General features: G+C 34.0%; 58 protein-coding genes and 4 other annotated features (2 of these 62 cut by a window edge). Of the genes, 48 read left to right on the top strand and 10 right to left on the bottom strand.

Features of this window, described 5'->3' with window-relative positions; all coding sequences use genetic code 11:
- The 8 genes from ACK1U5_RS07845 to ACK1U5_RS07810 all read left to right on the top strand — a co-directional run.
- Positions 1 to 118: the end of a hypothetical protein gene (locus ACK1U5_RS07845; protein ID WP_448814786.1), read on the top strand. It extends 2,105 nt beyond the left edge of the window; the window shows 118 of its 2,223 coding nt (coding positions 2,106-2,223); its start codon lies off the left edge, out of view; the stop codon is at positions 116 to 118.
- 10 nt (positions 119 to 128) lie between these two features.
- Entirely contained in the window at positions 129 to 1,649 is a 1,521-nt protein-coding gene (locus tag ACK1U5_RS07840; protein ID WP_368506243.1) for a cell adhesion protein, read from the top strand.
- Positions 1,650 to 1,658: 9 nt separating this feature from the next.
- On the top strand, positions 1,659 to 2,042 hold the full coding sequence (locus ACK1U5_RS07835) for a hypothetical protein (protein WP_061457126.1): 384 nt from the start codon (positions 1,659 to 1,661) through the stop codon (positions 2,040 to 2,042).
- A 13-nt stretch (positions 2,043 to 2,055) separates the two neighbouring features.
- Positions 2,056 to 2,976, top strand: a complete 921-nt coding sequence (locus ACK1U5_RS07830; RefSeq protein WP_061457127.1) for a hypothetical protein — start codon at positions 2,056 to 2,058, stop codon at positions 2,974 to 2,976.
- Between the two features lies 1 nt (position 2,977).
- Positions 2,978 to 3,223 (top strand): hypothetical protein, encoded by a 246-nt coding sequence (locus ACK1U5_RS07825; RefSeq protein WP_081114095.1) that lies wholly within the window; start codon positions 2,978 to 2,980, stop codon positions 3,221 to 3,223.
- Positions 3,224 to 3,284: 61 nt separating this feature from the next.
- Positions 3,285 to 3,782, top strand: a complete 498-nt coding sequence (locus tag ACK1U5_RS07820; protein ID WP_368506244.1) for a phage holin family protein — start codon at positions 3,285 to 3,287, stop codon at positions 3,780 to 3,782.
- A 77-nt stretch (positions 3,783 to 3,859) separates the two neighbouring features.
- Positions 3,860 to 4,918: an N-acetylmuramoyl-L-alanine amidase gene (locus ACK1U5_RS07815; protein ID WP_448814785.1), complete on the top strand. Its 1,059-nt coding sequence runs from the start codon at positions 3,860 to 3,862 to the stop codon at positions 4,916 to 4,918.
- 197 nt (positions 4,919 to 5,115) lie between these two features.
- Positions 5,116 to 5,310, top strand: coding sequence for a hypothetical protein (locus ACK1U5_RS07810; RefSeq protein ID WP_000911201.1), 195 nt, complete (start codon positions 5,116 to 5,118; stop codon positions 5,308 to 5,310).
- An 18-nt stretch (positions 5,311 to 5,328) separates the two neighbouring features.
- Here ACK1U5_RS07810 and ACK1U5_RS07805 read toward each other — a convergent pair whose 3' ends face one another.
- Complete coding sequence (locus ACK1U5_RS07805) at positions 5,329 to 5,937, bottom strand: hypothetical protein (RefSeq protein ID WP_088346078.1); 609 nt, start codon at positions 5,935 to 5,937, stop codon at positions 5,329 to 5,331.
- A 346-nt stretch (positions 5,938 to 6,283) separates the two neighbouring features.
- On the opposite strand from ACK1U5_RS07805, the gene ACK1U5_RS07800 reads away from it, so the two are divergent.
- Positions 6,284 to 7,384 (top strand): response regulator aspartate phosphatase, encoded by a 1,101-nt coding sequence (locus ACK1U5_RS07800; protein ID WP_000584822.1) that lies wholly within the window; start codon positions 6,284 to 6,286, stop codon positions 7,382 to 7,384.
- Positions 7,381 to 7,596 (top strand): hypothetical protein, encoded by a 216-nt coding sequence (locus tag ACK1U5_RS07795; protein ID WP_368506246.1) that lies wholly within the window; start codon positions 7,381 to 7,383, stop codon positions 7,594 to 7,596. Before ACK1U5_RS07800 ends, ACK1U5_RS07795 begins: the two co-directional genes overlap by 4 nt.
- A gap of 519 nt (positions 7,597 to 8,115) precedes the next feature.
- On the opposite strand, the gene ACK1U5_RS07790 is transcribed toward ACK1U5_RS07795, so the two are convergent.
- Positions 8,116 to 8,898, bottom strand: a complete 783-nt coding sequence (locus ACK1U5_RS07790) for a hypothetical protein (RefSeq protein WP_000499720.1) — start codon at positions 8,896 to 8,898, stop codon at positions 8,116 to 8,118.
- 109 nt (positions 8,899 to 9,007) lie between these two features.
- Between ACK1U5_RS07790 and ACK1U5_RS07785 the strand changes: the two genes are divergently transcribed.
- The 16 genes from ACK1U5_RS07785 to ileS all read left to right on the top strand — a co-directional run bounded on the left by ACK1U5_RS07785 (position 9,008) and on the right by ileS (position 28,933).
- Entirely contained in the window at positions 9,008 to 9,655 is a 648-nt protein-coding gene (locus tag ACK1U5_RS07785) for an HD domain-containing protein (RefSeq protein WP_113710720.1), read from the top strand.
- Positions 9,652 to 11,547: an ABC-F family ATP-binding cassette domain-containing protein gene (locus ACK1U5_RS07780; protein ID WP_069604957.1), complete on the top strand. Its 1,896-nt coding sequence runs from the start codon at positions 9,652 to 9,654 to the stop codon at positions 11,545 to 11,547. The genes ACK1U5_RS07785 and ACK1U5_RS07780 overlap by 4 nt, the downstream gene beginning before the upstream one ends.
- Positions 11,548 to 11,622: 75 nt before the next feature.
- On the top strand, positions 11,623 to 12,354 hold the full coding sequence (locus ACK1U5_RS07775; protein WP_001260655.1) for a Bax inhibitor-1/YccA family protein: 732 nt from the start codon (positions 11,623 to 11,625) through the stop codon (positions 12,352 to 12,354).
- A 105-nt stretch (positions 12,355 to 12,459) separates the two neighbouring features.
- Positions 12,460 to 12,714, top strand: coding sequence for a DUF4318 domain-containing protein (locus ACK1U5_RS07770; protein ID WP_044584409.1), 255 nt, complete (start codon positions 12,460 to 12,462; stop codon positions 12,712 to 12,714).
- Between the two features lie 161 nt (positions 12,715 to 12,875).
- Positions 12,876 to 13,211 carry a single-stranded DNA-binding protein gene (locus tag ACK1U5_RS07765; protein ID WP_000982014.1) on the top strand — a complete coding sequence of 112 codons (336 nt, stop codon included), beginning with the start codon at positions 12,876 to 12,878 and terminating at the stop codon, positions 13,209 to 13,211.
- Between the two features lie 332 nt (positions 13,212 to 13,543).
- Positions 13,544 to 14,017: an Imm26 family immunity protein gene (locus ACK1U5_RS07760; protein WP_069604956.1), complete on the top strand. Its 474-nt coding sequence runs from the start codon at positions 13,544 to 13,546 to the stop codon at positions 14,015 to 14,017.
- A gap of 294 nt (positions 14,018 to 14,311) precedes the next feature.
- On the top strand, positions 14,312 to 15,439 hold the full coding sequence (locus ACK1U5_RS07755; RefSeq protein WP_113710719.1) for a conserved virulence factor C family protein: 1,128 nt from the start codon (positions 14,312 to 14,314) through the stop codon (positions 15,437 to 15,439).
- 3 nt (positions 15,440 to 15,442) lie between these two features.
- Positions 15,443 to 15,826 (top strand): thiol-disulfide oxidoreductase DCC family protein, encoded by a 384-nt coding sequence (locus ACK1U5_RS07750; protein WP_000634887.1) that lies wholly within the window; start codon positions 15,443 to 15,445, stop codon positions 15,824 to 15,826.
- A gap of 83 nt (positions 15,827 to 15,909) precedes the next feature.
- Complete coding sequence (locus ACK1U5_RS07745) at positions 15,910 to 16,344, top strand: BrxA/BrxB family bacilliredoxin (RefSeq protein ID WP_000063706.1); 435 nt, start codon at positions 15,910 to 15,912, stop codon at positions 16,342 to 16,344.
- Positions 16,345 to 16,393: 49 nt separating this feature from the next.
- Positions 16,394 to 17,170, top strand: a complete 777-nt coding sequence (locus tag ACK1U5_RS07740; RefSeq protein ID WP_000637449.1) for a class I SAM-dependent methyltransferase — start codon at positions 16,394 to 16,396, stop codon at positions 17,168 to 17,170.
- Between the two features lie 40 nt (positions 17,171 to 17,210).
- Positions 17,211 to 17,425, top strand: a binding site (T-box leader).
- Positions 17,426 to 17,470: 45 nt separating this feature from the next.
- Complete coding sequence (argS, locus tag ACK1U5_RS07735; RefSeq protein WP_069605041.1) at positions 17,471 to 19,159, top strand: arginine--tRNA ligase; 1,689 nt, start codon at positions 17,471 to 17,473, stop codon at positions 19,157 to 19,159.
- A 112-nt stretch (positions 19,160 to 19,271) separates the two neighbouring features.
- Complete coding sequence (locus ACK1U5_RS07730) at positions 19,272 to 19,601, top strand: DUF2085 domain-containing protein (RefSeq protein WP_000621475.1); 330 nt, start codon at positions 19,272 to 19,274, stop codon at positions 19,599 to 19,601.
- Positions 19,602 to 19,630: 29 nt separating this feature from the next.
- Positions 19,631 to 19,849 carry a hypothetical protein gene (locus ACK1U5_RS07725; RefSeq protein WP_000498603.1) on the top strand — a complete coding sequence of 73 codons (219 nt, stop codon included), beginning with the start codon at positions 19,631 to 19,633 and terminating at the stop codon, positions 19,847 to 19,849.
- 137 nt (positions 19,850 to 19,986) lie between these two features.
- On the top strand, positions 19,987 to 20,865 hold the full coding sequence (locus ACK1U5_RS07720) for a class I SAM-dependent methyltransferase (protein WP_033685790.1): 879 nt from the start codon (positions 19,987 to 19,989) through the stop codon (positions 20,863 to 20,865).
- 377 nt (positions 20,866 to 21,242) lie between these two features.
- Entirely contained in the window at positions 21,243 to 25,445 is a 4,203-nt protein-coding gene (locus ACK1U5_RS07715; protein ID WP_069605042.1) for a bacteriocin-processing peptidase family protein, read from the top strand.
- A 92-nt stretch (positions 25,446 to 25,537) separates the two neighbouring features.
- Positions 25,538 to 25,778, top strand: a binding site (T-box leader).
- A gap of 53 nt (positions 25,779 to 25,831) precedes the next feature.
- The gene (ileS, locus tag ACK1U5_RS07710; protein ID WP_069605043.1) at positions 25,832 to 28,933 is read left to right on the top strand and encodes an isoleucine--tRNA ligase; all 3,102 of its coding nucleotides are present in this window, start codon (positions 25,832 to 25,834) and stop codon (positions 28,931 to 28,933) included.
- Positions 28,934 to 28,984: 51 nt separating this feature from the next.
- Here the strand turns inward: ileS and ACK1U5_RS07705 are convergent, their stop codons facing one another.
- Together ACK1U5_RS07705 and ACK1U5_RS07700 are read right to left on the bottom strand one after the other, a co-directional pair.
- Positions 28,985 to 30,070 carry a DUF418 domain-containing protein gene (locus ACK1U5_RS07705; protein ID WP_001093123.1) on the bottom strand — a complete coding sequence of 362 codons (1,086 nt, stop codon included), beginning with the start codon at positions 30,068 to 30,070 and terminating at the stop codon, positions 28,985 to 28,987.
- A gap of 1 nt (position 30,071) precedes the next feature.
- Positions 30,072 to 30,656, bottom strand: a complete 585-nt coding sequence (locus ACK1U5_RS07700) for a TetR/AcrR family transcriptional regulator (protein WP_069605044.1) — start codon at positions 30,654 to 30,656, stop codon at positions 30,072 to 30,074.
- Positions 30,657 to 30,987: 331 nt separating this feature from the next.
- On the opposite strand from ACK1U5_RS07700, the gene ACK1U5_RS07695 reads away from it, so the two are divergent.
- Positions 30,988 to 32,499, top strand: a complete 1,512-nt coding sequence (locus tag ACK1U5_RS07695) for a M36 family metallopeptidase (RefSeq protein ID WP_000482274.1) — start codon at positions 30,988 to 30,990, stop codon at positions 32,497 to 32,499.
- Positions 32,500 to 32,606: 107 nt separating this feature from the next.
- On the opposite strand, the gene ACK1U5_RS07690 is transcribed toward ACK1U5_RS07695, so the two are convergent.
- Complete coding sequence (locus ACK1U5_RS07690; protein WP_069605045.1) at positions 32,607 to 33,086, bottom strand: hypothetical protein; 480 nt, start codon at positions 33,084 to 33,086, stop codon at positions 32,607 to 32,609.
- A gap of 222 nt (positions 33,087 to 33,308) precedes the next feature.
- Positions 33,309 to 33,521, top strand: a binding site (T-box leader).
- A 105-nt stretch (positions 33,522 to 33,626) separates the two neighbouring features.
- Here ACK1U5_RS07690 and aspS point away from each other — a divergent pair.
- From aspS to ACK1U5_RS07675, 3 genes are all read left to right on the top strand, one after another.
- Positions 33,627 to 34,925: an aspartate--tRNA(Asn) ligase gene (aspS, locus tag ACK1U5_RS07685; protein WP_000377345.1), complete on the top strand. Its 1,299-nt coding sequence runs from the start codon at positions 33,627 to 33,629 to the stop codon at positions 34,923 to 34,925.
- 207 nt (positions 34,926 to 35,132) lie between these two features.
- Positions 35,133 to 35,381 (top strand) — a binding site (T-box leader).
- 116 nt (positions 35,382 to 35,497) lie between these two features.
- Complete coding sequence (locus ACK1U5_RS07680; protein ID WP_000814538.1) at positions 35,498 to 36,838, top strand: sodium-dependent transporter; 1,341 nt, start codon at positions 35,498 to 35,500, stop codon at positions 36,836 to 36,838.
- Between the two features lie 74 nt (positions 36,839 to 36,912).
- Positions 36,913 to 37,788, top strand: coding sequence for an alpha/beta fold hydrolase (locus ACK1U5_RS07675; protein WP_025966775.1), 876 nt, complete (start codon positions 36,913 to 36,915; stop codon positions 37,786 to 37,788).
- A 36-nt stretch (positions 37,789 to 37,824) separates the two neighbouring features.
- Here the strand turns inward: ACK1U5_RS07675 and ACK1U5_RS07670 are convergent, their stop codons facing one another.
- Positions 37,825 to 38,400 carry a nucleotidyltransferase family protein gene (locus ACK1U5_RS07670; protein WP_000695357.1) on the bottom strand — a complete coding sequence of 192 codons (576 nt, stop codon included), beginning with the start codon at positions 38,398 to 38,400 and terminating at the stop codon, positions 37,825 to 37,827.
- Positions 38,401 to 38,424: 24 nt separating this feature from the next.
- Entirely contained in the window at positions 38,425 to 39,222 is a 798-nt protein-coding gene (locus ACK1U5_RS07665) for a lipid II flippase Amj family protein (RefSeq protein ID WP_000028915.1), read from the bottom strand.
- A gap of 190 nt (positions 39,223 to 39,412) precedes the next feature.
- Between ACK1U5_RS07665 and ACK1U5_RS07660 the strand changes: the two genes are divergently transcribed.
- From ACK1U5_RS07660 to ACK1U5_RS07625, 8 genes are all read left to right on the top strand, one after another.
- Positions 39,413 to 40,078: an HAD family hydrolase gene (locus ACK1U5_RS07660; RefSeq protein WP_030025512.1), complete on the top strand. Its 666-nt coding sequence runs from the start codon at positions 39,413 to 39,415 to the stop codon at positions 40,076 to 40,078.
- A gap of 204 nt (positions 40,079 to 40,282) precedes the next feature.
- On the top strand, positions 40,283 to 41,722 hold the full coding sequence (locus ACK1U5_RS07655) for a GntP family permease (RefSeq protein ID WP_069605046.1): 1,440 nt from the start codon (positions 40,283 to 40,285) through the stop codon (positions 41,720 to 41,722).
- Positions 41,723 to 41,801: 79 nt separating this feature from the next.
- Complete coding sequence (locus ACK1U5_RS07650) at positions 41,802 to 43,004, top strand: iron-containing alcohol dehydrogenase (RefSeq protein WP_001158668.1); 1,203 nt, start codon at positions 41,802 to 41,804, stop codon at positions 43,002 to 43,004.
- 171 nt (positions 43,005 to 43,175) lie between these two features.
- Positions 43,176 to 43,871, top strand: coding sequence for an aspartate/glutamate racemase family protein (locus ACK1U5_RS07645; protein ID WP_030025515.1), 696 nt, complete (start codon positions 43,176 to 43,178; stop codon positions 43,869 to 43,871).
- A gap of 88 nt (positions 43,872 to 43,959) precedes the next feature.
- Positions 43,960 to 44,433: an SAM-dependent methyltransferase gene (locus ACK1U5_RS07640; protein ID WP_000493255.1), complete on the top strand. Its 474-nt coding sequence runs from the start codon at positions 43,960 to 43,962 to the stop codon at positions 44,431 to 44,433.
- Entirely contained in the window at positions 44,430 to 44,870 is a 441-nt protein-coding gene (locus ACK1U5_RS07635; RefSeq protein WP_001223866.1) for a GNAT family N-acetyltransferase, read from the top strand. The genes ACK1U5_RS07640 and ACK1U5_RS07635 overlap by 4 nt, the downstream gene beginning before the upstream one ends.
- Positions 44,871 to 45,045: 175 nt before the next feature.
- On the top strand, positions 45,046 to 45,531 hold the full coding sequence (locus tag ACK1U5_RS07630; RefSeq protein WP_001050149.1) for a DUF2975 domain-containing protein: 486 nt from the start codon (positions 45,046 to 45,048) through the stop codon (positions 45,529 to 45,531).
- A gap of 10 nt (positions 45,532 to 45,541) precedes the next feature.
- Positions 45,542 to 45,760, top strand: coding sequence for a helix-turn-helix domain-containing protein (locus ACK1U5_RS07625; RefSeq protein WP_000152534.1), 219 nt, complete (start codon positions 45,542 to 45,544; stop codon positions 45,758 to 45,760).
- A gap of 241 nt (positions 45,761 to 46,001) precedes the next feature.
- Here ACK1U5_RS07625 and ACK1U5_RS07620 read toward each other — a convergent pair whose 3' ends face one another.
- On the bottom strand, positions 46,002 to 46,529 hold the full coding sequence (locus ACK1U5_RS07620) for an HAD-IIIA family hydrolase (RefSeq protein WP_000181772.1): 528 nt from the start codon (positions 46,527 to 46,529) through the stop codon (positions 46,002 to 46,004).
- A gap of 29 nt (positions 46,530 to 46,558) precedes the next feature.
- Entirely contained in the window at positions 46,559 to 46,990 is a 432-nt protein-coding gene (locus tag ACK1U5_RS07615; protein ID WP_000009776.1) for a GNAT family N-acetyltransferase, read from the bottom strand.
- A 153-nt stretch (positions 46,991 to 47,143) separates the two neighbouring features.
- Here ACK1U5_RS07615 and ACK1U5_RS07610 point away from each other — a divergent pair, with 153 nt between their 5' ends.
- From ACK1U5_RS07610 to ACK1U5_RS07585, 6 genes are all read left to right on the top strand, one after another.
- Positions 47,144 to 47,854 (top strand): ABC transporter ATP-binding protein, encoded by a 711-nt coding sequence (locus ACK1U5_RS07610; RefSeq protein ID WP_000921904.1) that lies wholly within the window; start codon positions 47,144 to 47,146, stop codon positions 47,852 to 47,854.
- Positions 47,847 to 49,061: an ABC transporter permease gene (locus ACK1U5_RS07605; protein ID WP_030025520.1), complete on the top strand. Its 1,215-nt coding sequence runs from the start codon at positions 47,847 to 47,849 to the stop codon at positions 49,059 to 49,061. Before ACK1U5_RS07610 ends, ACK1U5_RS07605 begins: the two co-directional genes overlap by 8 nt.
- 267 nt (positions 49,062 to 49,328) lie before the next feature.
- Positions 49,329 to 49,916 carry a YpjP family protein gene (locus tag ACK1U5_RS07600; RefSeq protein ID WP_001134421.1) on the top strand — a complete coding sequence of 196 codons (588 nt, stop codon included), beginning with the start codon at positions 49,329 to 49,331 and terminating at the stop codon, positions 49,914 to 49,916.
- A gap of 106 nt (positions 49,917 to 50,022) precedes the next feature.
- A complete protein-coding gene (locus ACK1U5_RS07595) occupies positions 50,023 to 50,658 on the top strand; it encodes an HAD family hydrolase (RefSeq protein ID WP_001987851.1) in 636 nt (211 codons plus the stop codon).
- 1 nt (position 50,659) lies between these two features.
- Complete coding sequence (locus tag ACK1U5_RS07590) at positions 50,660 to 51,046, top strand: VOC family protein (RefSeq protein WP_001094668.1); 387 nt, start codon at positions 50,660 to 50,662, stop codon at positions 51,044 to 51,046.
- 11 nt (positions 51,047 to 51,057) lie between these two features.
- Positions 51,058 to 51,993, top strand: coding sequence for an aminoglycoside phosphotransferase family protein (locus ACK1U5_RS07585; protein ID WP_069604967.1), 936 nt, complete (start codon positions 51,058 to 51,060; stop codon positions 51,991 to 51,993).
- A 50-nt stretch (positions 51,994 to 52,043) separates the two neighbouring features.
- Here the strand turns inward: ACK1U5_RS07585 and ACK1U5_RS07580 are convergent, their stop codons facing one another.
- A complete protein-coding gene (locus ACK1U5_RS07580; protein WP_069604968.1) occupies positions 52,044 to 53,501 on the bottom strand; it encodes a serine hydrolase in 1,458 nt (485 codons plus the stop codon).
- 198 nt (positions 53,502 to 53,699) lie between these two features.
- Between ACK1U5_RS07580 and ACK1U5_RS07575 the strand changes: the two genes are divergently transcribed.
- The 4 genes from ACK1U5_RS07575 to ACK1U5_RS07560 form a co-directional block, all read left to right on the top strand.
- Positions 53,700 to 54,656, top strand: a complete 957-nt coding sequence (locus ACK1U5_RS07575) for a thymidylate synthase (RefSeq protein WP_000679609.1) — start codon at positions 53,700 to 53,702, stop codon at positions 54,654 to 54,656.
- A gap of 19 nt (positions 54,657 to 54,675) precedes the next feature.
- Positions 54,676 to 55,164 (top strand): dihydrofolate reductase, encoded by a 489-nt coding sequence (locus ACK1U5_RS07570; protein ID WP_000637206.1) that lies wholly within the window; start codon positions 54,676 to 54,678, stop codon positions 55,162 to 55,164.
- 155 nt (positions 55,165 to 55,319) lie between these two features.
- Entirely contained in the window at positions 55,320 to 57,305 is a 1,986-nt protein-coding gene (gene pbpC, locus ACK1U5_RS07565; protein WP_098300082.1) for a penicillin-binding protein 3, read from the top strand.
- Positions 57,306 to 57,544: 239 nt separating this feature from the next.
- A protein-coding gene (locus tag ACK1U5_RS07560; RefSeq protein WP_000170025.1) for an FMN-dependent NADH-azoreductase crosses the window boundary here: on the top strand, positions 57,545 to 57,671 show its 5' end (the start). It continues 509 nt past the right edge of the window; 127 of the gene's 636 nt are visible here — the first part of the coding sequence; the start codon lies at positions 57,545 to 57,547; the stop codon falls past the right edge of the window.

Raw genomic sequence — 57,671 nt, 5'->3', positions numbered from 1 at the left:
TACTGAAATAATTGAAGTTGATGAAAACAGAAAAGTTCAAAAAGAAGAACCGAAATTATGGTTACGTCATAGCCGCTCTTCTTGGTGGACAAATTCTAATTGGAAGAAGACAAGATAAGGAGGAAGAAATGGACATTGGAACAAATTTAATAAATCCGGAAAGTGGTTGGATAAGAAAATATTGTAAACCTGCTAATGTTGGTAGTTTCTTTAAAGGGGTAAATCTTACTGGTAATACAGGATGGTTTTCCGTAGGAGCTGACTATCAAGCAGAGGGTGGAAATGCATTTTATGCAACTGCTGCAGTACCTTCTCCAGAGTTATCTTTTACATTCTTTGGTACAGGTCTTCGGATTATGGCTGGGCACGACACAATTCCACTTAGTGAATATTTAGTTATTAAAATTGACGGTAGTGAAGAGCGATATGTAAAAATTTTTTCTAAAACTCCACCATTTACAGTTGTTTATGAAAACCTAAAATTAGAAAACAAAGAGCATACCGTGACAATAAGGACAAGTATGGGATATACAGGGAAGTATACTTTTTTATATGCCATTGATTATTTTGATCCCACCCAAATAACAAAAGGAGTTTCTTTATACAAAAAACAAAGTGGAAAAATCTTCGTAGATGATTTCGATTCTATAAACCCGGAATGGATTATATCACCTTCGGATTCATTTAGTATCGCTGCAAGAAAAGGCTTTATAAGATTGAATCATACAGCAGATAAAGATGTAATGTTATTAATCGATAAGCCAAAGGAAGATATAGCGATACAAGTCATTGCTGATTATACTCCCGATGTTGAAGGGGATAAGGGCGGATTGATTATATATCAAAACGCTGATAATAAAATAGAATTTCTTGAATCTCATTCTATTAATAGTTCTAAAGAACACAGGGAATGGCTTGCTACTTCTACTGGTGAACAATGGGACTTTTATAGCAAGGTAGATGCTACCTTTGATTATGCAGATAGCGACAAATTAGAAGCGACTAAAATCGGTGTTGTATTAAAGAAAGGTGTCGCAGATCCATACAAGCCGCTAGATATTGATCGTATCATTATCACGAGTGGCCACAAATTAAAGTTAAGACAACTGTTCCCAAATAACAGGGTAATTTTAAGAGATGAAAATGGCACTACAATATCTATTAATCAAGTGGGCAAATTAAATACCGGTATAGATATAAACCTACCATCTTTAGAGTTCCAAGGAACCATTGAAGTTTACGATGAACAAAATAGCCTTATAGCAGAAAAGAAAGCCCTATTTTATGGCGGTGACATCTATAATATGGGTTCTCCTTTAAAAATCATAATGGACTCTAAAGAATTAAACGATACTGATCCAACTAATTTAGGAAATATGATTGAGGGAAAAAGAATCATTAAAATGATGGTCCAAAATGAAAATTCTGTAGCTGTTCATAATCTCAAAATTTCTATTGAGCAATACATGGAAAAGGTGGGATATACGTGGGCAAATATTTCGTTAGATAACTTAGCTTGGGTAAAACAAATTTCAATAAATACATTAAGCGCAAATAGTTCTAGGGAGTTTTGGGTACTGGTAACTAAAGATTTAAACTACATTGGGTTTGAACCTATTTTATTTAACATTAAATTGCTACATGATTGAGGTGTTTACATGGGTACTGAAATGAAAATCAATCGTTACAAAGGAACTGTAGGTGATAGTTCATCGCCCGTACTTATCGAAAAATCTGAACAAATACTCGTACAAAACGGACAAACTCAATACCTTTCAATGAATATGGAATACAACAAATTTGATATTCGAACTATTCATGTAACAAACGACAAAGATGTTGAATCTATTATTTCAATTTTTGATAAGAAACAAAATGGACTACAGATATATAAGAGTAATCAAGAGAAGAAAACTTACGATATATTAGCAATCCCTTGCGAAGATAAAGATACAACAAGCGCTGCTCATGTTTTTATTGAAAACAAAGGAAATGAACCAACTTTATTTACAATAATCATTAAAGCAGTAAGTTTACAATAAAGGAGTGTCTTTTATGACAGAACATATATTCAAGAGATCCACACCATTAAAAAAAGATATATTCGACCTTGTTATTAACGAAATGTTGCGCGTTGGGTGGAAACAGTTAAACGCTAACAAAGAAAATGAAAAAGATATCTACATGATGTACTCCGACGGAAATGACGGTAAAAAAAACATCTTCATAGAATTTAGTCCATATGATGGGAGGGATGTAGAAAATCGTTCCGATAAGTCTAACTATGATATAAGGAAAACTTTATATTCAGATTCATTTTTCAGATTTTGCACTGGATATGATAGTTCGAAAGGCAGAGGGATTAGCGAAGATTATCAATACCCTGTATCTTGGTATAACGGCCGCCGTAGTTACTCTGGTGTTTCTGCTGGAGACGGACCACAGGTTGATCCTTTACTTACAATAGAATTATATACATTCATTGATAAAGAAAAAATTATTATTTGTACAATTCCACCAAGTAGCCTAAGTAGTTACCCAGTAGTATCCTATGTCGGTGTTTTAGAAGATTTAATGCTTGAAGAGTTACACGAACCCTATACAAGAGCATTAACTTGGTATTCAAGCGCCTTTTCTAGTGCCAGCGAATCAAATACAGGGCTAACTTTTAGTAGGCCTAAAAATAGTAATTGGACACAAAAGGTAGCTGCATATCGAAGTATATGGCTCTCTATACCTATTCCAAGAAACCCTAATATTGATAATAATTTCATTATGTTACCTTTTTACATTTCTCATAAGGACTATGGAGTTAGGGGAAAACTTGGCGGTATATACTCTACTGCCGATATAGGGATTGTAAGTGGAGATATCTTGGAGGTGGAAGTGAACGAAAAGGTACAAAAGTTTAAATATGTAAACGCAAAAAGTAGTTATGGATCATTACCTGCTCCATTAGCATTTCGCATAGAATGAGGTGATTAAAATTAATATTTTTAAAGCTTCTATTTTTGATCCAGACTTACAAAAGATGAACAGGTCAGCATTACAGAGAAAGGGCACAATAATCGACAATATCATTCAAACCGGAAATAGAAAAACAGTAAACAGAAATGGATATATTTTTAGAGATAAATCGATTATCCAAAATGATTCAAAACAAGAAGTGAACTACCCTCGTCAAGAACCATTAGAGCATTCTTGGAAGAGACTAAATACGTAAATTCTAAGCGTACAACAGTAGGCTTTTTTATTTTGGTCAAAATTTGAAGGGAGGTGAGAACTTGGAACGAATTCACGAACTCATCAAGGCACTGAATATATGCGATGTTATTACAAGTACTCAATTTAAAGTAGGTGGTGCTATAGGTGGTGGATTAGGAACAATAATTAATTTGTTATACGGTAAAGCGAACTTAATTTGGATATCGATCTATTGCTGGATTATCATGCTCGACTGGATTACGGGTAGTAAAGCTTCAAAGCTAGATGGAACATACTCATCACAATATGGAATTGAGGGCATCACGAGAACCGTGGTGCTTTTATCATTACCAGCACTTGCACATTTATTTGATATTGCTCTTAAACTACCTGATTTCTTTTTCTTTATGGTAGTCGGTGGATTGAGTTACCACATTTTTAATAGTTTCGCAGCAAACTGTGCGCGAATTGGCTGGGAAAAATGGATTCCTGCATGGTTATTAGAAAGTGTAGCATCCGAAATTCAAGCAAAGATTCAAAGAAGCGATGCACGAAAAGAAAAACATACTACCAAATAAAAAATACACGCCTTACATAAGGAGAGCATTGTCAAAAGACAGTGCTCTTTTTGTTTGGCAAAAAGGGGAAACACACAATGAAAAAACCAATTAAACTATTTAGCTCATTATTTATGACTCTATTACTCTTATTTTCGTTTGCTACGGCTTCTTTTGCCGATAGAGTACTAATTATCCAAGACTTACCGAAACAAGCATATCGCTACGGTGTGGGCGCTTATGAGGGCGTTGTTGCACATAGTACTGCAACACCAGAAGCACCAGCAATTAACATTCGAAATTATGAAGCTAGAACATGGAGAAATGCATTTGTACATTATGCTGTAGATTGGAACGAAACAGTCCAAATTGCTGATACAAAATATATTGCTTATGGTGCTGGACCATCTGCAAATAAAAGATTTGTTCACGTAGAACTTTCTGAAACTAGCAACCCAGATAAATTTAAATCTTCTTACGAGCGTTATGTAAAACTATTAGCTAAGATTTTAAAAGATAGAGGAATTCATCCAAGCAAAGGTTTATGGACACATAAAGATATTACTTACAAATTAGGTGGAACTGACCACGAAGATCCGATTGATTACCTTCGCAGTCATGGTGTATCAGAATCACAATTCAGAGCGGACGTACAAAAGGCGTATGAAGGCGCAACAGTTACAGTTAAACCAAAACCACAAGAACCATCTCAAAACGTTGTAGGCGAAACAGGAGTAGCTTATATTGAAGGATTTAACGTAAACCTAAGAAGTGGACCATCAACAAATTATGGTGTTATCCGTCAATTAAATAAAGGAGAAGCATATCAAGTATGGGGAAAACAAGGTGATTGGTTAAATCTTGGCGGTAACCAATGGATTTATAACAACCCATCTTATATTAAATATCAAGGGGAACAAACTACAACTTCAAGTTCTGTAGTAGGAAAACGTGTTGTTTCTAAAGTGGACGACCTTCGTTTCTATGACTCTGCTTCTTGGTCTGATAAAGATGTAGCAGGAACGGTAGATGAAGGACTTGGATTTACTATTGATGCTAAAGTATCCGTTAATGGTTCACCACAATACAAAGTACACAACAGTAAAGGCGTAACATACTATATAACTGCAAATGAAGCCTATGTGTATGTAAAGTAGGGAAAAGGGTATGCCCAAACTTGGGCATACCCTTTTTTTGTATATTTCACGTAAAAAAATGGAGTTTTTTCTATAATTTAGCCTATTTTTGGAACCCTTTTCTATAATTCTTATTACATACTAAAAGGAATCTTATTTTCAAAACAGAATAGTTATATTTTAAAATTACTTTTGTATTTTTTAAAGGAGGTGAATTAATGTTAAAATTTATTTGGGCAATTGCATTCGCTCTAATTATATTCTTTTTAGTGCGCGGTACGTTTATACCATATATAGCTTCTAATGAAAATATTGTAGCTTTATTTGTAATTTTTACCGTAGTTATTATTAATTCATGGATTATTGACTTAATAAATCGTTTATATAAAAAAAGAACCGAACTAGATAAATAATCTAGTTCGGTTCTTTTTTTATTTTGTATATTTCATAACTTTTGTATCAGTATATACTTTCTTACCGTTTTTAATTGTATCCGTTACTGTTTTTACATAATGGTTAACGGCATCGATATCTCTATATGCTTCAGTGTGATAATACGTAATAGAAGGTTGATTAAAATACATTAATCCGCTTGCAACTACTTGTGCTGTAACCTGTACTGGTTTCCAAGGAATATAAGAAGATAATCCATTTACTAAAATAAGTCCTACATTATAACTGTCTTTATTAATTCTATTGCTTGAATCTTTACTACTAGCGTGTTTCCAGTTGAAACTACCATCAGCAATAATTACTCCCTGTGTATTACTTGTACGAGTTTCAGTGCCTGAAACCTCTCTATTAATAACGTTTTCATTTTCATCAAATTTTACTGTTTCGCTGTATAATACTTCAAAGTCTGCATTTGAAGTATCCAAAGGTGATGTTACACCTGCAAATTTTGCGGATGAATTAGCAGATTCAGGTGCTGTAGGCGAATCTGCATATACATTACCTGCGCCCCATCCAGTACTCACTAACATGCCACCAACTAGTAACATTGGGATTGTCTTTTTCTTTAATAAGTTTTTATAACCCATAATAACATCTCCATTCTTTTAAAAATTTATGCTAATTTACCGGTATTCACTAGCACAATTCCGATAATAGGCTATAAAATTCAAAAAATAAATAATATTCAGATTAAAAATTCTGCAAAACAATTCGACAAACCCTCTTAAAACTATGTCATTACTGGAGTTATAGCGATTTTTATATAAAGGATTTCATCTTTACAATCTAACGATTTACCGATAATCATACGTCAATTGATAAATTAAAAACTAAATATTCTGAATTATATTTATAAAATCATTTTTTACAACTTATTACAATTAAACTTTGTTATGATTGTTTTTATATAAACTGAATAAAGGAGATTGTGATATGATAATTCTGAATAATGAAAAAGTTACCAAACTATTAAATGAATGGTATAAAGTTATTCTATCTAAGCAAATAACAAAAGCGACAAGAATGAAAGAAGAAGTTGATGAAAAGATTAGTGTCTTAATGGTCGAACAAAACCGAGATCTACAAGATCAAAATCTCTTATTGTATTATTCTTTATTAGATTATAGTTATAAAGTGTTAATAAATAAATCATATGTAACTCGTAGTGATTTTGATGCAGTTGAAAAACTTACAACAAAAACTATAGATGAGTATTTAAAATACTACTACCATTTCTATAAAGCTGTGCATAACACCATGATTGCTAACTATATGGAGGCTATGGAGCAATTTGAAGAAGCTGAACGACTTTTAGAGTATATTCCTAACGAAATTGAAAAAGCTGAATTTAATTATAAACTTGGTGAACTATATTACCATCTTCAACAACCTTTATTAACAATTAAGCATGTAATGAAAGCAAAAGACATATACAAAAAGTATGAAGATTATATAATAAATCAAATTGAATGCGATACAATCCTGGGATTAGCAAGTGTCACTTTAAGTCAGTTTGAACAAGGGGAAGAACTTTTTGTTAAGTGTTTGGATATGGCTAAAAAACATAACTGCACTCGACTAATTACCTTAATTCAGTACAACTTGGGTTTCCTTTATGCAAAACAAGGTATATCCGCAACTGCAATTCGACATTTAATGGATGTATATAAATCTGAAAAACCATATCATAAAACTGTATTCTTACTGGCTCGAGAACATTTCAAAGTAAATGAAATTGAAAAAGCGCAAGAATTTTTGACTCAAGGCTTTGAATTAGCTGACGTTGAATATACACATCATTTACGAATACTTCGAGCACAATACGATGAAAATTATAAGCAAAATCTAGAAACAACGATTGCAGATGGACTAGATTACTTCAAATCCCAAAAACTTTATGGATTTATGGAAGAGTACTCTGGAATTTTAGCGAAAAAACTTTATCAAGAAGGTAATCATGAGAAGGCTAGCCAATATTTTAATATATCTTATGATGCTAAAGAATTACTTCAGAAGGGAAGTGCGTTAAAATGAAAAAAGTACTAGTGGGATTTGTTAGTTTTGCTGCTGTTTTAACTATTGGAAGTTTTACAGAATCTTTTACATCACAAGCTGATCATGGTAGACCACCTGCACCACAAAGACCAGATTATATTTCTAATGTGGCCGATTTTGATCACGGTAGACCACCTGCGCCGGCATACGAATACGGCGATACTTATATTGATCATGGTGAGCATATCTAAAACAAAAAGAGGACGTGATATATACGTCCTCTTTTTATTTTATTTTAATTACGACCGAATTATATTTGAAATAATATAAAGGATAATGTTCTAGTATATCAATTCCATCAATAATAATGTCTGCGTGTGGCTTGCTATCAAGAAACTGTCCAAGTGTCAACAGGAAAAAGTGTTAGTTTCTCATATAAATCTCATAATTGAGAATTGGTTTAAATAACCGGTGCAACAACAGCGAAATGCGATTCATATATTTGCACACATTTTGCACACATTTTGTTCACGTACTATATAAAAAAGTATGAAAATCTATAAAAAATAATTATTTCAAAAAAATTATTCTGGATATTAAAAAGTGCCGAAATCCTTGTGTTATAAGGAGTTTTGGCACTTTTGTATTTTTGTATTTTATCAAATAAACAATTCTAAAATTGTTCATTCTTCTCCCAAGATTCAACGATATANTGTGTTATAAGGAGTTTTGGCACTTTTGTATTTTTGTATTTTATCAAATAAACAATTCTAAAATTGTTCATTCTTCTCCCAAGATTCAACGATATAATGTGCGATCGTCGGATTGAAGCCTTTACCAACTAAAAACATAATCGCAGCAACTTCTGTTAATGCGTGTTCATGTGATGTATGTTTTGCTTCATTTAAACCGTAATCTACCCATGGTTTTACGAAATCTAGTACGGGTTTCTTGAAAGGTAAAAACTGTGTACCGACAACTTGTTGAATTTGTTGTTGTGTTGGTTCAGTAATTGGTCCAGGTGGTAAGATTTGTGGTTGTGTAATGTCTAGTGTTGGTCCAGGTGGTAAGATTTGTGGTTGAGTTGGATCTATTGTTGGTGGTTTAGGTGGTGAGACACGTGCGTCGTAGTTTGGTTGATACATTTGTTGTTGGTATTGCGGTTGTTGTGGTTGAGTTGTGTATGGGTTTTGTGGTGCTGCATATGGATTTTGTTGATATTGTTGTTCTTGGTTTTGTGGTGCTGCATATGGATTTTGTTGATATTGTTGTTCTTGGTTTTGTGGTATTACATATGGATTTTGAGGATATCGCTGTTCTTGATTTTGTGGTGCTGCATATGGATTTTGAGGATATTCATAATTTGGACGTGTGTCATATGGATTTTGTTGAAATTCAGTTTCTTGGTTTTGCGTTGTTGCATATGGGTTTTCGTCATATTGTGGTTCTTGCTGTTGTAACTCTTGTTCTTCGTATTGTTCTGTGTATCTCTGTTCTTGTTGTTGAGGATACAATGGTTGCCTTGGATAAGGCGGTTGATTATTATAGAACATGTTTATTCCTCCTTCATGATGATGCCTACCACCTAGTGTATGGGCGGACAAGAAAATATGTGATGAAAAAATGCGGGCGTGTTACAATAAGTAACTGGGTGAAGATAAAATGACAAAACAAGAAAAAATTCAAAAAACAATTACTTTTGTAAAACATATTTTAGAAAAAGATGCGAGTGGGCATGATTGGTATCATATTGAACGTGTACATAAAATGGCGATTTCTTTATTTGAGCAAGAAGGTGGAAATCGTTTTATAATTGAAATGGCAGCATTACTTCACGATGTGGCAGATGAAAAGCTAAATGAAAGTGAAGAAGCAGGAATGAAAAAAGTTTCTGATTGGTTAGAAGAGCTACGGGTTGAAGAAGAGGAAAGTAAACATATTCTTCATATCATCGCCAATATGTCTTATAAAGGTGGCCATGGCGGCACAGTAGAGTCACTTGAAGGGAAAATTGTTCAAGATGCGGATCGTTTAGATGCTCTTGGTGCAATAGGAATTGCTCGTACATTTGCATATGGTGGGGCGAAAGGGAGATTAATGTATGACCCAACTATTCCGCCGCGTGAAGAAATGACGAAAGAAGAGTATAGAAAAAATAATGATCCATCTTTAAATCATTTTTATGAAAAACTTTTGAAATTAAAAGATTTAATGAATACGAATGCAGCAAAACAAGAGGCTGAAATTCGTCATCGTTATATGGAACAGTTTATTGAACAATTTATGAAAGAGTGGAATGCACAAATATGAAAATGTTAACTGTGGAGAACTTATCAAAATCATATGGAGAAAAGCCGTTATTTGATGGATTATCATGTAGTATTACAGAAGGACAACGTGTCGGAATTATTGGTGTAAACGGAACTGGTAAATCGACATTATTAAAAATTATTGCAGGATTAGAAACTCCTGATACAGGTGATATGACGCATTCACGTGGGTATACAATTAGTTATTTATCACAGCAACCAGAGTTTGATGAAAAACTGACAGTATTAGAGCAAGTGTTCCATGGTGATACACCTTTAATTCGTCTTCTTCGTGATTATGAAAAAGCACTATTAAATATTGAAAAAGATCCAAGTAATGAAAAAGTACAGGAACAATTATTTGCAGTGCAGCAACGTATGGATGCAATGAGTGCATGGGAAGCAAATGCAAATGCGAAATCTCTTTTAACGAAATTAGGAATTACGGACTTCACTGCAATTGTTGGGAATTTATCTGGTGGACAGAAAAAACGTATCGCAATGGCACAATGTTTTATTGAAACACCGGATCTATTAATTTTAGACGAGCCTACGAACCATCTTGACCATGAGACAGTTGAATGGTTAGAAGAATATTTAGCGAGATATACAGGTTCGGTATTACTTGTAACCCATGATCGTTATTTCTTAGATCGTGTGACGAATCGTATTTTTGAATTAGATAATGGTAAACTATATAGCTACGAAGGAAACTATAGTACATTTTTAGAAGCGAAAGCACTTCGTGAAGAGCAAGAATTGGCACAAGAATCGAAACGCCAAAATTTATATCGTCGTGAACTTGCTTGGATTCGTCGTGGTGCAAAAGCCCGTTCTACGAAACAAAAGGCGCGTATTCAGCGTTTTGATGAGCTAAAGGCACAAGAAGGATCAGCTGCAAAACAGTCAGTTGATATTGCACTTAGCGGTAGCCGTCTTGGGAAAAAAGTACTTGAGTTAAAAGATGTAACGAAAAAATTTGGTGATAAAACGGTATTAAACAACTTTAATCATATTGTGAAACCAGGCGATCGCATCGGAATTATTGGAGCGAATGGAAGCGGGAAATCTTCGCTATTAAATATGCTTGCAGGTAAGTTATCTCCTGATAGTGGTGAAATTGAAGTTGGACAAACTGTAAAAGTTGCTTATTATACGCAAGAAAATGAAGAGATGAATTTAAATCAGCGTATGATTGAATACATTAAAGAGATTGCAGAAGTTATTCATACGACAGATGGAAAAGTAATTGGTGCATCTCAAATGTTAGAACGTTTCTTATTCCCGACGCATTCACATGGTACACCACTTGGTAAACTATCTGGTGGTGAAAGAAGACGTTTATATTTATTACGTATTTTAATGGGAGAACCAAACGTACTTTTACTTGATGAACCTACAAACGATCTAGATACACAAACATTAACAGTACTAGAAGATTATTTAGAAGATTTCCCAGGTGTCGTTTTAACTGTATCGCATGACCGTTACTTCTTAGATAAAGTAGTAGATGAACTGTTCATCTTTACTGGCGGAGGCGAAGTGCGTGAATTCCTAGGTAGTTATACAGATTATTTAGAAATGGAAAAAACGAGAGAACTTATGGAGAAAGCGGAAGTTCAAAAAGAGAAAAAAGTTGTAGAAGAAGCTCCAAAACAACAACGTAAACGTAAACTTTCATACAATGAACAGCGTGAATGGGAAACGATTGAAGATACAATTGCCGAACTTGAAGAGAAAATTGAGTCAATTGGAGAAGAACTTGCGAAAGTTGGATCTGACTTCACAAAGGCACAGGAATTATCTGAAGCACAGCAGAAAACAGAAGAAGAGCTAGAAAAACAGATGGAAAGATGGAGTGAACTATCAGACATCGTTGAAGGATTAAAATAAAAACAAGCTGCATATATTGAAAAGTAAAGAGAAAAACTTTACACTATTGGTAGAACCTATTTTAGGAGGGAAAAAATGAGAACATCTAATCCAATGTTGAAAAAAGAGGCATTCCGTAAAGAGGGAGCAAGCGCTTCTGCGATGACGATTGGCGGAACAGTAGGCAAAACGTTCATTATGCTTATCTTGCTACTTGCAACGTCTGTCTATTCATACATACAGATGATGCAGGGGACGATGAAGATGCCAGTATTAATTGGTGCTTTAATCGTTGCGGCAATCATCGCATTTGCGTCTATGTTCTTCCCGCGCATTTCACCTTTTGGTGCACCAATCTATGCAGCGGTAGAAGGGGTTGTGTTAGGAAGTATTTCAGCAGTTTATACAATGAAATTTGGCGATTCTATCGTTTTAAATGCTGTATTACTAACAATCTCAATTCTATTTGCAATGTTAGTGTTATATGCAACACGCGTAGTAAAAGTAACGGATAAATTCCGTACAGGCGTTATGGCAGCAACACTTGGAATTATGGTTATGTATTTAGTCGTATTCCTACTAAATATGTTTGGTGTAACTGTTCCATACATTCACCAAGGTGGTACAATCGGTATTATTATTAGTGCAGTTGTTATTGTAGTTGCTGCATTAAACTTATTACTAGATTTCGATTTAATCGAAAATGGTGTACGTAGTCAAGCTCCGAAATATATGGAGTGGTATACTGCGATGGGACTAATGCTTACATTAGTATGGTTATACTTAGAAATTCTTCGTTTCGTTTCTTACTTTACGAAAAATGACTAATAAAAAAATCCTGCATGAAAAATGCAGGATTTTTTTATTTTCAAAGATATATTGAATGTATGGTATAATATGGATGATAGCAACTTGAAGTGAAGGAGATGGAATATGATGAAAGAGAAGAAGGGGATTATGAAAAAATTATTTTTTAAAAGTTTTTTCATAGAACTAGATGAAGCTTTAACGTATCCATCATCAAAAGTTATTACTTCAGCGATTGAAGGATATGCAACTGAATGCAATGAAAGACTAAAATTTGAGAGTAAAGTTAAACCGATTACTTTCTACTTAGAAAATGTAATGTACCGTGCTGAAATAAAGATGGCTCGCGGAGGATATTACATATCTTGTACTGAAGTGTAATAAATTTTGAAACTATACATGTTTGAACTATGTATGGTTTCTTTTTTTGTTTTGTAAGGTCCAAAATAATACTTTCTACTTACGGATATATCATTTTGTGCTTTTTACCATTCAAACATTTCTCCTTACAATGAAGAAAAACATGTGAGGTGGTATAACTTATGATGAATCGAGTTGTATTAATCGGTAGATTGACAAAGGAGCCAGAATTATACTACACAAAACAAGGCGTCGCTTATGCACGAATATGTGTTGCGGTGAATAGAGGATTTCGAAATAGTTTAGGTGAACAACAAGTCGATTTTATTAATTGTGTCGTTTGGCGCAAATCGGCTGAGAATGTAGCTGAATATTGTAAGAAGGGGTCGCTCGTTGGGATTACAGGGCGTATTCAGACTAGTAATTACGATGATGAACAAGGCAAGAGAATATATAGAACTGAAGTTGTGATTGAGAGTATTACCTTTTTGGAGAGAAGGCGGGAGGGGGCATCGTAATAAAAGGTGATTTTAAGTAATAGCTTCGGAAAAAATTGTGGAAAGTATTTTAATAAACTTAAAGAGGGGATACCGCCAGCTTTTTTGAAAAAACAAGTAAAGAGTATACAAAATTTTATAACGTTTTTTGGCTAATCCAGTAACAAACGAGAACCATAAAACCCATCACAGGATAGGAATGTATAAAAAGATGAATCGAGTGATAGAAAATAAAAAAAGGGATTCCTTCTGAGAGTAAGGAATCCTCCTTTTTGTTGCAACCGATAATAGGACGTTATGTTAACTTTACATGAATATGTTATACAATGGATAAAAAAGAGATGGGGAGAACAATGAGTATAAACTATCCATTTAAACCAAAATCAAATCGTTATTTAGTACCAGGACAATTTTGGACTATTCCTTTAGATAACAGTAAATTTGCATGTGGTAGAGTAATTGAAACAGATCCAAATAGTAGAAGGGGATTTTTAGCAGGTTTGATGGACTGGATCGGAGATAACCCACCTATGGCTGAAAATTTAAAAGGTTGTAAAACGTTAATACAAATAGATGTTCATATTAAAACCATTCATGAAACAGCATTGGATGGTTTTATAAGTGGCTATCGTTCATTAGAATTAGATGGAATTGAAACAGAGTATTTCACTTCACAAATGGTTCATGATGAGAATTGTATGTTAATGAAAGGATATTCAGTACTTAGACAGGCGACCAAAGAAGAAGCAGATACGTATGATCAGTTCGGTTACGCAGGTTACATGATGATTAAATGTTACGCAGAAGATTTATTAGCAAATAAATAACTTCCAATAACGAAAAATATGTAAATAAGCTATCCATATGGATAGCTTATTTACATATTTTTTTGTTTAGCGTGTTTTTTTCAAAAATAATGGCGATGCCTCAAGAAATGGATAAAAAATAAAAATCATCGGAAACGAAAGCTTTTAAAATCCCGTTCCTAATTTAAAATGTAAAAAGAATGAAATAGTATGGTAGCGGGAAGAAAGTAGTAAAATTAAGCATCCGAGTAGGAGTATAGAGTGATAACATGTTACAATACAGCTAAGAACATGCAATAAAGGAGAGTTTTTTACGTGAAGATTAAAGCAATTGAACCGACGCCAAGTCCAAATACAATGAAAGTTATTTTGAATGAAGTATTACCATCAGGAGCGCGTAATAATTATACAAATGAAAATAAAGAACAAGCACCAATGCAAGTGCAAGAAATTTTGAAAATTGAAGGCATTAAAGGTGTATATCATGTAGCCGACTTTTTAGCAGTGGAGCGAAATGCGAAGTATGACTGGAAAGTTTTATTACAACAAGTTCGTGCTGTTTTCGGCGAAGAAGTAGTGGAAGAAAGTGAAGAACAACAACTTGCTCATTTTGGAGAAGTGAAAGTGTTTGTTCAAATGTTCTTTACAATTCCAATGCAAGTAAAGTTAACAGATGGAATGACGGAAGAACGTGTTGGTTTACCAGATCGTTTTAAAGAATCAATTATGAAAGTGCAAATGTCTGCACCAAACGTTGTAAAAGAGCGTAAATGGGTGGAACAAAGTACACGTTACGGTAATTTTGAAGAAATTGGGAAAGAAGTAGTGGAAGAGATTGTTGCTGCTTATTCAGAAGAACGTGTAAATGAAACGGTTAAAGAATTATTAAATCAAGCAGGTGCTGTTGAAGTAACGATTCAAAAGCGTGAGCCATATAAAGTAACAGAAGAGATGATGAAAGATTCTGACTGGAAAAACCGTTTTGCAGCATTAGAACAAATGGATCCTACTGAAGAAGATATTCCAGTGTTGAAGATGGCGTTAGATGATGAAAAAGTTTCAATACGCCGCTTAGCAACAGCGTATTTAGGTATGGTAAAAGGTGATGAAGTATTACCGTTATTATATAAAGCGTTGTTAGATCGCTCTGTAAGTGTTCGCCGTACTGCAGGAGATTGTTTATCAGATGTAGGTGATCCGGCAGCGATGTTCGTTATGATTAAATCTCTGAAAGACCCAAGTAAATTAGTACGCTGGCGTGCAGCGATGTTCTTATTTGAACTTGGAGATGAAAGTGCGATTCCAGCATTAAAAGCAGCGCAAGATGATCCAGAGTTTGAAGTAGCGATGCAAGCACGTCTAGCATTAGAGCGTATTGAAGGCGGAGAAGAAGCAAAAGGTTCTGTATGGAAACAAATGACGGAGTCACGTAAAGGGGAATAATGCATGATTGTTTTCTATGATAGTTGGTGTCCGATGTGTACGGCCGTTGCAGAACGTACGAAAAAATTAGATAAAAAGGGTAAGATGAAATTTGTTTCATTTCGAAATGAAGATGTAGTTGAGAAGTATGAGCTTTCTCAAGAACTACAAAGTAAGATGGAACAAAGACTGTATATTTTAAAAAATAATAAGTGGTATGACGGTATTCAGAGCATAGATGTATTAGCAAAGGCCGTTCCATCTTATTGGTTTGCAGTTCCTTTTATAAAGTTATCTATCGTACTTGGTTTTGGAAGTAAAGTATACGATTATATCGCTAATAATAGAAAACTTGTTCCAGTGGGACATTGCCGCGGTGGGGTTTGTGAAATCCCTACAAAAAAATGAAATCATCGTTATCTTTCTTTTGCACCTATTAATAGAGCGTGATATGATGAATTTGGAATGAAAGTTGAAGGAGAGATTACAAGATGTCAAATGCTTATGAAGAATACATGCGTCAAATGGTAATCCCAATGCGCCAAGAGTTAGTGCGTTCTGGGTTTGAAGAGTTAACTACAGAAGAAGCTGTAACAGAATTTATGGAAAATACATCAGGTACAACTTTAGTAGTTGTAAACTCTGTTTGTGGTTGTGCAGCTGGTTTAGCACGTCCATCAGCAGGTCAAGCGGTTGTTCGTGCTGAAAAACAACCTGATCATCTTGTAACTGTATTCGCAGGTCAAGATAAAGATGCTACTGCAAAAATGCGTGAATACTTCGGAGAAATTCCTCCATCTTCACCATCTATGGCATTATTAAAAGGAAAAGAAGTTGTTCACTTCATTCACCGTCATGAAATTGAAGGTGCAACTATGGACGAAATTATTACGAACTTAGAACAAGCTTTCGAAAAGAATTGCTAAAGAAGGGGGAGAGTAAATCTCCCTCTTTTCTTTATATAGAGGTGAAACAATGATCGTAACAACAGCAGGAAGAACGAATAAAGAAATGACAGATTATGCAAAGCAGGTAGCCGCAGAATTAAATCGTTCATTCGTTAAACGTAATGACATACCAGTACATAAGCTGCATGAGCAGTATGAACAAGATGTGCTTGTCGTAGGGAAGAACCGATTAGCTATTTATCCAAAAGGTACGGAAGAATCGTTTTTCTTTCATCCGAACTCAGCGATGTTTCGTGTGAAAAGGTTAATGCGTGGAGAACACGATCCGTTTGTACAAGCCACGCAATTAGAGAGAGGAATGACAGTGTTAGATTGTACGCTCGGGATGGCATCAGATAGTATTGTAGCTAGTTATGTTGTTGGTGAAAGCGGAAAAGTAACAGGACTTGAAGGCAATGAGTATATGGCTTATATTATGGAAAATGGTTTGAAAACATGGTCTTCATCCGTTTCTGAAATTGATGAAGCAATGCAAAGAATTCAAGTAAAGAAAACGGAGCATTTTTCATTTTTAGCGCAATGTGAAGACAATAGTTACGATGTCGTTTACCTTGATCCGATGTTTGAAGAAACTGTCATAGAATCCGACGGAATTAAAGGATTAAAACACTTCGCTTTGTATCATGATATTACTGACGAAACAATTGCGGAGGCAAAACGAGTGGCGAGAAAACGTGTCGTTTTAAAAGATCATTTTCGTAGTTCTAGATTTGAAAAACACAATTTTTATGTATACAAAAGAAAAAGTGCTAAGTTTCACTTTGGTGTAATTGACCCTTGCTAATTGTTTGAAAAGATGTATAATAAGCAATAATTAATTAAATATACTGTCTGTGATGAAGAGAGTAGTCTTTTTTAGAAGGAAAGCGAGCTAGGGATGGTGTGAGCCTAGTACGGAAGAAAAAGATGAAGCGCACTTCGGAGATGCTTCTTGAACGAATAGTAGAGAAAGCCGAGGCCCCCTGTCCTCGTTATAAACGGGAAAGTGGTTCGTAACGAACAACAAGGGTGGTACCACGGGTTAAAACTCGTCTCTTTTTTAGAGACGAGTTTTTTGTGTTTTAAAAAATAAGGAGGTTGTATCATGGATTATAACATGCAGTTTGTGGAAAGTTTATCTAATATTTTCACGAATGAATTAACGCAAAAACAAATTTTAGATTTAATTGAAACACCGAAACAAGATGAATTTGGAGATGCAGCGTTCCCATGCTTTTCATTAGCGAAGCAATATAAAAAAGCACCAGCTCTTATCGCAAAGGAAGTTGCTGAGAAATTCAATGATCCGTTTTTTACGAAAGTAGAAGCCGTTGGTCCTTATGTAAATGTATTTTTCAATCGTGAAACTGTAAGTGATGCAGTATTAAAAACAGTTTTAGCGGAGAAAGAAGAGTTCGGTCAAAACCACTTTGGCTGTGAAAAAACAGTAGTAATTGATTATTCCTCTCCTAATATCGCGAAACCTTTTTCGATGGGACATTTACGTTCTACAATGATAGGAAATTCGCTGAAACATATCGCTGAAAAATGTGGCTATGAAGTTGTAGGGATTAATTATATAGGAGATTGGGGAACACAGTTTGGAAAGTTAATTACGGCTTATAAAAAATGGGGAAATGAAGCAGTAGTTAAAGAAGATCCAATACGTGAGCTATTTAAGTTATATGTCCAATTCCATGAAGAGGTAAAAGACGACGAAGAACTAGAAGAAGAAGGACGTGCTTGGTTTAAGAAATTAGAAGAAGGTGATGAAGAAGCGGTAGAGCTTTGGAATTGGTTCCGTCATGAGTCCCTTAAAGAATTTTCTCGCATTTATGAACTTCTCGGCGTAGAATTTACTAATTTTCAGGGAGAAGCATTTTATAATAATTTAATGGAAGATTTTATTGGGATTTTAGAAGAACATGAGTTGCTTGAAGAATCAGAAGGTGCATTAGTCGTTAATTTAGAAGAAGAAGGAATGCCGCCTTGTTTAATTAGAAAATCAGATGGTGCGACGATTTATGCAACGCGTGACTTAACGGCAGCTTTATATCGTCAAAACACTTATGGGTTTGATAAAGCGCTATATGTTGTTGGTCCAGAACAAAGCTTACATTTCAATCAATTTTTCACCGTATTAAAAAAACTTGGCTATACTTGGGTTGATGGTATGGAACACGTACCATTTGGCTTCATTTTAAAAGATGGTAAGAAAATGTCGACACGTAAAGGAAGAGTTATTTTACTTGAAGAAGTACTCGAAGAAGCAATCGAACTTGCAAAACAAAATATTGAAGAGAAAAATCCAAACTTAAAACAAAAAGAAGTAGTAGCAAAGCAAGTCGGTGTTGGTGCAGTCATCTTCCACGATTTAAAAAATGAGCGTATGCATAATATCGAATTCTCATTAGAAAATATGCTGAAATTTGAAGGAGAAACAGGACCTTACGTACAGTACACACATGCACGTGCTTGTTCTATTTTAAGAAAAGAAAGTGTAGAATTTGAAACATGTACATTTGCTTTAAAAGACGATCATAGCTGGAGTGTCGTAAAATTACTTAATAAATTCCCTCAAGTAATTGAAGCGGCTTTCAATAAAAATGAGCCATCTATTATTTCGAAATATATATTAGATGTAGCACAATCATTCAATAAATATTACGGTAATGTTCGTATATTAGAAGAGAGCAAAGAAAAAGACAGCAGACTCGCATTGGTTTATGCTGTGACGGTTGTATTAAAAGAAGGATTACGTTTACTTGGGGTGGAGGCACCTGAGGAAATGTAACATAGTAGTAAACTGACAAACTGGGTCTAGTATAAACCTGGTTTGTTTTTTTATTGGATATATATTTTTTTTGCAAAATCAATTAAAATCTTTTTAGAGAGGGTGATTCATATTGATTCGAACTTTTATTTTACAAATTCCTTGTCATAGAAGATTAGATAGGAGTTTTTTTAAACTACAAAAGTACATACCTTTATGTGCGCGTTGTACAGGCATGCTTATTGGTATTTTAATGTTTCCAATTTATTTTTATATGACACCTTCATTTCTTTTAGCAATCATACTATCATTTTTCGCTCAAATTCCGTTACTTATCGATGGGTTCACCCAAAAGTGGAAATGGAGAAGTAGCTCAAATTTGCTAAGAATAACTACTGGTGTATTAAGCGGTAATGGTATGGGATTATTCATTTCCTCTAGTGTTATATGGATATTATCTTAAGATATATAGTAATGGAGGTATTTACATAGATGTTCTGGATTTATTTAATTCTAATTTTTATTTCAGGCGGAAGTGGAATTGGTTTTATGACTCAAGATAAGTATACAGAAGCAATAATAGCTTTTGTTATTTGTATACTATTGTTTGGGCTACTGTATTATTATCTTAAAAGAAACAAAAGAAAGAGAAAAGCAGATTGTGACGATTTAGACTGTACGGATTGTTTTGATTGTGATTGTACTTGTTAAATTTTTCTTCCAAATAAAAAGCTAGTGTATTATTAAAAATACACTAGCTTTTTTGCTTTGAAATTTTAAGAAAAGTGTAGGAATACGGCTATTATATAGAGAACTTTAGTTTTGTATATAAAAGGAGGCGTTAGATGTTGGAAACGTATGATTGGAACAATAAACTAACATATTTAAAAAACACGAGAGATTTATATTACAACGACGATTATGTAAGCTTTTTAGTAAATACAGTTTGGAAGATTACTAAGCCTGTACATATCGTTGATTACGGTTGTGGATATGGTTATTTAGGATTAGTATTAATGCCATTACTCCCAGAAGGTTCAAAGTATACAGGTATTGATAGTGGAGAAACATTATTAGCTGAAGCCAGAGAGTTGTTTCGTTTACTTCCGTATGATTCAGAATTTCTTGAAGGAGATGCTACAGAAATTGAACTGAACGATAAATACGATATAGCAATCTGTCATGCTTTCTTATTACATATGACTACTCCAGAAACAATGCTACAAAAAATGATACATTCAGTTAAAAAGGGTGGAAAAATAATCTGTTTTGAACCACATTGGATTTCTAATATGGCTTCTTATTTACTAGATGGGGAGAAACAATCGGAATTTATTCAGCTAGGTGTTTTGCAGAAATTATTTGAAAGTGATACGCAAAGAAATGGTAAAGATGGCAATATAGGCATGAAAATACCGATATATTTAAGTGAATTAGGTGTGAAAAATATTGAATGTAGAGTAAGCGATAAAGTGAACTTTTTAGATTCAAATATGCATCACAATGATAAAAACGATTTGTATCAATCATTAAAAGAAGAGGGGATTGCAGGTGATCCGGGTGATAAGCAACAATTTGTAGAACGTTTAATAGCCAGAGGATTAACATATGATAATGCGCTAGCTCAATATGAAGCTGAACTACGATTTTTTAAAATATTTCATGTGTATTCTTCTTTTGTATACGCTCCCAATATGAAAATTACATTTGGTGACATAGTTTGTTAAAAGGTATGATGTATAAGGCTTGTCGTTTAATGTCGATAAGTCGATATTCGACATATAATCGCTGATAAATGTTAAGAATCGGTCGATATAATTTGAAAATCGCCGATAAAATGAAAGAATCGCTGATATATTTGAATTATCGCCGATATAATTTTATGTACTAATTTCAGCTTCTACAAGATTAAAACCGCATGTTACGTTATTCCATATAATTAAACAAAATACGGAGAAAAACAATCGTTTTTACTATATTTTGTTATAAATTTGAATAATATTAATTAATACCATCCATTTTAAGAGATTTTAGTTGAATACATACTATATGGTGTGTAAAATCTAAGCAAGTAGCAGTTTAAATATAAATTCGAGGTGAATGCATGCTAGATTTTAAGCAGTTAGAAACTTGTTTAAAAGACAAGAGATTTGTAGATGGATTACAGGAAATAAATAATGAAATTGCATATATAAAAGAAACGAATACTTTATCCTATGTGAAGAATTGGCTTGCCAATATTCCTTCGCATAAGGAGTTCGATATATTAATTCGCCTTACTGATGAAGGGCTTATGCACCAATACAGTTCATTCCTCATTCGTTACGCTTATAAAAAATTCCCAAATATGAGAACGCTCTCTTTATATTGTGATGAGTTAATTGATGAGCGGAAAATTCTTGAAGCGGAGCAGTTGTTAAAATCTTCTTTAGAAGAGTTAAGTAAAGAAGAAATAGATGCAGATTTTTTAGCGAAAACATATTTTACGTTAGTACGATGTCTTTTAGAAATGAAACGAAACGAAGAAGCGTTAATGTATATGCAAAAAGCAGAGGAGTACAGTTCACGCGCAGTGTTTGATAAATGGGGCTACGTTTATATGCATACAGGTGAATGGGAGAAAGCGGAAGAACAATTTATTGCTGGCATGCAGCATGAAGATTGTGAAGAGTTATCTACCTATTTATTATCACAATTGTATGCGAATAAAGGAGAACAAAAACGCGCGATACAGTTAATCGATGATGCGATTGTAAAATTCCCACAAGTACCATATTTTCATTTTGAGAAGATAAAGTATTTATTAGATTTAGAGCAATATGAAGAGATGTTAGCGGTAATAGATAATATAAATACTCAGCTGCCATATCATGCCTATAATACTTACTTTGTACATTTATGTGCAGAAGCGCTGTACAAAATGAATAAATTTGCAGATTTACAAAAACTATTAAAAGAAGAAAAGAGTTTAAAAGAATCTTTATATCATAATTTAGAAAAAAATCCGGATGGAAAAAAGGTGCACTTGCCGATAGTTCCTATTGTACAAAAGGATAATTATTGTGTTCCGACAAGCTTAGAGATGATGTTGCGTATATGGGGAGAGAAACGTACACAAGATGAAATAGCAGAGTTTATTTTTGATATGACAGGTTCGAAGTTTTCAGATACTGTTTCTTATTTAGAAGAATTAGGTTATGAATATCGTTATTTTAAAGGGAATGAAGAGAATTATAAGAGACTGATTGACGAAGGAATTCCTGTTTTATTAAGTATAGATATTGAGCATGCTTCACACGTACAAGTTCTATCTGGATATGATGATACATTGCAAGCTTTCTATGTTCAAGATCCAAACTTTATAGAACCAGTTCTTGTGGAATATAGTAAATTACAAGAAAAATATCGTTATACAGGCTGTTTAGCAATCACGTTTGTTCCGAAAGAAAAGAAGGAGCAACTAGCGTTTCTAAGTGAAGAAGAAGATCGTTATTTTAAATCTATTTTTTCTCTTACGGATCATTTAGATGAACATGACAAAGAGGGAATTAGTAACTTAGTACAATTTTTAAAAGAAACGAGTGATAATCCAAATACGTGGTTATATACGATAAAGCACTTAGATGTTGAAGTAGATAAAGAATTTATTTTATATTGTATCGATAAGTTAATGGAAAAGTTTCCGAACTCGGACTTTGTTAAATTGCATGGTGCACAGTGTTTTATTCGTCTTCAGGAAGTAGAGAAAGCGGAGCAAATGCTGACAAGCGTTGAGAAGAAAAATAATCGTGCTTTATATCATTTAATAAACGGAAGATATGCGTTTGAACAGGAAAGTTATCTAGAAGCGATTTCAAGCTTTCGTTCATCGTTACAATTAGACGCAGATCAGCCTATTGCTTGGAGTTTTCTCGCTTTATCCTATATGTATATTGATCAATCTGAAAAAGCATTGCAATACTCTCAAGTTGCGTTAGAGCGTAGTCCTGAAAGGTTCACTTTAACAAATCACGGTTTAATATTAATAGATTTAGAAAGATATGAAGAAGCATATGAAATCTTTAATGACTTGTTAAAAGAGTATAAATATGAAGCGCATGTATGGTATGAACGAGCGAGATGTGCACATCAACTAGGGAAATTATATTTAGCAATAAAAGGGCTTAAAGTAGCGATTCATTTGGATAGTAATGCACCTTACATTTATACGAAACTTTCGGAAATATACGAATCTGATTTGAAGGATGAGGAAAGTGCGAAAGAAATTTTATTAAACGGTATTGAGAATTGTGATGATAAAGCACCTCTTTACGTAAAATTAGGTGACTATCATTTTCAAAATGATAGCTTGGAAGAAGCAGAAGTATTGTATAAGCGTGCTTTAGAAGAAAATGATGAGGATGTTTATTCTCACTTCGGACTTACACAAGTTTATATGGCAAGAGAACAATATAAGGAAGCAAAAGAATATATTCTTGGTCTTGAGAAGCAAATTGAAAAGAGCCAAGATTTCCTCATGAATGCAGGAATGGTTTTATGGGATGCTGAAATTGAACTTGGTGGAAATGAAGAAGGATTTAAAGTAGCGCTATCTAAGTTAGAAAATGGTATAAAGAAAAGTGATTATAATGTAGCAAGTGCGTTAGATGAATATGTGAATCGAATTAAAGGGACGGAATTTGTACAACGAGGTATAGCATTTTTAAGAACGTTACACAAAGAAAGAAATGAAGTAAGTGAGTACGGTTGTTATGCAGGTATTTTGTATGAATCTATTGGACAGTACGGCCAAGCGATGAAAAGATATAATAAGGCGATAGAACAAATGGAAACGGCATTACCGTATTACCGAATTGGCGAAACACTTATGGCATTAGGGCAATTGACGGAAGCAAAGCAGGCGTATGAAACATGTTTAGAGCTTGATGGGAATTTCGTAGGTGTACATTTACAGCTTGCGGAAATATACGAAAAAGAAGAAAACCGTTCTAAAGAACAAAGTCATATGGTTCAGGCGATGAAAGAAGAGCCGTTGCATATTAATATGGAATATTTGGCACAGCTTTCAGTAGAAATGAACCTTCAGGAAGAATTGCTGATTGAACTAGAACAATTAGCGGACGAAGTACCTGAAATATGGCGTTTAGATGCGATTGCATATGTGTACGGAGCGATGAATGAAACAGATAAAGAACAAGCACAGATTGAATACGCGCTACAATTAGATGGTGAGCATATAGAAGTACTATATCATTATGCAAAAGTATTAGTGAAAAAAAGAAATGTAAAAGCAATTGAAGTTGCAATGAAAGTAATACAAAAAGATTTTGATAATGAACGTATATTTGATGTTTATGTAAAAGCAGTAGAGCAACATAAAAAATTGTCTAACATACGAGATTTTCTTCATACATTAAAGGTGAAAAAAGCAGAAAGAAGTGCAGCATTCATGTATGCTGCAGCTGCGGTTACGGAAATATGGATTGAACGCCAGCTGCATGAACAGCCGAAACGATCTATCATTACGAGAGCTTTTTATCGTATGAAAAATCGTGCGAAAGAAATTTCAATGGTTACTATGATAATTGATTTATATGAAATCTCTTTAAAGTTAAATCCGAAAAATAGTATGGCAGCACAGCGATTTGCGCTATTTTATGAGAATGTAGAGATGAATAAAGAAGCAATAGAGATTCTGCACACGTCACTAGAAAATAAATGGGATTATGACGTAGCGAAGCAACTTGTAAATCTTTTCGTTGAGTGCGAGGAAGAAGATATGTTAAGAGATGCTTTGGAATTAACGAAACAAATGGTTCGAGAACTACCAGATGATTATGATACTCTTCTTCTGCAAGCACAAGTATTCTTTAAAGCAGGGGAAGAAAGAAAAGCAGAAAAGATTATCTTACAATTAACAGAGCAAACACCGTTTGTAAGTAGAGCATTTCTTGCTTTAGGAGAAATATATCAAAGTCAAGAAAGGTTTGAAGAGGCAATTCAAGTATTAGAAAATGCTTCTATACATCATCCAAATGAAACAGTAATTCTTCTTTCTTTAGCGTCTTCATATCATGGTGCCGGCCAAACACTAAAGGCAGAAAAAATAACAAATGAAGTATTAACAATGGATGCAAGTGATTTGTTAGCAAGATATGATCGTGCTTGTTATTTAGCACAGTTAAATAGAAATGAAGAGGCGAAGGAAGAGCTTGAAATTGTCCTTCGTGAGGATGACTCGGGATTCTTTGTTGAACTTATTGAGGATGATGAAAATTTAGCAGCATTGCGAGAATTTGAAAAGTAATTGTATAAGAATAGGGGAAAAAGATAAGGATATATTTTGAATTAGTTGACAATTAGTTGCTAAATGGCATAAAATAACTTTTAACAAAGTATACAAATCTGAAGACGAGAAAGAGTAAAATAGTGAGCTGTTCTCCAGAGAGCCGGTATATTGCTGAAAGCCGGTGTGCAGACGTTATTTGAAAATCATCTCCGAGGAGCTGAGGCTGAAAGTAAGTAAGCCCGGACGGATGTCTACCGTTACAAAGAACACGTATGATAGTACGTTGCTAAGTGCTATTAGTGAAAAAGCTAATAGAATTAGGGTGGTATCGCGGGTAAACCCGTCCCTACTTTATAGGGACGGGTTTTTTGTGTGCTTTAAAATATTCAAAGGAGTGATTGTATATGGAAAAAGTAGATGTAAAAGAATCAGCTGTAGGAAGAGAAATGCGAATTCGCAAACAGTGGAACGAACAAAATATTTTCGAACAATCAATTCAGAATCGAGAAGGCGCACAGTCTTTCGTATTTTATGAAGGACCACCAACGGCGAACGGACTACCGCATGTAGGTCATGCACTTGGACGAACAATTAAAGACTTAGTAGCAAGATATAAAACGATGGCTGGTTATAAAGTGTTAAGAAAAGCGGGATGGGATACACATGGTTTACCTGTAGAATTAGGCGTTGAGAAGCAACTTGGTATTTCTGGTAAACATGAGATCGAAGAATATGGCATTGAACCATTTATTCAAAAGTGTAAAGAGAGTGTTTTCACATATGAGAAGCAGTGGCGTGAATTCACTGAAAGTATTGGTTATTGGGTAGATATGGATGATCCATATGTAACTTTAAAGAATCCATATATCGAAAGTGTATGGCATATTTTGGGGACAATCCATGAAAAAGGATTGTTATATAAAGGACATAGAGTTTCACCATACTGCCCAAGCTGCCAAACCTCATTGAGCTCACATGAGGTTGCACAAGGGTATAAAACAGTAAAAGATTTAAGTGCAACTGTGAAGTTTAAAGTGAAAGATAGTGAAAATGAGTATTTCTTAGGTTGGACCACAACACCTTGGACACTTCCAGCAAACGTTGCGCTTGCTGTCCATCCAAATATGGAATACGTTAAAGCAAAACAAGAAAGTCATGTATACATTGTTGCGAAAGAACGTGTACAAGAAGTATTAAAAGAGAACTATGAAGTATTATCTGTTCATAAAGGCGAAGAATTATTAAACACATCTTATACAGCGCCATTTCCGATGAAAGAAGTTACAAATGGTTACCGCGTTATTGCAGCAGATTTTGTAACGGGAGATAGTGGTACAGGACTTGTTCATATTGCTCCAGCATATGGAGAGGACGATTATAGAGTCGTTCAAAGTGAAGGATTGTCATTCTTGCACGTTGTAGATGAAAAAGGTGAGTATACAGAAGCGGTACCATTTTTGAAAGGGAGATTTGTAAAAGATTGTGACGTGGATATCGTTCGTTATTTAGCGAAGGAAGGTTTACTGTATCATAAAGAAAAATATGAACATAGCTATCCGCATTGCTGGCGTTGTGATTCACCACTACTTTATTATGCAGGAGAAAGTTGGTTAATCCGAACAACTGCAATTAAAGATACATTTTTACAAAATAATGATTCTGTTACTTGGTATCCGGATCATATGAAACATGGACGTTTTGGTAAGTTTTTAGAAAATATGGTGGACTGGAATATTAGCCGAAATAGATATTGGGGAACACCATTAAACGTGTGGGAATGTGAAAGTTGTAATCATCAGTTCGCACCGAAGAGCATTGCCGAATTAAGAAAGCATAGTACGAAAGAAACACCGGAAGATTTGGAATTGCATAAGCCGTATGTAGATGAAGTGCAAGTCTGCTGCGAGAAATGCGGAGGAACAATGAATCGTACACCAGAAGTAATTGATGTTTGGTTTGATAGTGGTTCTATGCCATTTGCACAATATCATTACCCATTTGAAAATAAAGAGTTATTTGAAGAGCAGTTTCCAGCGGATGTTATTGCAGAAGGAATTGATCAAACACGCGGCTGGTTTTATAGTTTATTAGCAGTATCAGCACTATATACAGGAAAAGTACCGTATAAACGAGTGTTATCACTAGGGCATGTTTTAGATGAAGAAGGGCAGAAAATGTCTAAAAGCAAAGGAAATGCACTAGACCCAGTTGATTTAGTAGATAAATTTGGTGCAGATGCGCTAAGATGGGCTTTACTTGTTGATAGTGCCCCGTGGAATGCGAAGCGTTTTTCTGAAAGAACAGTACTGGAAGCGAAATCTAAATTTGTAGATACATTAGTCAATGTGTATAGCTTCTACGTTTTATATGCAAATTTAGATGAGTATAATCCGAAGGAAACGTATGATGTAAAGCTTACAAAATTAGACGAATGGGTATTATCAAGGTTGCATAGTACAACGAAAAAAGTGAGAACTGGACTTGATGATTATCAATTTACGAATGCAGCTCGTGAAATTGCAACACTTGTAGATGAAGTGAGTAACTGGTATGTAAGACGCTCACGTAATCGTTTCTGGGAATCTGGTATGAACGCTGAGAAAGCAGCTGCGTATGAGACACTTCATGAAGTACTTGTAACAATTAGTAAATTAATTGCACCATTTACACCATTTGTCGCGGAAGACATTCATCTGAATTTAGAAGGAAGCAGCGTTCATTTAGCCGATTATCCAGTTGTAAATGAATCACTACTTCAGCCGAAATTAGAAGCGGAAATGGATGCTGTTTTACAAGTTGTTGAACTTGGAAGAAGTAACCGTAATCAGCATTCTTTAAAAGTAAAACAGCCGCTAGCAGAACTTGTATTACTTGAGCATAACGAGAATGATATGGATTGGGAATCTTATCGTGATATCGTTATGGATGAGTTAAATGTAAAAGCGTTCCATGTTGAACTCGATGAAACAAAATACACATCATATCAATTGAAGCTTAATTTTAAAACAGCGGGGCCGAAGTTCGGTAAAAATGTGAATGCAGTGAATGGTTGGCTAAAACAATTATCACAAGAAGAAGTGCAAAACTTTGTATCAACAGGAAGAGCAGTTTACGAAGCAACACCAGGAGAAGAAGTAGTTGTAACTGCTGAAGATGTGTTAGTTGAGAAAGTTGCAAAATCAGGATTCTCTAATACGACTAACGGACAATATACAGTTATGTTAGATACGAATGTAACGGAAGAATTGTTGCAAGAAGGAGTAGCGCGTGAATTCATTCGTGCGGTTCAAGAATATCGTAAACAGTTGAATTTACCAGTTAATTTACGAGTCGATGTTATTCTTGATACAGAAGTAGAGCTACAGCGAACGTTAACGAACCATAAAGATTTATTGGAAGAAAACTTACTCGTTAAACAATTTACATTTGGTCACTTAACGAACGAAGACGATGAACTTTCTTTGGGTGAAACAAAACTTAGAATTAAATTAAGTGCAGCTAATTAAAGAAAAAAGGAAGTTGGAATGATTCCAACTTCCTTTTTGTATGATGGAAATTTATCCGGCTAATTTCCTCATAATCCATTCGATAGGACCTCTAGAAAATTTCTTTCTCCATAACACACTAATTAAAATGCTGAAAATGAAAAATGCAGTAGCAAATAATAAAACGAATAGTAGTGATTGATTTTCCATTCTATTTAATAGAATTAATGTCCCAATACCGATAAATACATGACTGACATAATGAGTTAATGTTAATTGTCCTGTTTGCACAATGGAAGTGACAAACCAATTATTTCTATATTTTTCAGCGATATAGAGGCAAATGATTAATATAGCAATAGAGGATCCTGTAGCAGATAAAATATATAATACATTTGGTAAGATGGGTCCTGTATTAAATAAAAATGTGGCGGTCTCTCTGCCGATGTATGGAATAAAAAAGTGTGTAAGTCCTTTTGATAAAAGTTCTGTCAATATTGTGATTGTAATACCGAGTAAGAGTAATCTTTTTTTTATTTTTTTATTATGAAGATCTAACCTGCCAATTAACATACCGATTAAGAAGAACGAGAACCAAGGGAAAATAGGGTGATAGCCATTAAAGAATAAGTTGCGAAGAAAACCCTTTATTGTCCAGAAGTCTACATAATTTATAAATGGAGTTGGACCTACCCAACCCTCGAAAGTATTGAAAGTAAGCTGAAGAGATTGTGCGAACAATAAAATAATGATAGAAAGAAAAAGTAATAGTTTTTTGCGTACTGTCATGAGTAATGCAGCAACGAAAAGGTAAACACCATAGTAGTGTAATATATCCCCAGTCCACTCCATTACATATAGTAGTAATCCTAAAATAAATAAGAAAAGTGATCGTTTCCATATGGTCTTTCGGCTATTAGAAATTTTTATTTGTTCATTGCTAGCAACGGCTGACCTAGTCATTAAAGTTATACCAATGCCAGCAAGTATAACAAACAAAGCAGAGGCTCTACCTTCAAATAGTGACATGAAGGTTATTAAAAAAGGGGGACCATTTCCTTCTGCACCTGTTATCACCATGAAATTAACAAGTAGCATACCAAACATCGCCCAAGCTCTAGCAAAATCTAAGCCGATAATGCGTTTTTTTGTATTCACTTCAACCCCTTCTTTCAAAAATGTTATTTACAGCTTCAATCCAAATTTGTTTATAATCTATCTTTGCACCAATCATCATAAAATTTCCGATATTATCAAGCACTAATGCTAACATATGAGCTTTTGAAACTAGATTTTTATTTTCAATTAATTGAAGTTCATTTGCTTTTGTAAGGAGTACTTCAAATCCATGTAAGTATTCTGTTTGCACAGTTAGTAATCGATCTTTGTACATCTTGTTTCTTGAAGATAGTAATACATATTCTTGTAACACTCGGTTAAAATAAGGGTCGTTTCGCTGTTCATCAATTATTTTAAGGCCAATTGCAATACATTTTTCAATAAAATTTGATTTTGTAAACTCTTCTGTATGGAAATAAGAAGAGAACTGCATAGCTTTACATAATTCAGTAAAAATACATTCAATTAAAGCATCTTTAGACTTAAAGTAGTAATATATAGATGGTTTTGCGATACCAACCTCCTCACCAATCATCGTATAAGTTGTTTTAACAATACCGTACGTAGCAAAAAGGCGATAACTTGCTTCCATTATTGAAGAGAGTGTTTCTTCACTTTTACTCATATAGATCCTCCTAAAAAAAGGTTATTTAAATCGTATCATTTACAAGTGCTTTTTTCAACCTACCGTTAGGTAAAAAAATAGTCTATTTTTTTAAACAGTAATATGAAAAGCTTTAGGGATAAGGAATGGATTTAGAAATTTCTTTCTAAAGTATTGTGTTCACTTTACACATAAATATTGAGAAAATTTCACTTACCCTAAATGGAAAGGTAATAGAAGTGTTCATAGAGAATTACTCGTAGATTCAATTTTTATCCATCCGTTTTGCGGGGAATGATTGCCTAGTGGTAATGGGATAAGGTTGAGCTACTTTATTAGGGGGAGTGGTTCTATGTTTAATAAAAAAATGGTGGCAATGGCAATGACCGTGCCGTTAGTAATGGGGACGATTTCTACGGTTTCGGCATTGGAAAAACAACAGCAAGTAAAGTTAGAAGCTTATTCGCCACAGAAAAAAGCAACTGAATATTTAAAAGAAAATGCTGCGCAGTATGGATTGAAAACAGATCTTTCAGACTTGCAATATATTTCTACAACAGAAACATCAGTAGCTTCATATGTTAGGTTCCAACAAGTTGTTAATGGTGCACCTGTATTTTCAAAACAAATAACAGTTACGCTTAACGGAGAGGGAAAGGGAGTACTCGCTGTTTCTGATTATCAGCCTGTTACAGGTGTGAAGGAAGTAACGACAAAAATTAGTGAAAAAGATGCAATACAAAAATCAATGGCGTATGTTGGAGAAGCAAGTGAGCAAAATTTATGGGCTCCTACAGATAAAGAGTTCGGATATATTGTTGAAGAAGGAATTGCTCGTCCAGTATATAAAGTTGTAGTCCATTCTAATAATCCATTTGGTGCATGGGAAACATTTATTGATGCAGAAAATGGAAAGTTAATTAAAAAGGTTGATATAAACCGAAAAGCTGAAGGGTCAGGAAAAGTATTTTTACCTAACCCAGTCGTATCTAGCGGTAGTAAAGTAGGCTTAAAAGATAATAACGATGCAGATTCAACAGCTCTAACGAACCAACTGAAAACTGTTACGTTAAAAGGTTTAGATGGAACAGGATTTTTAATTGGAGAATATGTAACGATTTCTTCAAAAGCGAAAACAAAATCTACGAATTTACAATTTAACTATACACGCGCAAATGATAGCTTTGAAGATGTTATGTCGTACTATCATATCGACACATTGCAACGTTACATTCAAAGTCTAGGTTTTAAAAATATTAATAACCGTTCGATAAAAGTGAATGTTAATGGTACAACTGATGATAACTCATTCTATTCTCCATCAACAAAAGCTTTAACTTTCGGTACTGGCGGTGTTGATGATGCAGAAGATGCTGGTATTATCGCACATGAGTATGGGCATTCGATTCAAGATAACCAAGTTCCTGGCTTTGGTAGTTCAGCAGAAGGTGGAGCGATGGGAGAAGGATTTGGCGACTTCTTAGGTGCTACATATGAAGATGCAGTATCGACTACTGGATATGGTAAAGCATGTGTTGGAGAATGGGATGCGACTGCTTATTCTAGTTCAGATCCGACGTGCTTACGCCGATTAGATACGAATAAAGTGTATCCGAAAGATATTACAAATGAGGTACATGATGATGGGGAAATTTGGGCACAAGGCCAATATGAAATGGCACAAGCATTTGGACGTGATGTAGCAACAAAAATCATTTTACAATCACACTGGTCATTAACACCAAACTCTAAATTCAGTGATGGAGCAAAAGCGATTAAGCAAGCGGATGCTCTTTTATATGGCGGACAACATGCTGCTGATATCGATCGCATTTGGGCAGCGAGAGGCATTAGTACGAATTAATATAAAAAGTCGTGGCATTTATAAGCCACGACTTTTTAATTTGCTTACGAACTGGTACTAGTAAATAAAGCTATATCAATGATAGTGTGAATATATCCGTATCCCATTTACTTTTTAGCTTCTTTAAAAACAAAATGCTCTTTAAATTTTCTAGATTCAACTTTTTGACCATTTCGCATCGATCGGAATGGGTGTTCTTGCCATGTAATAATAACATCAACTTCATCTGCTTTTGTAGCAACGGGTAAATTAGCGTGTTCAAATCCAGTTTTTCCACTTGCCAAACGACTTTCCTTTAGGGAAAAGAGTTCATATTTCGTTTTCTTATTTGGTTCGTTGCGGAATACTTCGACGTTTACATTATATACTTCACTATTCCCGACATTCTTTACTGAAAAATGATATGTTTGAAATTCATCTTTTTTAGCTTGAAGCATATTCTTGTTTGTTTTTTTCGGTTTATCAATATTCACTTGCCATTGATCAGAGTTTTGAGAGATTGGTAAAGATTTTGGTGAATAGGCATACGTTTCGTTTACTACAATTAAGCAAAACAAAAGGAAAAAGAAACTAATTGCTTTTTGCATATACACACCTCGCGTTAAAATTTTTATTAATATGCGTAAATGAATTAGTTTTTATGTAAAAATTGGAAAATATTAAAGGTGTAATTTTGGATGTAATACATAAGAATATGTATTACAAAATTAACTTTTCACACTTTAGAAGAAGTTAGGAGTTATAAAACCAGAATGTTTCAAAAAAAGCTTGCGTTTTATAAGGTGAGGAGTTAGAATACTCTGTAAATATAAAAAGTGATGATCAGGAAAAGTACATGGTGCAAAGGTCTACAGAGAGCAGCCAGTTGCTGGGAAGGTTGCGATACCGCATGATGGAAAGACACCTGTGAGTGTTGCTTTGAACGTGATTATTAGTAAAAGCAAACGGTACCTACCGTTATCAGGGCTAAGATGGTCAGTATGACAATTTGGGTGGTACCGCGGAAAAAATCCGTCCCTATTTATAGGGGCGGATTTTTGTATTCTTTGAAAGGGGGTGAGTGACCGTGGATGATGACGATGACAACAATAACGTAAATAAATATAAAATTACTGGAGGGAAAAATAATGGATTCAATAATGAAGCGTTCACTCACAAAAGAATGTACAAAGCAAAGTGGAAAGGTTGTATTACTTCAAGGATGGGTAAAAAAGATTCGACATCTTGGAAATGTTAGTTTTTTATTATTACGGGACAGAACAGGAGTAATTCAATGTGTATTAGAAAATGAATTGGCTGGATATAAAGTTGATGTAGAAAGTGTCGTCCACGTAATTGGTGAAATAGTCGAAACATCGAAAACAGAATTGGGTGTTGAAGTACTTGCTCATGAAGTGAAAGTAATAAACGGTGCAGAGCCACTTCCATTTGAAATAAATAAAAAGAAGTTACAAGTTGGCTTAGATCAACTACTTAATGAGCGAGTAATATCATTAAGGCATGAGCGAACCGCAGCGATTTTTAAAGTGAAATCTACACTCGTTCAAAGCTTTAGTGAATTTCTTATAGAGAACGATTTCACACGAATATTTACGCCGAAAATTGTTTCGCAAGGGGCAGAAGGAGGAGCAAATGTTTTTAAGCTTCCATACTTCCAAAAAGAAGCTTATTTAGCACAATCACCACAGTTCTATAAGCAAATGATGGTGGCAGGTGGGTTAGAACGAGTTTTTGAAATTGCACCTGTATATAGAGCGGAACATCATAATTCTTCCCGTCATTTGAATGAATATATATCGTTAGACGTAGAGCTTGGTTTTATTCATGATTTTTATGAAGTGATGCAACTAGAAACGGATGTTTTACGATATATGTTTCAACAAGTAGCGAAAAAATGTGAAATAGAACTACAACTATTACAAATAGAAGTACCTGTTATTACTGAAATACCTAAAATTACATTGTTAGAAGCACAAGAAATTTTGAAAAGTAAGTATCGTAAAGAATCTCCTGTAGGGGATTTAGATACAGAAGGTGAAAAGTTACTAGGGAAATATGTGAAGGAAATATATAATAGTGAATTTGTTTTTATTACGCATTATCCGAAAAAAGCGAGACCGATGTATACGATGCCGAATAAAGAGAATCCAGCTATTACTGATTCATTCGACTTATTATATAAAGGATTAGAAATAACGTCAGGGGCACAGCGAATTCATAATTATGAAATGTTACTCGCTTCGTTTAAAGAAAAAGGATTACACCCAGATAAATTTCAATCTTATTTAAATACATTTCGATATGGTTGTCCACCACATGGAGGTTTCGGAATTGGGTTAGAAAGGGTTGTATATAAACTTTTAGAATTAACAAATGTACGAGAGGCGAGTGCTTTTCCGAGAGATTGTACTCGTCTCATACCGTAAAAAGAATCTTCGCGATTATCGCGAAGATTCTTTTTTTATAGTTCGTTTGAAAAGGTGAAAATATAGACTCTTTCTTTTTCTAATAAGCTTAGTAAAAGTCAGTTGAAATATGAACCATTTCGACAAAAAAATCAATATACCCTTGACAGTTACAAATATAACAGATATACTTCATATTAATTTCAAAAGAAAATATATTCTAAATATTAAAATGTGTTGAATAGGAGTAGTAAGGTCATGTATTTGTACAGAGAGCTATGGGTTGGTGTGACATAGTCAAATAACATCCTGAACTCGCCTAGGAGCAGTAAGGTGGAACGGAATTACATTCTTAGTAAATCTTAACGGTTAACCTTCGATATTAGGTTTGTAATCAAACGATTACTACTAAGGTGGATTCATAATGGAATCAATAAGGGTGGTACCGCGTTAAGTAAATGGCTTAGCGTCTCTTTATATAGAGATGCTAGGCCATTTTTTTATTATATGGAAGAAGAAATGGAGGGTTTATTTGAATAGGTTTATAAAATTTATTTATTTATATAAAAAGATTTAATTAGGAGGAAAATGAGATGAAACAGACGGAGCAATGGACTTCGAAATTAGGTTTTATAATGGCGGCAGCCGGATCAGCAATTGGACTTGGTGCGATATGGAAGTTCCCTTATATCGCTGGGAAGAGTGGGGGAGGAGCGTTCTTTTTAATATTTATATTATTTACTGTTTTAATTGGACTACCGCTACTTATAGCTGAATTTATGATTGGACGCAGTACGCAGAAACAAGCAGTTGGAGCATTTAAAAGCATCGCACCAAATACGGGATGGCATTGGATTGGACGCCTTGGTGTTGGAACTTGTTTTATACTACTTTCGTTTTATAGTGTTGTAGGTGGATGGGTATTAATTTATTTATTCAGAGGAATAACTGGACAACTGATTACTCCAGGACAAAATTACGGTACATTATTTACTGAAACAATTGGGAATCCTGCTTGGGCTATTATGGGACATTTCGCTTTTATGTTCATTACGATATGGGTTGTATCAAAGGGTGTACAAAACGGAATTGAAAAAGCAAGTAAATATATGTTGCCAGCATTGTTCGTTTTATTTGTCGCTCTTATTATTCGTTCGTTAACACTTGATGATGCAATGAAAGGTGTGAAGTTTTTCTTACAACCAGATTTCTCAAAGATTACTTCGGAAAGTATTTTGTTCGCAATGGGGCAATCATTCTTTGCAATTAGTATCGGGATTTCAATTATGGTTACGTATAGTTCCTATTTAAATAAAAAAGAAAGTTTACCAAAATCAGCAATAACAATTGTTGGATTAAATTTATTTGTTTCATTATTTGCAGGTCTTGCTATTTTTCCAGCCGTATTTTCATTAGGAATGGAGCCAACAGAAGGACCTGGATTACTATTTATCGTATTACCATCTGTATTTAGTCAAATCCCATTCGGTGGATTTTTCTTAACAGTATTTCTTGCACTATTTACATTTGCGACATTAACATCAGCATTTTCTCTACTAGAAACTGTTGTTTCAGCATTAGCAAATGGTGAACAAGAAAAGAGAACGAAATTATCATGGCTGATCGGTTTCGGCATTTTCTTGGTAGGTATACCATCAGCGTTATCATTTGGAGTATGGAGTGATATTACGATTTTCGGAAAGAATATTTTTGATGCAGTAGACTTCTTATCTAGTAATATATTAATGCCACTTGGAGCACTATTTATTAGTATTTTCGTTTCATTCAAAATGGAGAAGAAGGTACTAGAAGCAGAGTTTTTTGTAGGTGGAAATTATGGAAAGAAAGTATTTACTTATTGGGCATTTTTACTTCGATTTGTAGCACCACTTGCAATAATTATAGTCTTCTTAAATGTAATAGGGATTATTTAATATTAAATGTTATAATATTCAGTAAAAAAGGGGTGATGATCATAAAGAAAAATTTGATAGAAGCAGGGAAATATATGAATATTAGAGGGAAAAAGCTATACGTTGAAACACATGGAAATCCTAAAAATAAGCCAGTCTTATACTTGCATGGTGGACCAGGAGAAAGTTGTTATGATTTTTCATTTCATCAATCGGAACGTTTAAAAGATTCTCTATATGTAATTATGATAGATCAAAGAGGTGTTTGTCGCTCAGAAGAAATTACTGAAGACGAAGCTTTTGGATTAAATGATTTGATTGAAGACTGTGAGGAATTAAAAAAAGTATTACAAATTGAGAAGTGGTCTATAATTGGACACTCTTTCGGTGGATATGTAGCATTGCTTTATGCGTCGATATATCCAAGTTCAATAGAGAAAATAATATTTGAAGGACCAACTTTTGATTTTGCATTAACAAGTAGGGCTTTGTTACAAAAGACAGGGCATTTATTAAAAAAGTATGGAAAAGAAGAAGTAGCAGAAGAGTGCTTTGCTTATTCATCTAGCGAGGCTAGTTCAGAAGAGTTGTTAGAAGCTTATATAAGACTAAGCGCTGAATTAGAAGAAAAAAGAATGGAGATTTACAATAATAAGGAAGATAGGACAGATGAGAGTTTATACAGTGATGAAGAGTGGGAAATATTTTCAAATCGCTCCAAAATTCACTTTGATAGATTAAAATTAGAGGGAGCATGTCATACATCATTATTATCAAAAATAAAAGATGTACAAAATCTAATGTTATTAATAGTAGGAAAACATGATGTAGTAACGTGTGAAGAACAAATTAAAACATTTAATAAAGATGCCCGAAACGGCAAGTATATCGTATTTGAAGAGAGCGGTCATTCACCTCATTATGAGGAAGCAGATAGATTTGCAGAAACGGTCATACATTTTTTGAAATGAAGAAAAGGGTGCTTCTATAAATGAGAGGCACCCTTTCTAAATTTCTGGATATGTGATTGTGATGTTAGGCCACTTACTTTGCCAATTCTTTTTTATAACTCTGTTTTTGTACATATGTAATCGTTCTTTCGATTCAAGAAAATGAGCTGTTGGTTTCACTTGTAAGGAAAGGACATCTTCAATACCACATGGTGCTGTTAAGATAACGTTGTTTAGTTCATCAAGTGTAACTCCTAAAGCCGTTGCTGTTTCAGGGAATTTAGAAATAGCATTAACAGAAGAAGAATATGGTGGCATATTATTCACTACATGCATACGAGCTTGATTTTTTACAGACCAAGGGATAGTAGCATCAATATTCATTAATTTCGTTTCTAATGATTGTTCGTATATCTCATCTTGATGTAGACTATCATAATAAATCACATCAACATCAGGCATAGCCGTTTTAGCTTCATAGTCATGTAAAGTATCCCAAATTTTAGAACGAACAAATCCGGCACAAATCCACCAATCAGGTAGCTCTAGTGATTTTGCCATTTGTAATACATTCATCATCCATTCGTCGTTTTCTATTAAGCGAATTATATCTTTCTCTGTTTTGATCTTCATTGATAAATTCACCTTTCTAGTAAATTAATGCATCAGTTCAATAATCCATAAAATCCAGTAAGCACCTGGTACAAATAGCAGTTGTGCTAATAATGTGCCGAGAAGTCTAGAAATCATTAGCCAACCATACATTTTACTCATAGATTCAGCACCGCTTTCTGATTGTAGAGCACGTTCTGTTAAAAGAGCAATGCGTGGATCGAGTAATACAGTTAATAAAATAGTGGCGAAACCATTTACAAGGCCAGAAGCTGTACTTGCATTTGTTGCATAATCTGGATTTAAAAAAGAAGCGTAAAGGGCTGAAAGTACCCCTGCTGTATAAATAGCAGTAGCAAACATGTTAATAAGCATAATACGCTTTGGAATACCACCGATACGCAGTCTATGAATCATTTCTAACTTTGGAAAACGGACATATTTTTTTGTGTACTTTAATTTTTGAATGTTATTCGTTTTCATCATTCGAATGAAAGAACCGTCTGTTTCAAAGTTTTGAATGACATATCCAAATAATTTTGTCAAAGTTGGATAAAGAATGATCGCGATTAATGTACCGATAGAAGCCGATAATAGTACGAGTCGTATAATATGCTCTAAATTAATAGAAGAATCTAGTTTTGCTTCATCGACAATACCACCGATTAAAAAGGCTTGTAGTAAGTTTGATGTTCTTGAAATAAGTAACACCATTCCTACAACAGACAAGGCAACCGCAATCTTCTTTAAACGTACTCCAGCTAATCGAATACTATAAGAGCTTGTTTCAACTGCGTGGATCACAATTGTGAAAGCCATTATAAAAATTAACGTAATTGACATTTGTTTCACCAGTTTCTATTAAAATAATTGTAACTTTTTTACTGTATCATATCTATCTTATTTTGTAACTGAAAGTATGTGACATATGGAAATTGATTTTTCGAAAAAATAGATAATAATAGTATAATAGGGAGAAGTGGAAGAGATGTTAGCACTTATTTATACAGCAAATTAAGTGGAGGAATGAAGCATGTATAAAACATTTCTATTTGATTTAGATGGAACTTTAACGGATCCGAAAGAAGGGATTGTAAACTCGGTTTTATATGCATTAAAAAAAGTAGGAATTGAAGAAGTACATATAAGTGAGTTAGATTCATTTATAGGTCCTCCTATTCAGCAATCATTCATAGAGAGATATAATATGAGTGAAGGAGAGGTTGAACGTGCTGTTTTTTACTTCCGTGAGTATTTAAAGCAGCGTGGATTGTTTGAAAATAATGTATACGAGGGGATTCTGAAGCTCTTGCAACAATTAAAAAGTTCAGGGAATCGCATATTCGTAGCAACTTCAAAGCCCACTGTATTTGCGAAACAAGTTATAGAGCATTTTCGATTAACGAATTATTTCGAAGACATCATTGGAAGTAATTTAGATGGTACGAGAATAAAAAAAGAAGAAATAATTGCTCATATTTTACAAACACATGAAGAACTAAATAAAGAAGAAATGATAATGATTGGTGATAGAAAGCACGATATAATAGGTGCAAATCAGAATGGAATTGCTTCAATTGGTGTTTTATATGGCTATGGCTGTGAAAAAGAACTGACTGAAGTTAGTGCGACCTACATAGTGAAAGATGTTGAAGAACTGTATCATTTTTGTGTAGAGAAAAATTTAATACAGCAGTAAATATAGATTCTAGCAATCCCTTTATAACGTATGACGATGAATTCGTTTCTGTTTAAAGGGATTTTTCATATGTAATCGAATAATTATAATTAGACATTTTTAGCATAAAAATTTGTATGAATAAGAGGAGGGATGTCAGAATTGAAAGGTTAGTAGAAATTTATCAATAAAATTTAGAATATTCTGTTTAATGGAGGGGTAAAATTGGAGTTAGTTATTATATTATTAGCACTAAGTTTACTTATGTTCGTAGCATACAGAGGTTTTTCTGTTATTTTATTCGCGCCGATATTTGCATTATTTGCAGTATTTTTGACAGAACCTAGTTATGTATTACCTTTCTTTTCTAATATCTTTATGGAGAAAATGGTTGGATTTATAAAATTATATTTTCCTGTGTTTTTATTAGGAGCAATATTTGGAAAAGTAGTGGAAATGTCAGGAATTGCAGATTCTATCGCAAAAACAATTATTGAGTTAGTTGGTGAAAAACGTACTATATTAGCGATTGTATTAATGGGGGCTATTTTAACGTATAGTGGTGTTAGTGTGTATGTAGTAGTGTTTGCTGTTTATCCGTTCGCAGCTAAGTTGTTTCGACAAGCTAATATTCCAAAGCGTTTAATCCCTGGAACGATTGTTCTTGGAGCAGTAACGTTTACAATGGATGCGCTACCTGGATCACCACAAATTCAAAATGTAATACCTACAACATTTTTTAAAACGGATATTTATGCTGCACCGATACTTGGGATTGTAGGAGCAATTTTTGTTCTTACATTAGGTTTACTATATTTAGAGAGTAGACGTAAGAAGGCAAAAGCAGCAGGTGAAGGATACTTTGGTTTTAATGATGGAAATACTGAAATGGCAGCATCTGTGCAAGTAGAACAAAAAAATATGCCATTAATTAATAACATTGAAATTACAAGAGCACAACAACTTATTGCATTTATACCACTTATTTTAGTAGGTGTAATGAATAAAGTGTTTACTATTATGATACCGAAGTGGTATCCAAGCGGTTTTGATTTTTCTGCAATTGGTATGAAAGCATTTGGAAAAGTAGAATTAAGTGCAGTAGTAGGAATTTGGTCTGTAGAATTGGCACTTATTATAGGGATCTTAACAACGTTATTATTATATTGGAAGCGAGTAGTAACAGGTTTCCAAGCTGGATTGAATACAAGTATTGGTGGAGCGCTACTTGCAACGATGAATACAGGAGCTGAGTTTGGATTCGGTGGTGTCATTGCAGCACTTCCAGGCTTCGCAATTATGAGAGATGGCATCTCTGCTACTTTCACAAATCCGTTAGTGAATGGTGCAGTAACGACGAATATTTTAGCTGGAATTACAGGCTCGGCATCAGGAGGAATGGGAATAGTATTAAGCGCAATGGGAGATAAATTTATTGCAGCGGCCAATCAATTTGATATTCCATTAGAAGTTATGCACCGTATCGTATCAATGGCATCAGGAGGAATGGATACACTACCACATAACGGGGCTATTATTACTATTCTTACAGTAACGGGATTAACACATAAACAGTCATATAAAGATATATTTGCTATTACTATTTTGAAAACGGTTGCTGTATTTTTAGTTATCGCATTCTATACTTTAACAGGACTCTATTAAAAAATTTGAATCGTAAAGATTCATCAAATCGATAATTTATATTATAAAATATTAATTAGGATAAGAAGGGGTGGGGGACTTGCAAGAGGTTTCTGAGTTTCGTATGCCAAAGTCGGTATTATATGGAAGGAATTCGCTTGAAAAACTGGGAGAACAATCAAAAAAGTTAGGGAAAAGAGCTTTTATAGTTACTGATACAATTATGGAGAAATTAGGATATGTTGAAAAGTGTATGCAACAACTAAATAAGAAAGGTATTATTGTTAGCACATATAATAAAGTGGATGCTGAGCCTACAAATATACACGTATTAGAAGCGTTATCTCTTTGTAAAGAGGAAAAGTGCGATTTTATTATCGGTATTGGTGGTGGAAGTTGTATTGATGCTGCGAAAGCGGTAGCGGTTTTATATACAAATGGTGGAGAAGTTGAGGATTATGTCCAAAAGGATATTGAAATAGAAAACAATCCACTACCACTTATTGCAATTCCAACAACTTCTGGTACTGGTTCGGAAGTTACAAGTGTAGCAGTAATTACGAATAAAAAAACAGATGTAAAAATGATGATGAAGCATCCTAGTTTTATACCGAAAGTAGCAATTATAGATCCAGTTTTGACAAGTTCGTTACCACCACAAATTACGGCAGCAACAGGAATAGATGCGTTATGTCATGCGATTGAAGCTTATATTTCTAAATTTTCACAACCACTTACAGATGTACTTGCTCTTTCAGCTATTGAAAGTATTATGAAATATTTACGTATAGCATATGAAGATGGACATAATATGGAGGCAAGAGAAGCGATGATGATTGCTTCCTTACAAGCTGGAATTGCATTTTCGAATGCATCAGTTACATTAGTTCATGGAATGTCAAGGCCAGTGGGAGCATTATTTCATGTACCGCATGGAATATCAAATGCCATACTATTACCTACAGTGTTAGAGTTTACGAAAACAAGTGCAGTGAAAAGGTTAGCAAAAATTGGACGTAACTTAAATAAGGATTTGTATTCGAATTCTGATGAGGAAGTAGCAGACTACACGATTGGGGAAATAAAAAAGCTTTGCTATGATCTTCGTATTCCAAATTTAAAAGAATACGGTATCGATGAAATTGAATTTGAAAATGCTATCTCTAAAATGGCATCAGATGCAATTGAAAGTGGTAGCCCAGCTAATAACCCACGTGTTCCATCATATGATGAAATCAAAGAGTTGTATCGAGAGTGTTTTAATTATAAGTATAAAGAATTTATAAAAATATCAGATTATTAATTTCAGAATATTCTATAAAAATTTCCTTGGAAATGAAAGTACAATTATTCTATATTATTACGTTAAAACAAGACTTTATATTCCAAACTTAAAGTCTTGTTTTATTGTGTATAATATACATAATAAAACGTTGTTATTAGTTTTATAAAAAAAGTTTAGGTAGGTGTTTATATGAAAACGATAGGTCTTATAGGTGGTATGAGTTGGGAATCAACTTCTGAATATTATCGAATTATTAATGAAGAAATAAAAGAGAGATTAGGAGGGCTACATTCAGCAAAATGTTTGATTAATAGTGTGGATTTTGAAGAGATTGAACGATGTCAGTCTAGCGGAAATTGGGATGGTGCTGGAGAAATTCTAGGGAATGCGGCATATTCATTACAAAAGGGAGGAGCAGACTTTATAATCATTTGTACAAATACAATGCATAAGGTAGTTGGAAAAATAAAGGCCAAAATTGATATTCCAGTCTTACATATTGCTGATGCAACTGCAAAAGAAATTAAAAGAAAAGACATTCAAAAGGTTGGTCTGCTTGGAACTAAATATACAATGGAGCAAGATTTCTATAAGTCACGTATTGAAGAGCATGATATAAAAGTAATAGTACCATCAGAAAAAAATAGAAAAGAAATAAATAAAGTAATATATACAGAATTATGTTTAGGAAAAATAGTATCTCAATCTAGAGAATATTATAAAAGAGTCATCGAAGAGTTAGTGCAAAAAGGAGCACAGGGAATCATATTAGGTTGTACAGAAATAGGGTTATTAATAAAGCAAGAAAACGTATCTGTCCCGATATTTGATACAACTCATATACATGCAATTGAAGCAGTCAAGGTAGCTCTAGATAGAGTATAATTATATTATGTAAACTTTATTCGTATATCTGGAAAACATTCAGAAAATATTTTATAATGTAAGTGGTTACATTTAAGGGGGAATGCGTATGTTTTCAGTTCAACCAATCGCATTTGTACATAATGAAAGAAAGGAAATAAAAGATGATGAGTGGGGAGAAGTAAGATCTCGTATAACTTTAACTGAAATGTATGCAGAAGAGAGTATACAAGGGGTTGAAGATTTTTCTCATATTGAAGTTGTTTTTTATTTTCATAAAGTAACTGACGAGCAAATTCAGTATTTTGCTAGACATCCTAGAAATAATAAGGATTATCCTGAAGTAGGTATTTTTGCACAGCGCGGGAAAAATCGCCCAAATCGCATAGGTGTAACAATTGTAAAGGTGATCAAAAGAGAAGGTAAATCAATTATTGTTGAGGGATTAGATGCTATTGATGGCACTCCTATATTGGATATAAAACCAATAATGAAAGAGTTTATGCCGACAGAAGAAATACACCAGCCTAAATGGGCAACGGATATAATGAGACAGTATTGGAAGGGGAATGGAGTAAAATGAGAATATATGAGGCAACAATTGCAGATTTAGATGGACTAGCATCAGTTTTTAATAACTATCGCATGTTTTATAGGCAAGATTCTGATTTAGAAGGGGCAAAAGTATTTTTACGAAATAGAATTGAGAAAAAAGAGTCTGTTATTTTCGTAGCAGTTGAAGACGGCGAATATATTGGGTTCACGCAACTATATCCATCATTTTCTTCTATTTCAATGAAAGAATTATGGATTTTAAATGATTTATTTGTACAAGCGGCGAAGCGTGGAGCCGGAACAGGTAAAAAATTATTAGAAGCTGCTAAAGAATACGCATTAGAAAATGGAGCAAAAGGTGTAAAGCTGCAAACGGAGATTGATAATTTATCAGCACAACGATTATACGCTGAAAATGGTTATTTGAGAGATAATCGTTATTTCCATTACGAATTAACGTTTTAAAAAATTAAGTTGAAAGAGACATTTTCAAGAAAAAGAATTTCTTTGTAATGAGAAATTCTTTTTTATTTTTGCCTAAATTAAAAAACATGACGAAAATAAAACGATATTTATTTATTGTTAAACAATAAATATTGTGATAAAATTATGTTGCCATTAAATAAGTGAGGTATTGTAAATGAATCTTAAACGAAGTTCAACAACGTTCTTAAAAGTAATTATTTTTCTTGCTGGAATTTCAGTACTTGCTTTATGCATATTTTTAGTGCCGGAAATGGCGAATTTCGCAGCAAATTTGTATCCTAATATTGCTCCGATGAAATATCTTGTTTTCATTGTGATGTATGGAGCAGCTGTGCCTTTTTACGTTGCTCTTTATCAGGCTTTCAATCTTTTACAGTACATTGATGAGAACACAGCGTTCTCGGAATTATCAGTAAAGGCGTTAAAGAATATAAAGCGCTGTGCAATTACAATCAGTGGTTTGTATGTATTAAGTTTGCCACTTTTTCATTTTATAGCGAAAAAAATGGACCCTCCTATTGGGCTAGTGGGACTCATTATCGTTTTTGCTTCGCTCGTTATCGCCGTTTTTGCTGCTATCCTCCAACGACTTCTACAAGAGGCAATTAACATAAAATCAGAAAATGATTTGACGGTCTGAGGTGGCGGATATGACAATCATTATTAATATTGACGTCATGTTAGCAAAACGAAAAATGAGTGTAACGGAGCTTTCGGAGAAGGTTGGAATTACGATGGCGAATCTTTCTATTTTGAAAAATGGGAAAGCAAAAGCGGTTCGTTTTTCAACATTAGAAGCGATATGTAAAGCTTTGGAGTGTCAGCCAGGGGATATTTTGGAGTATAAAAACGATGAGAATACTCAATAAAAGCAGATAACAAATGTAAATAATAGAAGTCAATAAAGAAGGGATAGCCACTAAGCTATTCCTTCTTTACGTTAATTGCTGTTACTAATAAAAAATATAATTTGAATTGCAATGTTTGCGTATCAAAAGGGAACTTGCTACCTTTTGAGGTGATCCGTTTTGTGGAAGACAATTATTTGCCAAAAAGGCTATTTAAACTATGTTTTAAATTATTTCGAGTGAATCAAAAACTTCATTTGTATTATAGTTGATTTAAAACCCAGTTCGTTGCATCTTCAAAGTTATCTGCAATGTAGTTTGGTTCAATATGTGCCCATTTGTCTCGGTACGTATGCAAAGCATCATACCCAGCGCCTGTTCGGACTAGAATCGTAGTCGCATTTACTTTTGCTCCTGCAACAATATCAGTCCAGCGATCACCAACTACAGCACATTGTGTTAAATTAAGTCCATGTTTTTTTGCTGCTTTAAGCAGCATGCCTGTACTTGGTTTACGGCATTCACAACCATCACCGTGTTTATGAGGACATACATAAATATCATCAAAACCGAAGCCTTCTAATTCTTGTACAAAATCGGCTACAGTTGCAATTCCATCTGCGATACCAGGTTGATTTGTGAAAGAGAAAATTTTTATATTTTTAGCTTTTAGTTTTTGCAAGGATGTTTTTGTGAATGGAAATAATGAAAAAGATCCTGGATAATGTATTGTAGTGTCACCACCAATTGTACCGTCACGATCAATGAAAATTGCTTTAATGTTTGTCATAGTTATAGTCCCTTCAATTTATAAGTAGTTTAAAAATGTTTTACAAATCTGTAGCCATTTACTTCATATCCTAATTTTTTGTAAAAAGGATGAGCTTCTACTCTTTTTGTTCCACTAACTAGCCATGTGCCAATGCAATTATGTTTCTTTGCTAATTGCTCGGCATAATCCATCAACACTTGTCCAATGCCTTTCCGTCGTATGTTAGAATCAACGCTAATAATTGAAATCTCTCCATAACGTGTTACATCTTCTAAATTTTCACGTATACGAAATCCAAGTAATCCAAATATAGCTTCTTCTTCCTCGTAAACATATAAAAAATCAAACGGACTCATTTGTACGAATTGTAATCGGTTGTTCATATCTTCATAGGAAATAGAGGAACCTTTTAATTCTTTCGTTAAAGAACAAAGTGCGTCTATATCATCTATCGTTGCTTCACGAATTTGAAAAGACATATTATCCACTCCAATAAAATGTAATCAAACATTTAATATTCTGTTAAAAAATGTTTTTTCCTGCTATGAAAATAAATATTTTATAATGATATATAGATAGTTATATGTTATTCTTTTCCTTGATTGTATTAGAAATGGAAAGAAGGGGAATGCATGTTAAAAGTAAATATCCGCTCAGCTGGATATGAAATAGGCGAAAAAATAATTCATGATATAGCTTTTTCTATCGAAAAAGGTGAACTAGTTGCTCTTATTGGAGCAAATGGTGCTGGGAAGAGTACGACGATTAAAACGATACTCGGATTACTTGTAAATATGGACGGTGAAATATCATTCGGTGAAAAGAAAAATCCGTATGCATACGTACCAGAACATCCAACATACTATGATTACTTGACGCTCTGGGAACATATTGAATTATTAATGGCAGCTCGTGGAAGTGAAATGGGAAGTTGGGAAGAACGAGCGGAACAATTATTACATACTTTTCGAATGAATAAGCATAAACATGAGTATTTATCAAAGTTTTCAAAAGGCATGAAACAAAAATCGATGCTAATATTGGCGTTTTTAACTGAGCCAGATTTTTATATCATTGACGAACCTTTTATCGGTTTAGATCCAGTAGCTACGAAAGAGTTTTTAAATTATTTATATAAAGAAAAAGAGCGCGGGGCAGGAATTTTACTTTGTACGCACGTATTAGATACTGCTGAAAAAATTTGTGAAAGATTTTTACTCATTTCACAAGGTACATTAGTCGCAGATGGACATTTAGAATCTATTCAAATATTAGCGGAAATGCCGGGTAGTTCATTATTAGACTGCTTTGATGTAATTGTAAGGCGTGAACAACATGATTAAACAACAATTTTATAAGAGATTACGCCATGAACTCCAGCGGAAATGGAAGTCTATACGTTCGGTAACAGATTGGACAGTCGCATTATATATTATTATTCCAGCACTTATATTTATGGGAATCTATTATCGATCGCTATGGATAAATGAATTATCAACGGAAGAGACGATTTATTTCGGATTAGGATTACTCGCATTTTATTTAGTAACATATCCAAGAGGAGTTCGTTCATTTTTTGAGCAAGCGGATAGTTTATTTTTAATTTCGTATGCAACACATATGCGAAAATTAGTCCAGTATGGCATGATGTACACATTTGTTCGAATAGCGATAACGAATATAATAGTAGTCGTTATTATGTTACCGGTGTTGATGAAAAGTATCGAAGTAACAGAGATACAAGTCCTATTATTTTGGTTATTCTTTACTATATTTCGATTTATGTTGTCGTTGTTAACGAGATTTGTTCATGTACATGTGGGGAAACGATGGGTTTTATGGATTGTAAAAAATGTAGTATTTTCTATGAGCGTGTCCTTTTTTGGAATTAGTTTATTTTTTATTTATAAAAATCCGTTGTATTCAATTTTATTTATCGGTCTAGTAATTTTCTTAAGTAGTGTATTAGTAAAAGAGAAAATGAATTATAAAAAGTTCTTTTTTAAAGAAATCGAGAAAGAAAAGGAGGAAAGCATGCGCTGGACGAGCGGAATTATGCAAGTTGGTGGTCATGCGGTTAAACCGAGTAGTTCGAATAAAAAACCGTGGATGTTTCCGCGCTCTAAAAGACTTTTAGGGAAAAAAGCTGATTCTCGTATTGTCGAATCTTTTTTGAAAGAATTTTTCCGTACAAGTACTGCACGAATATTTTATATTCAAATTGTATGTATCAGTACTGCAAGTATAATTATGACTCCAAGGTGGATTGCAGCTATTGTTCTCGTATTTGCTGTAGTTGCAATTTCTCGCTATGCACGTGATTATTGGAATGAATTTACGAATAAGATGTTTCTTCGTTTATATTGTGATGAAGGGAAATTACTATTGTTAAGATGGAAGGCAGATCGTTATTTACTACTACCAGCAATACTTTTATATGGAATAGTTATACTTTCACAGTTTTATTTATTGCCAGCTGTGGTAGGCAGCGTTGTTTTTATTTTATTAATTGTATGGATTGTATTTCTACCATTAAAAAAGAGCCATTGACGGCTCTTTTTCTAGTCTGTAACACATTGATAAATAAAATATACTAAAACGAGTATGCTTGCGGCGGAATACATGACATCTAAAGTCATTCAAGTGCCTCCTCAATATCGTGGTATTAATATTGTATGAAATCTTACAATTTCATATTCAAGTGAAAAATATGTGAACGTTAACAAAATTGTAAAGTGCAAAAATTACAATCATTTTGTATAATAGAAGAAACCACCGTTATATAAAAAATAATGAGTGAAAGGGGAGGGAACATAAATGCCAAATTGGTTTAGAAAAACCTTAGTCGCATTAATTACCGTATTTACATTTGGTTTAGTGACGCCTCCTTCCATATTGCTTGATAATGCCAAAGCTGCGGACAAGCCTACGAGCACAGCTGGGCAACAAAGTTTGGAGAGTACGTCCTATACATATGAAGAAACGAATGACAGGTTAACCACCGATACTTTTATTACTTATGCGATGCAAGAAGCAGAGAAGCAGTCGATGCAAAAGTTTGGTACTAAAATTGGTCCAGTAATTGAAGATGAATTTAAAGATGTAATATTACCAAAGATTGAAGAGGCAATTGCTGAGCTTGCTAGTGATGTACCAGAAGATTCACTACAATCATTAGCGATTTCTCAAAAACCAGCTGGTGGGAATAATGAAAAGATTTTTCATGTCTACGATACGAAATCAGGAAATGATTTATTGCGTTTCCATGTAAGAAGAGATCATCCACCGCAAGATGGTTATTATTTTAATTTCCATTATCATCGTTTTGATGATGGATACTCAGGACATCATGAGTTAGGAAATATTTATTGGAATACGAATGTACCGCCGAAATGGCTTTCTTAAAAAGAACAAGAGAAAATCTTGTTCTTTTTTATTTTTATAGAAGGGACAGACAACCATGTTGTTGAATAACATAGGTTTAGAAAAAAGAAGCAAAGGGAGTATGGGAATGCAAAAATATATTGTTTTTGACTTTGATGGCACATTAGTAGATTCACAAAATATATTTGTACCAATTTATAATCAAATTGCTGAAAAGCACGGATATAAAACGGTAAGAGAAGAAGAAATTGAGTATTTACGCAAGTTAACGATGGCGGAGAGATGTAAACAACTCGATGTACCACTGTATAAACTACCGATATTAGCGCTGGAGTTTTATAAATTGTATCAACCTGCTATAAAAGATCTTATTTTGTTCCATGGGATGAAGGAAGTATTAGATGAACTACATAAAAAAGGCTACGGAATTGCAGTCATATCATCGAACTCAGAAGAGCATATTCGGGCGTTTTTACAAAAGAATGATATAGAAAATATACAAGAAGTGTATTGTTCTAAAAATTTGTTCGGTAAAGACAAGATGATAAAAAGATTTTTAAAATCGAAAAAGATAACAGAGAAAGATATGTTATATGTCGGTGATGAACAGCGAGACGTAGCAGCGTGTAAAAAGGCTGGAGTGAACGTAATTTGGGTATCTTGGGGATATGATGTTATTGAAACAGTGAAAAAAGATGCACCAGATTACATGGTTCATAAGCCGATGGAAATTGTGCAAGTAGTACAAGGAGCGTATTCTTAATATGAATACACTGCGAGCAGGCATTCATCATATTGAATTTTGGGTAGCAAATTTAGAGGAGTCCATTTCTTTTTATAATAAGTTGTTTTCTATAATTGGGTGGAGAAAGTTAAATGAAGTAGCATATAGCACAGGAGAAAGTGAAATATACTTTAAAGAAGTAGATGAGGAAATTGTAAGGACGTTAGGGCCTAGACATATTTGTTATCAAGCTATTCATAGAGAAGTAGTTGATGAAGTAGCAGATTTTCTTTCTAGTACGAAAGTGAAGGTAATACGTGGTCCAATTGAAATGAATCATTATTCGGAAGGTTACTATACGATTGATTTTTACGATCCGAATGGATTTATTGTAGAAGTTGCCTATACACCAAATGCAGAAATGTAAGGGGAATAGATATGAAGATAATAATTACAGCACGGCAAAGCAATATACAAATAGTAAAAGATGCAGCGAATATTGAAGAAATTTCTAAAGGTTTTTCGCCTGATAAGAAATATATAATTACGAATGCAAATAATGAAAAATATTTATTTCGGACAGGCGATATAAAAGAGTATGAAAGAAAGAAAATAGAGTTTCAAATTTTAAATGAAATGGTAAAACGTAACGTACAGGCACAAAGGCCAATTGAAATAGGTATATTGGAAGAAGAAGGTGTATGCTATAGTATTTTTTCATATTTAGAAGGGGAAGATGCGAAGAAGCTATTGCCTACATATTCACCAAAAGAACAATATGATATTGGTATAGAGGCAGGAAAAGATTTAGCAAAAATGCATACATTTGAAGCTCCTAAGGATATACTTCCATGGTATGAAAGAGCTATGAAAAAACATAGTAAATATGTAGAGGTATACAAAACATGCGGAATAAAAATAAAAAATGATGATAAAATCATAAAGTTTATAGAAGAAAATGAAATATATTTAAAGAGCCGCCCGAATCGATTTCAACACGATGATTTTCATTTAGAAAATATAATTGTACGGGATGGAAAATATGTAGGTGTTGTTGATTTTAATGGCTATGACTGGGGTGACCCAATTCATGATTTCGTAAAAATTGCACTGTTTGCAAGGGATATTAGTATTCCGTATTCAATCGGACAAATAGAAGGATACTTTAATAGGAAAATACCAGAGGAGTTCTGGAAATTATACACGGTGTATGTTGGCATGACAGTTTTCTCCTCAGTTGTCTGGACATTACGAGCAGCGCCGCATATGTTAGATGATATGTTAGAGCGTCTTACTATAGTTTTAGAGGATCATAATAACTTTGAGTTATCGAAGCCAATTTGGTTTCAACCAGATAAGATTGATATGAAATAGAAAAGGTAGGTGTGATTCGCACCTACCTTTATTTTTTACCATCAAGATACTTATTTAATTTTCTTAAATGTAAGCGGCTGAGTACTTAATGTAGCTGGTACATGTAACTGAAGGGATGGGAATTCACCACTTACATTCATTTCATAAGCGAATAATAAGCTCATTTTCATTTGGAATAAGTCAACTTTTGTGGAGAAGATGTCGTAATGATGATGCTCTAATTGAATATCCATTTCCATAAATTGTACATATAACGAATCATCTCGTTTGTATACTTGTAATGTTCCGTATGCAGGATGTTCAAAAGTACCAGTATAATCCTCTAACTTGTGCGAAGGTGTAGTCCCTTTAATTTGTTCAGGGAGGGATTCAGTTGCTTCTTTCATCATTTCCTTCATTTTTTTAGTATCTTCTACAGCACGTTTATGCCAATCAATGGATTCTAATTCAAGTAGTTCGTCATAAATTTGATTAGCGAGATAAGTAGGAAGTAATGTTCCTCCAGCATTCGTTAAAATGACAAGGCCTATGTTTTCTGTTGGTATGAATGAAACAAGCGCTGAAAATCCATCGATATTACCGCCATGATGAATCACTTTTTTACCACGATAAGCGCTAATAAACCAACCAAGACCGTAACTATTTAATGGAGATTCAGGGAGTGATAAAACCGGTTGGTCTGGAATTGAATTGTGTGGTGTATACATTTGTTGTAATAATTCAGAGGAGATTAATTCATGATCTCCAAATTTTCCTTCATTTAAGTGGAGAAGTACCCAATTTGCCATATCTTCAATTGTGGAATTAATACACCCAGCAGCGCCAACTGTATCGATGTTACGGAATGGAACTGCTTTTATTTCACCGTCATTTTCAATGTAAGGTAAAGCGTAATCATCTGTAGTTTGTGAATCGTTAACAGAGAAGTTTGTATGTCTCATATTTAAAGGTTCTAAAATATGTTCTGTAGTGTATTGCTCCCACGTTTGATTTGTAATGTTTTCAACAATGTAGCTAATTGTTGCATACATTAAGTTGTTATATAGAAATGCAGTCCGGAACGGTGCATCAAGTGGTAAATGTTTTATTTTTTCAACGAGATCTTTTCGAGATAAGGAAGAACTGTACCAAAGAGCCTCATGACGACTCACTCCAGTTCGATGAGAAGCTAAATCCCGTCCTGTAACTTGTGAGCTAGCAAGTAGTTCAGATAAAGTAAAGTTAGGTATATAAGACGGGACAGGAGCATCCCAATTAAACTTTTTTTGCTGTGCTAACAAGCTTAATGAAAGTGTACCAAACGCTTTCGTTGAGGAACCGATTGCGAATCGAGTATTCGGTGTAACAGCCTCTTTTGTTTCTATATTACGATAGCCGAAACCTTCTGAAAGAATAACTTCACCGTCTTTTATAACAGCGACAGCAACACCAGGAACATTTAAATCCTTCATCATTTTTTCAACCGTGGTTTGTAAAGAAGTCATAACAGGTGTTTCAATTTTAGACATATTTCTAACCTCCAAATATAAATTTTGATCTACCGCACTATACTTTCGGTAATAGAAAATGAAAACCTTTTAAAATATGGAAAGTTAATAATTTTGTAAGAATTAGCGCAAGAAATTTTATTAATTAAGATTATTAAATTTACCATTTTTCATGTTATGATAAATTCCATATACGATTGAAAGAAGGTTTTCCTACATATGAAACATGCTGAAAATGAATACTTAAATTTATGCCGCCATGTAATGGAACATGGTACGAAGAAAGAAGATCGTACAGGGACAGGAACGGTATCTGTATTTGGATATCAAATGCGTTTTGATTTGAGCAAAGGATTTCCTTTATTAACGACAAAAAGAGTACCATTTCGCCTTGTAGCAAGTGAACTACTTTGGTTTATGAAAGGTGATACAAATATTCGCTATTTATTGCAGCATAATAATAACATTTGGAATGAATGGGCTTTTAAGAGCTGGGTAGAAAGTGATGAGTATACTGGTCCTGACATGACTGATTTTGGTCTTCGCTCACAACAAGATGAAGAATTTAAAGTACAGTACGACGAGCAAATGGAATTGTTTAAAAAGAACGTTTTAGAAGATGATGAGTTCTCAAATAAATATGGTTATTTAGGAGACGTTTACGGTAAACAGTGGCGTGCTTGGAAAACGACCGCAGGTGAGACACTTGATCAATTAAAAGATGTAATTGAAATGATTAAAAAAACACCAGACTCACGTCGTTTAATCGTTTCTGCTTGGAATCCAGAAGATGTACCAAGTATGGCCTTACCGCCTTGTCATACGCTATTCCAGTTTTATGTAGCAGATGGAAAGCTTTCTTGTCAGTTATATCAAAGAAGTGGTGACATATTCCTTGGAATTCCATTTAACATTGCAAGTTACTCACTACTAACACATTTAATTGCACATGAATGCGGACTTGAAGTGGGAGAATTTGTTCATACAATTGGTGATGCACACATTTATACAAATCATTTTGAACAAGTAGAAAAGCAATTGGCACGTGAACCACGTCCATTCCCGAAACTTACATTAAATCCAGATGTGAAATCTGTTTTCGATTTTGAAATGGAAGATTTAACGATTGAAGGATACGATCCGCATCCAGCAATTAAAGCACCGGTTGCAGTATAATTGTAGAGGAGATGAAAAAATGATTGTTTCATTTATGGTCGCTATGGACGAAAATAGAGTAATTGGTAAAGATAATAATTTACCTTGGCGTTTACCGAGTGAATTACAATACGTGAAGAAAACAACGATGGGTCACCCGCTTATTATGGGAAGAAAGAACTATGAAGCGATTGGTAGACCACTGCCTGGAAGACGTAATATTATTGTAACTCGTAATGAAGGGTATCATGTTGAAGGTTGTGAAGTTGTTCATTCTGTAGAAGAAGTGTTTGAACTATGTAAAAATGAAGAAGAGATTTTTATTTTTGGTGGAGCGCAAATTTACGACCTCTTTTTACCTTATGTAGACAAGTTATATATAACAAAAATCCATCATGCATTTGAAGGAGATACATTCTTCCCAGAAATGGATATGACAAATTGGAAAGAGATTTTTGTAGAAAAAGGTTTAACGGATGAAAAAAACCCGTATACGTATTATTACCATGTATATGAGAAGCAACAATAATAAAAAAGATTGATGTGAGAATTCGCATCAATCTTTTTATTTATATTCACCAATATAAGTTTATAGATGAGATTCGATAGTGCTATAATGATAGGTAGCATGTAAAAATGCTAAAATTTTCAAAAGTACTAATATAGAAAGAGGAGGAGAATCGATTGAGAAAGATATGGGGGATTCTTTTTCTTTGCTTAACATTCATGTTAGTTGGATGTGGTAAAGAAGAAAAACCACAAGAAGCGTTTGATACATATGTAAAAGCGTGGAATAAACAAAAATTTGCAGATATGTATGATCAACTATCAAAAAATGCAAAAAAAGATATTTCAAAGAAAGAGTTTACTGAGAAATATGAAAAAATTTATTCTGGTATCGAAGTGAAAGACTTAAAGGTAGAAGCAGGGGAAGTAAAAGAAGATAAAAAAGATGAAGGCCCTGTTCCTTTTAAAGTAAGCATGGATACAGTTGGTGGTAAAATTACATTTGGTCATGAAGCAAAAATGGTGAAAGAAAAAGATGGAGATAAAGAATCTTGGAAAATAGATTGGACTCCTGATTTTATTTTCCCAGGTATGACGAAAGATAGTAAAGTGCGTATGCAGACAACACAGCCAAAACGTGGTGAAATATACGATCGTAATGGAAAAGGTCTTGCAACGAATGGGAAAGCTTCTGAAATCGGATTGATTCCTGAAAAGTTAGGCGATACTGCTCCGCAAACGAAAGAAACAGTAGCGAAGTTATTAAATATGTCTGTAGAAGAAATTGATCAAAAATTAGCTGCTAAATGGGTAAAACCAGGGTATCTCGTACCAATTGGAATTTTGCCTGAAGGGGCAACACAAAATACGTACATTGATTTACCAGGTGTTTCAACAAAACCTGTAAATGTTCGTACATATCCGTTAGGGGAAGCGGCAGCTCATCTGACTGGTTATATTGGAAAGGTAAATGCTGAAGATTTAAAAACGCTACAAAAGAAAGGCTATCAAGCTGATGACCCAGTTGGTAAAGCTGGTTTAGAGCAAGTATTAGAGGAAAAGTTACGCGGTAAAAAAGGTGGCCGTGTCTTTGTAGAAGATGCGCAAGGAAAAGAAATTAAAAACTTGGCAAAAACAGATGCTGTTGATGGAGAAAATGTAACTTTAACTATTGATAGTGCTGTTCAAGAAAAAACGTATAATGAAATGAAGGGCGAAGCTGGTTCAAGTGCAGCAATTAATCCGAAAAGTGGAGAAACAATTGCACTAGTAAGTAGTCCAGCATATGATCCTAATATAATTGCACGAGGGACATCGAAGGGACAACGCGAAGCTTGGAATAATGATCCGAAAAAACCAATGACAAATCGCTTTACACAATTGTCGGTACCAGGTTCTGTATTTAAACCTATTACAGCTGCAATTGGTCTTGAAACGAAAACGATTGATCCAAAAGAAGAGTTGAAAATTGAAGGATTAAAATGGACAAAAGATTCTTCTTGGGGTAATTACTATGTAACGCGTGTGAAAGATGCAAATCCGATTGATCTTGATAAGGCGATGAAATACTCGGATAATATTTACTTCGCACAAGAAGCTTTGAAAATTGGAAAAGACAAGTTTATGAGTGAAGCAAAAAAATTCGGATTCGATGAGAAACTACCAATTGAATATGGATTCCCTGCTTCTAAAATTGCAAATGACGGCATTAAAAATGATATTCAAATGGCAGATACGGGATATGGACAAGGACAAGTATTAATGACTCCTCTTCATTTAGCTTTAACGTATGCGCCAATTGTAAATGATGGAACGATTCCGTCACCGTATATTATTAAAACAGATAAACAACCAAAAGCTTGGAAAGAAAATGTAATTTCTAAAGGAAATCAGGATATATTAAAAACTGCAATGACGAAAGTAATTAATGATCCAGATGGTACAGGGAAAATTGCTAAAATTGATGGCATGACTCTTGCTGGAAAAACAGGTACAGCGGAATTAAAAGTATCAAAAGAGGCCGAAGGAAAAGAACTAGGTTGGTTCGCTGCATTTGATTTAAATTCCCCAGATATGGTCATTACAATGATGATTGAAGATGTAAAAGGTAGAGGCGGAAGTAATATTCCAGCTGAAAAAGTAAAACATGTATTTCAAAAATAATATGTAATAGTAGGCTATCTCTATAAGTTGTAGAGGTAGCCTTTTTATATGAAAGAGTTCTTAATATCTGTATACTGAATTTTAAGGAAACAAAGTAAATCTAACTTACGAAAAAAAAGTAGCTATTTTTTATTGACATTGATTAAAACTTTTTGTATTATACTTACATAAGGTAAGTTATTAACTTTTAAAAAACAAATCTTGAATTAAAGATAAAGAGAAAAAAGGGAGAGAATACAATGACAAAAGTACTATTTATCACAGCAAATCCAAATTCAGCAGAAGGTTCTTTCGGAATGGCAGTAGGGGAAGCTTTCATCGAAGCTTATAAAAACGAACATCCACAAGACGAAGTTGTAACAATTG

The organism is Bacillus sp. XB1, from assembly GCF_053557995.1.
Note: the sequence above shows the minus strand (reverse complement) of the source record. Positions and strands in the feature narration are given on the sequence as shown.

Bases quoted from the DNA above. Each gene is read 5' to 3' on its own strand.
- ACK1U5_RS07840 (WP_368506243.1), top strand. From the start codon at position 129: ATGGACATTGGAACAAATTTAATAAATCCGGAAAGTGGTTGGATAAGA.
- ACK1U5_RS07835 (WP_061457126.1), top strand. From the start codon at position 1,659: ATGGGTACTGAAATGAAAATCAATCGTTACAAAGGAACTGTAGGTGAT.
- ACK1U5_RS07830 (WP_061457127.1), top strand. From the start codon at position 2,056: ATGACAGAACATATATTCAAGAGATCCACACCATTAAAAAAAGATATA.
- ACK1U5_RS07815 (WP_448814785.1), top strand. From the start codon at position 3,860: ATGAAAAAACCAATTAAACTATTTAGCTCATTATTTATGACTCTATTA.
- ACK1U5_RS07810 (WP_000911201.1), top strand. From the start codon at position 5,116: ATGTTAAAATTTATTTGGGCAATTGCATTCGCTCTAATTATATTCTTT.
- ACK1U5_RS07805 (WP_088346078.1), bottom strand. From the start codon at position 5,937: ATGGGTTATAAAAACTTATTAAAGAAAAAGACAATCCCAATGTTACTA.
- ACK1U5_RS07800 (WP_000584822.1), top strand. From the start codon at position 6,284: ATGATAATTCTGAATAATGAAAAAGTTACCAAACTATTAAATGAATGG.
- ACK1U5_RS07795 (WP_368506246.1), top strand. From the start codon at position 7,381: ATGAAAAAAGTACTAGTGGGATTTGTTAGTTTTGCTGCTGTTTTAACT.
- ACK1U5_RS07790 (WP_000499720.1), bottom strand. From the start codon at position 8,898: ATGTTCTATAATAATCAACCGCCTTATCCAAGGCAACCATTGTATCCT.
- ACK1U5_RS07785 (WP_113710720.1), top strand. From the start codon at position 9,008: ATGACAAAACAAGAAAAAATTCAAAAAACAATTACTTTTGTAAAACAT.
- ACK1U5_RS07780 (WP_069604957.1), top strand. From the start codon at position 9,652: ATGAAAATGTTAACTGTGGAGAACTTATCAAAATCATATGGAGAAAAG.
- ACK1U5_RS07775 (WP_001260655.1), top strand. From the start codon at position 11,623: ATGAGAACATCTAATCCAATGTTGAAAAAAGAGGCATTCCGTAAAGAG.
- ACK1U5_RS07770 (WP_044584409.1), top strand. From the start codon at position 12,460: ATGATGAAAGAGAAGAAGGGGATTATGAAAAAATTATTTTTTAAAAGT.
- ACK1U5_RS07765 (WP_000982014.1), top strand. From the start codon at position 12,876: ATGATGAATCGAGTTGTATTAATCGGTAGATTGACAAAGGAGCCAGAA.
- ACK1U5_RS07760 (WP_069604956.1), top strand. From the start codon at position 13,544: ATGAGTATAAACTATCCATTTAAACCAAAATCAAATCGTTATTTAGTA.
- ACK1U5_RS07750 (WP_000634887.1), top strand. From the start codon at position 15,443: ATGATTGTTTTCTATGATAGTTGGTGTCCGATGTGTACGGCCGTTGCA.
- ACK1U5_RS07745 (WP_000063706.1), top strand. From the start codon at position 15,910: ATGTCAAATGCTTATGAAGAATACATGCGTCAAATGGTAATCCCAATG.
- ACK1U5_RS07740 (WP_000637449.1), top strand. From the start codon at position 16,394: ATGATCGTAACAACAGCAGGAAGAACGAATAAAGAAATGACAGATTAT.
- argS (WP_069605041.1), top strand. From the start codon at position 17,471: ATGGATTATAACATGCAGTTTGTGGAAAGTTTATCTAATATTTTCACG.
- ACK1U5_RS07725 (WP_000498603.1), top strand. From the start codon at position 19,631: ATGTTCTGGATTTATTTAATTCTAATTTTTATTTCAGGCGGAAGTGGA.
- ACK1U5_RS07715 (WP_069605042.1), top strand. From the start codon at position 21,243: ATGCTAGATTTTAAGCAGTTAGAAACTTGTTTAAAAGACAAGAGATTT.
- ileS (WP_069605043.1), top strand. From the start codon at position 25,832: ATGGAAAAAGTAGATGTAAAAGAATCAGCTGTAGGAAGAGAAATGCGA.
- ACK1U5_RS07700 (WP_069605044.1), bottom strand. From the start codon at position 30,656: ATGAGTAAAAGTGAAGAAACACTCTCTTCAATAATGGAAGCAAGTTAT.
- ACK1U5_RS07695 (WP_000482274.1), top strand. From the start codon at position 30,988: ATGTTTAATAAAAAAATGGTGGCAATGGCAATGACCGTGCCGTTAGTA.
- ACK1U5_RS07690 (WP_069605045.1), bottom strand. From the start codon at position 33,086: ATGCAAAAAGCAATTAGTTTCTTTTTCCTTTTGTTTTGCTTAATTGTA.
- aspS (WP_000377345.1), top strand. From the start codon at position 33,627: ATGGATTCAATAATGAAGCGTTCACTCACAAAAGAATGTACAAAGCAA.
- ACK1U5_RS07680 (WP_000814538.1), top strand. From the start codon at position 35,498: ATGAAACAGACGGAGCAATGGACTTCGAAATTAGGTTTTATAATGGCG.
- ACK1U5_RS07675 (WP_025966775.1), top strand. From the start codon at position 36,913: ATGAATATTAGAGGGAAAAAGCTATACGTTGAAACACATGGAAATCCT.
- ACK1U5_RS07670 (WP_000695357.1), bottom strand. From the start codon at position 38,400: ATGAAGATCAAAACAGAGAAAGATATAATTCGCTTAATAGAAAACGAC.
- ACK1U5_RS07665 (WP_000028915.1), bottom strand. From the start codon at position 39,222: ATGTCAATTACGTTAATTTTTATAATGGCTTTCACAATTGTGATCCAC.
- ACK1U5_RS07660 (WP_030025512.1), top strand. From the start codon at position 39,413: ATGTATAAAACATTTCTATTTGATTTAGATGGAACTTTAACGGATCCG.
- ACK1U5_RS07645 (WP_030025515.1), top strand. From the start codon at position 43,176: ATGAAAACGATAGGTCTTATAGGTGGTATGAGTTGGGAATCAACTTCT.
- ACK1U5_RS07640 (WP_000493255.1), top strand. From the start codon at position 43,960: ATGTTTTCAGTTCAACCAATCGCATTTGTACATAATGAAAGAAAGGAA.
- ACK1U5_RS07635 (WP_001223866.1), top strand. From the start codon at position 44,430: ATGAGAATATATGAGGCAACAATTGCAGATTTAGATGGACTAGCATCA.
- ACK1U5_RS07630 (WP_001050149.1), top strand. From the start codon at position 45,046: ATGAATCTTAAACGAAGTTCAACAACGTTCTTAAAAGTAATTATTTTT.
- ACK1U5_RS07625 (WP_000152534.1), top strand. From the start codon at position 45,542: ATGACAATCATTATTAATATTGACGTCATGTTAGCAAAACGAAAAATG.
- ACK1U5_RS07620 (WP_000181772.1), bottom strand. From the start codon at position 46,529: ATGACAAACATTAAAGCAATTTTCATTGATCGTGACGGTACAATTGGT.
- ACK1U5_RS07615 (WP_000009776.1), bottom strand. From the start codon at position 46,990: ATGTCTTTTCAAATTCGTGAAGCAACGATAGATGATATAGACGCACTT.
- ACK1U5_RS07610 (WP_000921904.1), top strand. From the start codon at position 47,144: ATGTTAAAAGTAAATATCCGCTCAGCTGGATATGAAATAGGCGAAAAA.
- ACK1U5_RS07605 (WP_030025520.1), top strand. From the start codon at position 47,847: ATGATTAAACAACAATTTTATAAGAGATTACGCCATGAACTCCAGCGG.
- ACK1U5_RS07600 (WP_001134421.1), top strand. From the start codon at position 49,329: ATGCCAAATTGGTTTAGAAAAACCTTAGTCGCATTAATTACCGTATTT.
- ACK1U5_RS07595 (WP_001987851.1), top strand. From the start codon at position 50,023: ATGCAAAAATATATTGTTTTTGACTTTGATGGCACATTAGTAGATTCA.
- ACK1U5_RS07590 (WP_001094668.1), top strand. From the start codon at position 50,660: ATGAATACACTGCGAGCAGGCATTCATCATATTGAATTTTGGGTAGCA.
- ACK1U5_RS07585 (WP_069604967.1), top strand. From the start codon at position 51,058: ATGAAGATAATAATTACAGCACGGCAAAGCAATATACAAATAGTAAAA.
- ACK1U5_RS07580 (WP_069604968.1), bottom strand. From the start codon at position 53,501: ATGTCTAAAATTGAAACACCTGTTATGACTTCTTTACAAACCACGGTT.
- ACK1U5_RS07575 (WP_000679609.1), top strand. From the start codon at position 53,700: ATGAAACATGCTGAAAATGAATACTTAAATTTATGCCGCCATGTAATG.
- ACK1U5_RS07570 (WP_000637206.1), top strand. From the start codon at position 54,676: ATGATTGTTTCATTTATGGTCGCTATGGACGAAAATAGAGTAATTGGT.